General features: G+C 68.9%; 63 protein-coding genes (2 of these 63 running past the window's edge). 8 read left to right on the top strand and 55 right to left on the bottom strand.

What is annotated here, in order from left to right; all coding sequences use genetic code 11:
• The 4 genes in view from tsaB to IE250_RS10785 are tightly spaced (at most 52 nt apart) and all read right to left on the bottom strand, a layout consistent with a single transcriptional unit that may run on beyond the window.
• A protein-coding gene (gene tsaB, locus IE250_RS10800) for a tRNA (adenosine(37)-N6)-threonylcarbamoyltransferase complex dimerization subunit type 1 TsaB (protein WP_189669305.1) crosses the window boundary here: on the bottom strand, positions 1–183 show its beginning. It extends 558 nt beyond the left edge of the window; the window shows 183 of its 741 coding nt (coding positions 1–183); it begins with the start codon at positions 181–183; its stop codon lies off the left edge, out of view.
• A gap of 9 nt (positions 184–192) precedes the next feature.
• Positions 193–777, bottom strand: coding sequence for a tRNA (adenosine(37)-N6)-threonylcarbamoyltransferase complex ATPase subunit type 1 TsaE (gene tsaE / locus IE250_RS10795; protein ID WP_229872345.1), 585 nt, complete (start codon positions 775–777; stop codon positions 193–195).
• Positions 774–2009: an alanine racemase gene (gene alr / locus IE250_RS10790; RefSeq protein ID WP_189669304.1), complete on the bottom strand. Its 1236-nt coding sequence runs from the start codon at positions 2007–2009 to the stop codon at positions 774–776. The genes tsaE and alr overlap by 4 nt, the downstream gene beginning before the upstream one ends.
• 52 nt (positions 2010–2061) lie before the next feature.
• Positions 2062–3066, bottom strand: a complete 1005-nt coding sequence (locus tag IE250_RS10785; protein ID WP_229872344.1) for a pseudouridine synthase — start codon at positions 3064–3066, stop codon at positions 2062–2064.
• Between the two features lie 170 nt (positions 3067–3236).
• On the opposite strand from IE250_RS10785, the gene IE250_RS10780 reads away from it, so the two are divergent.
• The 4 genes from IE250_RS10780 to IE250_RS10765 all read left to right on the top strand — a co-directional run bounded on the left by IE250_RS10780 (position 3237) and on the right by IE250_RS10765 (position 6480).
• Positions 3237–4541 carry a dicarboxylate/amino acid:cation symporter gene (locus tag IE250_RS10780; protein ID WP_189669303.1) on the top strand — a complete coding sequence of 435 codons (1305 nt, stop codon included), beginning with the start codon at positions 3237–3239 and terminating at the stop codon, positions 4539–4541.
• 38 nt (positions 4542–4579) lie between these two features.
• Positions 4580–5062, top strand: coding sequence for a glutathione peroxidase (locus IE250_RS10775; RefSeq protein WP_189669302.1), 483 nt, complete (start codon positions 4580–4582; stop codon positions 5060–5062).
• Positions 5063–5163: 101 nt separating this feature from the next.
• The gene (locus IE250_RS10770; RefSeq protein WP_189669301.1) at positions 5164–5655 is read left to right on the top strand and encodes a GNAT family N-acetyltransferase; all 492 of its coding nucleotides are present in this window, start codon (positions 5164–5166) and stop codon (positions 5653–5655) included.
• Between the two features lie 63 nt (positions 5656–5718).
• Positions 5719–6480 (top strand): class I SAM-dependent methyltransferase, encoded by a 762-nt coding sequence (locus IE250_RS10765; RefSeq protein ID WP_189669300.1) that lies wholly within the window; start codon positions 5719–5721, stop codon positions 6478–6480.
• 11 nt (positions 6481–6491) lie between these two features.
• Here IE250_RS10765 and IE250_RS10760 read toward each other — a convergent pair whose 3' ends face one another.
• The 5 genes from IE250_RS10760 to IE250_RS10740 form a co-directional block, all read right to left on the bottom strand.
• A complete protein-coding gene (locus IE250_RS10760) occupies positions 6492–6776 on the bottom strand; it encodes a hypothetical protein (RefSeq protein WP_189669299.1) in 285 nt (94 codons plus the stop codon).
• Between the two features lie 136 nt (positions 6777–6912).
• Positions 6913–9867: a choice-of-anchor G family protein gene (locus IE250_RS10755; RefSeq protein ID WP_189669298.1), complete on the bottom strand. Its 2955-nt coding sequence runs from the start codon at positions 9865–9867 to the stop codon at positions 6913–6915.
• 357 nt (positions 9868–10224) lie between these two features.
• Positions 10225–12564, bottom strand: coding sequence for a helix-turn-helix transcriptional regulator (locus tag IE250_RS10750; RefSeq protein ID WP_189669297.1), 2340 nt, complete (start codon positions 12562–12564; stop codon positions 10225–10227).
• A 282-nt stretch (positions 12565–12846) separates the two neighbouring features.
• Entirely contained in the window at positions 12847–13311 is a 465-nt protein-coding gene (locus tag IE250_RS10745) for a hemerythrin domain-containing protein (RefSeq protein WP_189669296.1), read from the bottom strand.
• Positions 13312–13376: 65 nt separating this feature from the next.
• The gene (locus IE250_RS10740) at positions 13377–15128 is read right to left on the bottom strand and encodes a bifunctional ADP-dependent NAD(P)H-hydrate dehydratase/NAD(P)H-hydrate epimerase (RefSeq protein ID WP_189669295.1); all 1752 of its coding nucleotides are present in this window, start codon (positions 15126–15128) and stop codon (positions 13377–13379) included.
• Between the two features lie 99 nt (positions 15129–15227).
• Between IE250_RS10740 and IE250_RS10735 the strand changes: the two genes are divergently transcribed.
• Complete coding sequence (locus IE250_RS10735) at positions 15228–16277, top strand: TIGR03560 family F420-dependent LLM class oxidoreductase (protein ID WP_189669294.1); 1050 nt, start codon at positions 15228–15230, stop codon at positions 16275–16277.
• 90 nt (positions 16278–16367) lie between these two features.
• Here IE250_RS10735 and IE250_RS10730 read toward each other — a convergent pair whose 3' ends face one another.
• The 4 genes from IE250_RS10730 to glmS form a co-directional block, all read right to left on the bottom strand.
• Entirely contained in the window at positions 16368–16718 is a 351-nt protein-coding gene (locus tag IE250_RS10730; RefSeq protein WP_189669702.1) for a holo-ACP synthase, read from the bottom strand.
• Between the two features lie 295 nt (positions 16719–17013).
• Positions 17014–17841: an alpha/beta fold hydrolase gene (locus IE250_RS10725; RefSeq protein WP_229872343.1), complete on the bottom strand. Its 828-nt coding sequence runs from the start codon at positions 17839–17841 to the stop codon at positions 17014–17016.
• 26 nt (positions 17842–17867) lie between these two features.
• On the bottom strand, positions 17868–18224 hold the full coding sequence (locus IE250_RS10720; RefSeq protein WP_189669293.1) for a nucleoside triphosphate pyrophosphohydrolase family protein: 357 nt from the start codon (positions 18222–18224) through the stop codon (positions 17868–17870).
• Between the two features lie 325 nt (positions 18225–18549).
• A complete protein-coding gene (gene glmS / locus IE250_RS10715) occupies positions 18550–20451 on the bottom strand; it encodes a glutamine--fructose-6-phosphate transaminase (isomerizing) (RefSeq protein ID WP_189669292.1) in 1902 nt (633 codons plus the stop codon).
• Positions 20452–20572: 121 nt separating this feature from the next.
• Between glmS and coaA the strand changes: the two genes are divergently transcribed.
• Positions 20573–21568 (top strand): type I pantothenate kinase, encoded by a 996-nt coding sequence (gene coaA / locus IE250_RS10710; RefSeq protein WP_229872342.1) that lies wholly within the window; start codon positions 20573–20575, stop codon positions 21566–21568.
• A gap of 129 nt (positions 21569–21697) precedes the next feature.
• On the opposite strand, the gene IE250_RS10705 is transcribed toward coaA, so the two are convergent.
• From IE250_RS10705 to rplM, 4 genes are all read right to left on the bottom strand, one after another.
• A complete protein-coding gene (locus tag IE250_RS10705; protein ID WP_229872341.1) occupies positions 21698–22426 on the bottom strand; it encodes a DedA family protein in 729 nt (242 codons plus the stop codon).
• Between the two features lie 180 nt (positions 22427–22606).
• On the bottom strand, positions 22607–23971 hold the full coding sequence (gene glmM / locus IE250_RS10700) for a phosphoglucosamine mutase (RefSeq protein ID WP_189669291.1): 1365 nt from the start codon (positions 23969–23971) through the stop codon (positions 22607–22609).
• 109 nt (positions 23972–24080) lie between these two features.
• The gene (gene rpsI, locus IE250_RS10695; protein ID WP_189669290.1) at positions 24081–24566 is read right to left on the bottom strand and encodes a 30S ribosomal protein S9; all 486 of its coding nucleotides are present in this window, start codon (positions 24564–24566) and stop codon (positions 24081–24083) included.
• Positions 24567–24610: 44 nt separating this feature from the next.
• A complete protein-coding gene (gene rplM / locus IE250_RS10690) occupies positions 24611–25060 on the bottom strand; it encodes a 50S ribosomal protein L13 (RefSeq protein WP_189669289.1) in 450 nt (149 codons plus the stop codon).
• Positions 25061–25343: 283 nt separating this feature from the next.
• Here rplM and IE250_RS10685 point away from each other — a divergent pair, with 283 nt between their 5' ends.
• Positions 25344–25769 (top strand): DUF5709 domain-containing protein, encoded by a 426-nt coding sequence (locus IE250_RS10685; protein ID WP_189669288.1) that lies wholly within the window; start codon positions 25344–25346, stop codon positions 25767–25769.
• Positions 25770–25773: 4 nt separating this feature from the next.
• Here IE250_RS10685 and IE250_RS10680 read toward each other — a convergent pair whose 3' ends face one another.
• Positions 25774–26673, bottom strand: coding sequence for a tRNA pseudouridine synthase A (locus tag IE250_RS10680; protein ID WP_189669287.1), 900 nt, complete (start codon positions 26671–26673; stop codon positions 25774–25776).
• A 47-nt stretch (positions 26674–26720) separates the two neighbouring features.
• On the opposite strand from IE250_RS10680, the gene IE250_RS10675 reads away from it, so the two are divergent.
• Entirely contained in the window at positions 26721–27479 is a 759-nt protein-coding gene (locus tag IE250_RS10675) for an ROK family protein (protein ID WP_189669286.1), read from the top strand.
• A gap of 84 nt (positions 27480–27563) precedes the next feature.
• Here the strand turns inward: IE250_RS10675 and rplQ are convergent, their stop codons facing one another.
• The 37 genes from rplQ to rpoB all read right to left on the bottom strand — a co-directional run.
• On the bottom strand, positions 27564–28097 hold the full coding sequence (gene rplQ, locus IE250_RS10670) for a 50S ribosomal protein L17 (RefSeq protein WP_189669285.1): 534 nt from the start codon (positions 28095–28097) through the stop codon (positions 27564–27566).
• A gap of 56 nt (positions 28098–28153) precedes the next feature.
• Positions 28154–29170: a DNA-directed RNA polymerase subunit alpha gene (locus IE250_RS10665; protein ID WP_189669284.1), complete on the bottom strand. Its 1017-nt coding sequence runs from the start codon at positions 29168–29170 to the stop codon at positions 28154–28156.
• A gap of 186 nt (positions 29171–29356) precedes the next feature.
• The gene (gene rpsK / locus IE250_RS10660) at positions 29357–29761 is read right to left on the bottom strand and encodes a 30S ribosomal protein S11 (RefSeq protein WP_020016139.1); all 405 of its coding nucleotides are present in this window, start codon (positions 29759–29761) and stop codon (positions 29357–29359) included.
• 76 nt (positions 29762–29837) lie between these two features.
• Positions 29838–30212: a 30S ribosomal protein S13 gene (gene rpsM, locus IE250_RS10655; RefSeq protein WP_182620576.1), complete on the bottom strand. Its 375-nt coding sequence runs from the start codon at positions 30210–30212 to the stop codon at positions 29838–29840.
• Between the two features lie 183 nt (positions 30213–30395).
• Positions 30396–30509, bottom strand: a complete 114-nt coding sequence (gene rpmJ / locus IE250_RS10650) for a 50S ribosomal protein L36 (RefSeq protein ID WP_003956441.1) — start codon at positions 30507–30509, stop codon at positions 30396–30398.
• A 127-nt stretch (positions 30510–30636) separates the two neighbouring features.
• Positions 30637–30858 carry a translation initiation factor IF-1 gene (gene infA, locus IE250_RS10645; RefSeq protein WP_116673604.1) on the bottom strand — a complete coding sequence of 74 codons (222 nt, stop codon included), beginning with the start codon at positions 30856–30858 and terminating at the stop codon, positions 30637–30639.
• Positions 30859–31154: 296 nt separating this feature from the next.
• A complete protein-coding gene (locus tag IE250_RS10640; protein ID WP_189669283.1) occupies positions 31155–31616 on the bottom strand; it encodes a hypothetical protein in 462 nt (153 codons plus the stop codon).
• A gap of 95 nt (positions 31617–31711) precedes the next feature.
• On the bottom strand, positions 31712–32605 hold the full coding sequence (gene map, locus IE250_RS10635; RefSeq protein WP_189669282.1) for a type I methionyl aminopeptidase: 894 nt from the start codon (positions 32603–32605) through the stop codon (positions 31712–31714).
• Positions 32606–32608: 3 nt separating this feature from the next.
• On the bottom strand, positions 32609–33166 hold the full coding sequence (locus IE250_RS10630; RefSeq protein ID WP_189669699.1) for an adenylate kinase: 558 nt from the start codon (positions 33164–33166) through the stop codon (positions 32609–32611).
• Positions 33167–33246: 80 nt separating this feature from the next.
• Positions 33247–34542 (bottom strand): preprotein translocase subunit SecY, encoded by a 1296-nt coding sequence (gene secY, locus IE250_RS10625; protein WP_189669281.1) that lies wholly within the window; start codon positions 34540–34542, stop codon positions 33247–33249.
• Positions 34543–34756: 214 nt separating this feature from the next.
• Positions 34757–35209 carry a 50S ribosomal protein L15 gene (gene rplO / locus IE250_RS10620; RefSeq protein WP_229872340.1) on the bottom strand — a complete coding sequence of 151 codons (453 nt, stop codon included), beginning with the start codon at positions 35207–35209 and terminating at the stop codon, positions 34757–34759.
• A gap of 2 nt (positions 35210–35211) precedes the next feature.
• Positions 35212–35394, bottom strand: a complete 183-nt coding sequence (gene rpmD, locus IE250_RS10615; RefSeq protein ID WP_020016131.1) for a 50S ribosomal protein L30 — start codon at positions 35392–35394, stop codon at positions 35212–35214.
• Positions 35394–36047: a 30S ribosomal protein S5 gene (gene rpsE / locus IE250_RS10610; protein ID WP_189669280.1), complete on the bottom strand. Its 654-nt coding sequence runs from the start codon at positions 36045–36047 to the stop codon at positions 35394–35396. Before rpsE ends, rpmD begins: the two co-directional genes overlap by 1 nt.
• Positions 36048–36078: 31 nt before the next feature.
• Positions 36079–36450 carry a 50S ribosomal protein L18 gene (gene rplR / locus IE250_RS10605; protein WP_189669279.1) on the bottom strand — a complete coding sequence of 124 codons (372 nt, stop codon included), beginning with the start codon at positions 36448–36450 and terminating at the stop codon, positions 36079–36081.
• 2 nt (positions 36451–36452) lie between these two features.
• On the bottom strand, positions 36453–36989 hold the full coding sequence (rplF, locus tag IE250_RS10600; RefSeq protein WP_189669278.1) for a 50S ribosomal protein L6: 537 nt from the start codon (positions 36987–36989) through the stop codon (positions 36453–36455).
• Positions 36990–37010: 21 nt separating this feature from the next.
• Positions 37011–37409, bottom strand: coding sequence for a 30S ribosomal protein S8 (gene rpsH / locus IE250_RS10595; RefSeq protein WP_189669277.1), 399 nt, complete (start codon positions 37407–37409; stop codon positions 37011–37013).
• Positions 37410–37482: 73 nt separating this feature from the next.
• On the bottom strand, positions 37483–37668 hold the full coding sequence (locus tag IE250_RS10590; RefSeq protein ID WP_021480434.1) for a type Z 30S ribosomal protein S14: 186 nt from the start codon (positions 37666–37668) through the stop codon (positions 37483–37485).
• Position 37669: 1 nt separating this feature from the next.
• Positions 37670–38242: a 50S ribosomal protein L5 gene (rplE, locus tag IE250_RS10585; RefSeq protein WP_189669276.1), complete on the bottom strand. Its 573-nt coding sequence runs from the start codon at positions 38240–38242 to the stop codon at positions 37670–37672.
• A complete protein-coding gene (gene rplX, locus IE250_RS10580) occupies positions 38242–38583 on the bottom strand; it encodes a 50S ribosomal protein L24 (RefSeq protein ID WP_189669275.1) in 342 nt (113 codons plus the stop codon). Before rplX ends, rplE begins: the two co-directional genes overlap by 1 nt.
• A 2-nt stretch (positions 38584–38585) precedes the next feature.
• The gene (rplN, locus tag IE250_RS10575; RefSeq protein WP_129788485.1) at positions 38586–38954 is read right to left on the bottom strand and encodes a 50S ribosomal protein L14; all 369 of its coding nucleotides are present in this window, start codon (positions 38952–38954) and stop codon (positions 38586–38588) included.
• A 136-nt stretch (positions 38955–39090) separates the two neighbouring features.
• On the bottom strand, positions 39091–39381 hold the full coding sequence (gene rpsQ / locus IE250_RS10570) for a 30S ribosomal protein S17 (protein WP_189669274.1): 291 nt from the start codon (positions 39379–39381) through the stop codon (positions 39091–39093).
• A gap of 4 nt (positions 39382–39385) precedes the next feature.
• Positions 39386–39625, bottom strand: coding sequence for a 50S ribosomal protein L29 (gene rpmC / locus IE250_RS10565; RefSeq protein ID WP_116673593.1), 240 nt, complete (start codon positions 39623–39625; stop codon positions 39386–39388).
• On the bottom strand, positions 39625–40041 hold the full coding sequence (rplP, locus tag IE250_RS10560) for a 50S ribosomal protein L16 (RefSeq protein ID WP_189669273.1): 417 nt from the start codon (positions 40039–40041) through the stop codon (positions 39625–39627). Before rplP ends, rpmC begins: the two co-directional genes overlap by 1 nt.
• A gap of 2 nt (positions 40042–40043) precedes the next feature.
• The gene (gene rpsC, locus IE250_RS10555) at positions 40044–40880 is read right to left on the bottom strand and encodes a 30S ribosomal protein S3 (RefSeq protein ID WP_189669272.1); all 837 of its coding nucleotides are present in this window, start codon (positions 40878–40880) and stop codon (positions 40044–40046) included.
• On the bottom strand, positions 40880–41239 hold the full coding sequence (gene rplV / locus IE250_RS10550; protein ID WP_116673591.1) for a 50S ribosomal protein L22: 360 nt from the start codon (positions 41237–41239) through the stop codon (positions 40880–40882). Before rplV ends, rpsC begins: the two co-directional genes overlap by 1 nt.
• A 66-nt stretch (positions 41240–41305) precedes the next feature.
• Complete coding sequence (gene rpsS, locus IE250_RS10545; protein ID WP_108492300.1) at positions 41306–41587, bottom strand: 30S ribosomal protein S19; 282 nt, start codon at positions 41585–41587, stop codon at positions 41306–41308.
• Positions 41588–41601: 14 nt separating this feature from the next.
• Positions 41602–42438 carry a 50S ribosomal protein L2 gene (rplB, locus tag IE250_RS10540; RefSeq protein WP_129788481.1) on the bottom strand — a complete coding sequence of 279 codons (837 nt, stop codon included), beginning with the start codon at positions 42436–42438 and terminating at the stop codon, positions 41602–41604.
• Positions 42439–42469: 31 nt separating this feature from the next.
• Positions 42470–42772 (bottom strand): 50S ribosomal protein L23, encoded by a 303-nt coding sequence (gene rplW, locus IE250_RS10535; protein WP_129788480.1) that lies wholly within the window; start codon positions 42770–42772, stop codon positions 42470–42472.
• On the bottom strand, positions 42769–43461 hold the full coding sequence (gene rplD / locus IE250_RS10530; protein WP_189669271.1) for a 50S ribosomal protein L4: 693 nt from the start codon (positions 43459–43461) through the stop codon (positions 42769–42771). The genes rplW and rplD overlap by 4 nt, the downstream gene beginning before the upstream one ends.
• 5 nt (positions 43462–43466) lie before the next feature.
• The gene (rplC, locus tag IE250_RS10525; RefSeq protein WP_189669270.1) at positions 43467–44120 is read right to left on the bottom strand and encodes a 50S ribosomal protein L3; all 654 of its coding nucleotides are present in this window, start codon (positions 44118–44120) and stop codon (positions 43467–43469) included.
• Between the two features lie 14 nt (positions 44121–44134).
• Entirely contained in the window at positions 44135–44443 is a 309-nt protein-coding gene (gene rpsJ, locus IE250_RS10520; protein ID WP_019146773.1) for a 30S ribosomal protein S10, read from the bottom strand.
• Between the two features lie 528 nt (positions 44444–44971).
• Entirely contained in the window at positions 44972–46168 is a 1197-nt protein-coding gene (tuf, locus tag IE250_RS10515) for an elongation factor Tu (RefSeq protein WP_189669269.1), read from the bottom strand.
• Positions 46169–46290: 122 nt separating this feature from the next.
• A complete protein-coding gene (gene fusA / locus IE250_RS10510) occupies positions 46291–48393 on the bottom strand; it encodes an elongation factor G (RefSeq protein WP_189669268.1) in 2103 nt (700 codons plus the stop codon).
• 93 nt (positions 48394–48486) lie between these two features.
• On the bottom strand, positions 48487–48957 hold the full coding sequence (gene rpsG, locus IE250_RS10505; protein ID WP_020016110.1) for a 30S ribosomal protein S7: 471 nt from the start codon (positions 48955–48957) through the stop codon (positions 48487–48489).
• Positions 48957–49331: a 30S ribosomal protein S12 gene (gene rpsL, locus IE250_RS10500; protein WP_020016109.1), complete on the bottom strand. Its 375-nt coding sequence runs from the start codon at positions 49329–49331 to the stop codon at positions 48957–48959. The genes rpsG and rpsL overlap by 1 nt, the downstream gene beginning before the upstream one ends.
• Positions 49332–49777: 446 nt before the next feature.
• Positions 49778–53662: a DNA-directed RNA polymerase subunit beta' gene (locus IE250_RS10495; RefSeq protein WP_189669267.1), complete on the bottom strand. Its 3885-nt coding sequence runs from the start codon at positions 53660–53662 to the stop codon at positions 49778–49780.
• A 95-nt stretch (positions 53663–53757) separates the two neighbouring features.
• Positions 53758–55439, bottom strand: partial view of a DNA-directed RNA polymerase subunit beta gene (rpoB, locus tag IE250_RS10490; protein WP_189669266.1) — the end only. The gene runs 1831 nt beyond the window's last position; 1682 of the gene's 3513 nt are visible here — the last part of the coding sequence; its start codon lies beyond the right edge, outside the window; the stop codon is at positions 53758–53760.

Here is a 55439-nt window from a genome sequence, read left to right as displayed (position 1 = left end):
GACGACGGCGGTCAGCTCGGTCCGTTCGATCCCCGCGTCCGAGAGCACCGCGGTGATCAGGGGCGCGAGCGACTCGGCGTGCCGGCGGCGCTCGTCAGAGGCTCGGGACGCGAGGCGCGCACCGTCCTCGTCGACGAGCGAGACGGCGACGGCTGCTGAGGTATCAAGAGCGAGAACGGCCACGCGACCAGCCTAGTTCGCCACGCGGCTCAGCCGGGACCCCAGGTCCACCCCGGCCCACCGCTGCCCGACGGCGCGGATCGTCACCTTCCGCGTCCCCGCCTCCGGGTCCTCCTCGGCGGCGACACCCGGGTCGAACGACGGCGCACCCCGCGGACGCTCCAGGTCGATCTCCAGCCGGTCGTCGGCGAGCGCCTCGGCCAGGCCGCGCCCCCACTCGACGACGGTGACGGAGTCCTCCAGGGACGAGTCCAGGTCGAGCGCGTCGAGCTCGCTCAGGCCGCCGAGCCGGTAGGCGTCGACGTGCACCAGCCCGGGCCCGCGCGTCCCGTCCGCCCGCGGCAGCGGCGGGTGCTCGCGCGCCACGATGAACGTGGGTGACGCCACCTGGCCGCGTACGTTCAGCGCCGCGCCGATCCCCTGGGTCAGGGTGGTCTTGCCTGCGCCGAGGTCGCCCGTGAGCAGCACCAGGTCCCCGGCGCGCAACATCTCGGCGAGGGCCGCACCGAGCGCGCGCGTCGTGTCGGCGTCGACCAGCTCCAGCGTCACCGCCTCCGACGTCGTGATGTCGCCCGGTCCACTCGCTGCCCTGCTCACGCGGTCTCCCTTCCTGCTGTGCCCACGTACACGCGGGGCACGCGCGCCCCGAGGCGGGTCACGATCTCGTAGCTGATGGTGCCGGCGGCCCGCGCCCAGTCCTCGGCGTTGGGCGCCCCGGCGCGGGTGAGCCCGTCGGACGCCCCGAACAGCGTCACGACGTCGCCGGCCTGCTCGGACGCGTAGGGCCCGAGGTCGATGATCACCTGGTCCATGCACACCCGGCCCGCGATGCGCAGCACGCGGGCGGTGCCGAGGCCGGTGCCGGGTGCGGCGACGTCGTCCACGGCGCCGCCCACCAGCACGGGACCTCCCGGGCCCAGCGATCCGCCGGACGCGTGCCGCGGGATCCCGTCCCCGTACCCGAGGGGGATAACCCCGAGCACCGTGTCCTGCTCGGTGACGTAGAAGTGGCCGTACGAGACGCCGTGGCCCGCCGGCACCCGTTTCACCGTGGCGAGGCGCGCCTCCAGCGTCATAGCCGGACGCAGCCCGAAGTCGCCCGGGGCCCCCAGCTGCGGGACCGGTGACAGCCCGTACACGGCGATCCCAGGGCGCACCAGGTCGTAGTGCGATGACGGGTTGGTCACGGTCGCCGCGGAGTTCGCGATGTGCCGCACCTCGAGGCTCATCCCTGCGGCCTCCACGGTGCGGATCGTGTCCTCGAAGACGTGCGTCTGCATCTTCACCGAGGGGTCGTCGGGCTCGTCCGCGAGCGCGAAGTGCGACATGACGCCGACGACCGTGAGCGCGCCCTCGGCCTGCAGCGCCGCCGCCCGGTCGAGGACTGCCGGCAGGTCCTGGGGTGTGATGCCGTTGCGGCCAAGCCCGGTGTCCACCTTGAGGTGCACGCGCGCGGCCCGGCCGACCACGCGGGCGCCGTCCGCCACCTCGTCGAGTGCCCAGGGTGCGGCGACGGCGACGTCGACGTCCTCCCGGACCAGGTCGGCGAAGGGCGCGCCGGGCGCGTAGAGCCAGGTCAGGATCCGCGGCCCGGGCCCGACGGCGGCCCGCACCGCGAGCGCCTCCCCGCTCTGCGCCGCGCCGAGCCACGTCGCGCCGCCCGCGAGGGCCGCCCGGGCCGACGGCGCGAGCCCGTGCCCGTACGCGTCGGCCTTGACGACGGCCATGACCTGAGCGGTCGGTGCGGTGGCCCGCAGGGCGCGCACGTTGTCGCGGATCGCGTCCAGATCCACGACGGCGCGGGCGGGGTAGTCGGGGGTGGTGCTCATCGCACCGATTCTTGCACCTGTCACAAGCTCGTGGACGTGTCAGACGTACGGGTCACTCGGGTGACGTGTGCGTCTGACCCGTCCATTCGCTGAGTGTGCGGCGTGACTCGAAGCGGCGGGGCCGACCGGACAGCGGGTCGGTGAGCTCCAGGGAGCGGGAAAGGAGCTGCAGGGGGCGGTCGAAGTCGTCGGGCTCGCTGTCGCGGAGCTGCGGCCAGAACGGGTCGTGCAGGATCGGCAGTCCGAGCGACGCCATGTGCAGCCGCAGCTGGTGGGTCTTGCCGGTGTGCGGTTCCAGGCGGTAGAGGCCGAGGCCACGCGCGTCGTCGGCGGCGGAGAGGGTGATGAGCGACTCGGCGTTCGGCTCCCCCGGCACCTCCTCGGCGCGGGTGACGCCGCGTCGCTTCACGATGCGGCTGCGGAGCGTGACGGGCTCGCCCTGGGCGAGCTGGGCGGCGGCTTCGTGGGGCGAGGACGACGGGAGCGGCGCCACCGCTTCGTAGACCTTCCGCACCTGGCGGCGGGCGAACGCCTCCTGGTACGCGCCGCGCACCTCCGGCCGCACAGTGAGGACCAGCACGCCCGCGGTGCCGCGGTCGAGCCGGTGGGCCGGCGAGAGCCCGGGCAGGTCGAGGGCTACCCGGAGGCGGACCAGCGCGGTCTGCCGCACCCATCGCCCGCGGGGCATCGTCGCGAGGAAGTGCGGCTTGTCCACGACCAGCAGGTCCTCGTCGCGGTGGAGCACCTCCGGCTCGAACGGGATGTCCTCCTCGTGCGTGGGCGGGTCGCGGTAGAGGTAGAGGAAGCCGCGCGGTTCGTACTGCGTCGTCAGGGTGAGGGGTTCGCCGCGTCCGGTGACGATCTCGCCCAGGGCGAGCTTCTCGCGCAGGCGGCCCTCGTCGTCGCTGAAGCGGTCGAGGAGGTAGTCGAGCGCGAACGGGAACCGCGCGACGGCGTCGGCGTCGTGCGGCAGCACGAGCCGCGTGGGGTTGAGCCCGTCCCGCACGGGCAGCGGCGGTCGGTGCTTTGCGGGACCGGTCCGGCGCGGGTGAGTCACGTCGTCAACCTAACCCCGGGGCGGTCGAGGACCACGATCCGAAACATTCGTGTCAAAGCCCGTCGAAGATGAAACAGGAATGCAACGCGCAGTCTTCATCGGCCTAACCGCGCTCGCCTAGTTTCGGGGCGCGGCCGTGCGGTCGTTCGGAACACAACCCCGGAGGACCCATGAAGGCCCTGAAGAACCCCGCTCTACAGATCGGCATCGCTGCCGTCGCCGGAATCGCCTTCGGGCTGATCGTCGGCGAGTGGGCGAGCAACCTGAAGTTCGTCGGCGACCTCTTCATCCGCCTCATCCAGATGTCGATCGTGCCGCTCGTCATGGCCTCGGTGATCGTCGCGACGGGTTCCATGAACGGCAAGGGTGCCGGCGGGCTCGCGGCGCGGACCTTCGGCTGGATGATCTCGTTCTCCGTCGTCGCGGCACTGCTCGCCTGGGGCCTGAGCACCATCGTCCAGCCCGGAGCCGGGATGGTGTTCGACGGGGAGCTCGACCCAGCGCTGACCCCGCCGGAGCCGACAAGCTGGCAGGACACCGTGCTCGCCTTCGTGTCGACGAACATCTTCGAGGCGATGTCGACGGCGACCATGGTGCCCATCATCATCTTCTCGCTGCTGTTCGGCGCCGCGCTCAACGTCTACATCGCCCGGACCGGCAACCAGCTCGTGCTCGGGTTCTTCGACCAGGTGCAGCAGATAGTCCTCACGATGATCCGGCTCGTGATGTACATCGCGCCCGTGGGCGTGTTCTGCCTGCTGGCGGCGCTCACGGGAGACGTCGGGTTCGCCGTCGTGACGACGGCGCTGAGCTACCTCGGCACGACGCTGCTGGGCGTAGTCATTCTCTTCGTCCTGTTCGTCACGATCGTCGCTCTGCGCACGCGGCTGAGCCCGTGGAAGCTCCCGCGCAAGCTCGCGGAGCAGACGGCGATCGCCGTCACGACGACGAGCTCGGCCGTCACCTTCCCGACGGTGCTGCGTAACGCGGTGGAGAAGGTCGGCATCAGCCGCCGCGTAGCGAGCTTCACCCTGTCGGTCGGCCTGACGATGGGCTCGTACGGCGCCGTCCTCAACTACACGATCGTCGTGATGTTCCTTGCCCAGGCAGGCGACATCAGCCTGTCGACGGGGCAGCTGGTCCTGGGGATGGCGCTCGCCGTGCTCCTCAACATGGGGACCATCACGGTGCCGGGAGGGTTCCCCGTCGTCGCGATGTTCCTCGCGACGTCGCTCGGGCTGCCCTTCGAGGCAGTGGGGCTGCTCATCGCGGTGGACTGGTTCACGGGCATCTTCCGGACGTTCCTCAACGTCAACGGCGACACGCTCGTCGCCATGCTCGTCGCCAACGCGAGCGGCGAGATCGACCGGGACGTCTACGACGAGCGGAAGACGGTGGCGGCCGAGAGCGTCGACACCTCCGCGGCCGAGGAAGAGGCGACCGTCGAAGCCGCTGCGGTCACCGAGCCCGCCTGAACCTTGCACTGACTGCAAAAAAGGTGGACGATGCGCGGATGGCCCTTTACGACATCCCCTTCCACACGATGGACGGCACCGAGATCTCGCTGGCGGAGCACAAGGAGGACGTAGTACTCGTGGTGAACGTGGCCTCGCGGTGCGGCCTGACGCCGCAGTACGAGACCCTGGAGAAGCTGCAGAAGACCTACCAGGACCGCGGGTTCACCGTGCTGGGCTTCCCCAGCAACCAGTTCCTGCAGGAGCTGAGCTCGAACGAGAAGATCGCCGAGTTCTGCTCCATGACGTACGGCGTCACGTTCCCCGTGCTCGACAAGGTCAAGGTGAACGGGCGGCAGGCGCACCCGCTCTACGCCGAGCTCACGAAGACGGCGGACGCAGAAGGCTACTCGGGCAAGATCCGGTGGAACTTCGAGAAGTTCCTGGTGCTGCCCGGTGGTGACGTCCGTCGGTACGCGCCGAAGACGCTGCCGGACGATCCGGCGATCGTCAACGAGATCGAGGCGCACCTGCCACGCTGAGGGTCAGGCCGCCGCGGAAGCGGCGGCCTGACCGGGTCCGGGTAACCACATCGCGAAACTGTGCACCCCATTTTTCGTCCGCCGGGCCGTACGCTGAGGCCATGGATCCCAACCGGTTCCGGCAGGCCACGCCCGAGGATGCGCAGGCGCTCCTCGACGTCGAGCGCGCCGCCGGGATCGCAGCGCTGGGTCACATCTTCCCGCCGGGCATGTACCCGTTCCCGTCCGACGAGGTCCTGGCCAAGTGGCAGGCCGCGATCACCGAGCCGGGCGTCCGCGTTCTCGTGCTGGACGACGAGGACGCCGACACTTCGCGGGGTAGGGGCTCCCGCCTGGCCTGCTTCGTCGCTCACGACGAACGGCTGCTGCGGCACCTGGCCGTGCACCCCGCCCACTGGGGCGCCGGCCTCGCGCGGGCGGCGATGGACATGGCGGTCGCCGAGATGAGCGACCCCCGCCTGTGGTGCCTTGCCGACAACGACCAGGCCATCGGCTTCTACGAGCACCTCGGCTGGCGCCGTACGGGGCGCAGCCAGGCGGCGGAGTACGCGCCGTTCCCGGACGAGGTAGAGATGGTCCTCCCGCGGGACTGACTCTCCCTCGGTCCGGGGATATCGGCTGGTGGGCGGGGGATTCCCGGGGCTAGTTTCGATCGCATGACGTTCGACGAGGAGATCGCGGAGGGGCTGGCCGTACCCACCGACGGCTGGGACTTCTCCTGGTTCGCGGGGCGGGCCACCGAGGAGCGCCCCGGCTGGGGCTACGTGCGGCTCTGCGGCGAGCGCCTGGGTCAGGTCGACGCGGTGCTCGACGTCGACACGGGCGGCGGCGAGGTCTTCGCGGAGGCGCTGGGGGTGGCCTCGCGCGTGCCCGGCGTCGTGCGGGCCACCGAGGGCTGGGCACCGAACCACGAGCTCGCCTCCGCGGCGCTGGAGCCGTTCGGCGGGGTCGTGACCCTGGTCGGCGACGACGACGCCCCGCTCCCCTTCGACGACTACACGTTCGGCCTCGTCATGAGCCGCCACCCGGTCTCGTTCCCGTATCGCGAGGCCGCGCGGGTGCTGGCGCCCGGCGGCACGCTGCTCGTCCAGGAGGTCGGCGCGGGCTCCAACCGCGCGCTGTACGAGTTCCTCATGGGGCCGCAGGCGGACGACGACGCCGGCTACCTGGACCAGGTCCGCGCCCAGGTGTCCGAGGCCGGCCTCGACCTCGTGCGGCTCCAGGACGCGCTGACGAAGGTCGAGTTCTTCGACCTGGCCGCGGTCGTGCACTTCCTGCGCAAGGTCCTGTGGACGGTGCCCGACTTCTCGGTGGACAAGTACCAGGACCGCCTCCGCGCCCTGCACGAGCACATCGTGGAGCACGGCTCGTTCGTCTGCCACAGCCGTCGCACGCTCGTCGAGGCGCGGAAGGGCTGAGCTCAGGGCGCCTAGGTCGGCTGCCCGTTCACGTCCTCGAGCACCAGTCCTCGGCTCGGGTCGACCCGCCAGCACATGGTCCACGTGGACCCACTTGCGAGCTCCTGCGCGATCGGGTCGTTCTCCGCGCACTTCAGCCCCACGCTGCCCGACACCGTGGGTTCCACGCCGCGCGGCGCCGGTGCGGCAGGCAGGGCCTGCTCCACGACCAGGATCGCGGCCACGACGAGCGCGACGATGGCGGTTGCCGCGACGATCGCCGGAAGCATCCGCCGTTTCGACGACACCTCGGGCACGTCGTCCCCCTTCGATCTGATTCTCCGGGCCCTCTGCGGGCCCTTCCCAACGGGACCGGCCCGGTGCGACGTCGTCGCACCGGGCCGGTCCTGCTGCGTCAGACACCTGCTTGCTGCGTCAGAGACGCACGCATCGTCAGACGGGACGTGAGTCGTCCGTCATCCGGCCCATCGCGGTGGCGAAGGCCTGGCTGATCTCACGCCGGCGCTTGATCATGACCGCACCGGCACCGAGGAGCAGCACCGTGGCGGCGACCAGTGCCGTCACGTTCGCACCGGTGCTGGCGAGCGGGCCGTCGTCCGGGTCGCCGCTGGCACCCGAGCCGTCGCCATCCGAACCGGTGTCGAACGAGGCAGCCAGGACATCGAACTCGGCCATGGCGGAGTCGCCTTCGGCCGTGCTCACGGCGATGCCCTGGTGCGGACCGACGTCCATGTTCCTCGGGACCGTGAAGGTCCACTCGACGTTGCCGTCGCTGTCCGCGGCCTGGGCCGGGAGAGCGATCGGCTCCGAGTTGATGATGCCGACGACAACCTCACCGGCGTCGAAGCCCGAGGCGTAGAAGGTCTGCTCATCGCCCTGCCGGACCGCCGGCTTCTCGAACCGCGCGCTCAGGTCACGGTCGTTGCCGCCGCCGAGCGACTCGGAGACCGCGATCGGCGTCTGCGCGCCCTCGCTGCCGTCGTCCGGCTGAGCGTCCACGATGATGACGCCCGGGGGCGTGCCCTCGGGAACCGTGATCGGAGTGGTGAACCCGCAGTCCGCGTCAACGGTCACGCTGACCGGGCCACCGATGTCGTTGCCCTCGGTGTCCTGGAGCTGGACGGTGACGTCCACGCCGGCCGGGAAGCCCGTACCGGTGATCATGACCTCGTCGCCCGCCTCGACCACTGTCGGGTCGGCCGTGATGGTCGGGTCGGTGCACTCGGCGGGCGGGTTGGTGCCCGGGTCGAGGATCTCGAGCGGTGCCTCGGCACCTTCGCTGCCGTCCTCCGGCTGTGCCTCGACCACGTGGTCGCCAGGCTCGGCACCCCTGGGGATGATCAGCTCCGTGATGAAACCGCAGGCCTCGTCCGGGGTCACCGTGATCGGCTCGCCGACCGCGTTGCCCTCGAGGTCACGCAGCTGCACGACGACGGGGACACCGGCCGTGAAGCCCTGCCCCACGACCGAGACGGTGTCGCCCGGGTAGGCGGCGGTCGGCTCGACGGTCAGCGTCGGGTCCGTGGCACAGACGTCGGAGCCGACGACGACCTCCAGCGGGGCCTCAGCGGCCTCGCCCGTCGTGTCGTCGGTGCCGATGACCGTATAGTCGCCGAGGTCGGCGTCGTCCGGAACCGGGACCTCGGCGGTGAAGGCACCCTCCGCGTTCGTGTCCACCGGGATCGGGTCGCCCACGGGGTTGCCCTCGGGGTCCATCAGCTGGACGGTGGCCGTCGAGTCCGGGGTGTAGCCCACGCCCGACGCCAGGGTCGCCTGACCCGGAGCGACCGAAGCGGGGTCGACCGTCAGCGACGGGTCGATCTCGCCCGGTCCGCCGTCGCCGTCCGGCGTGATGCGCACAGCGGCGTTGCCCAGGTTGATCCGCGCGGCCTCGCTCGCCGGCAGGAGCGCGATGCTCAGCGCCGACAGGTCGAGCGAGCTGACAACGTCCTCGCCCGAAGCGTTGGTCGAGGTCTCGGTCACCTGGCGGTTGATCGTGATCGAGAGGACCTCTGCCAGCACGTCGAAGACCGGCGAGAGCATCTCGCGGATCGGCGTGGTGATGGCGTCCGTCGTGATGTCGTTGATCAGCAGCTCGAAGATGTTGTCACCCTCGTCGCTGATCAGCAGCTCGTACACCGGGGCAAGGATCGGCGCGAGCGCACCGCCCGTGGTGTTGATGGTGCCCACCAGAACCGTGGCGATCGGAGCCATCGTGCCGGTGCTGTTGTTCTCAGCCTCGGGGAAGTCGCCGTTCACGGCGTCCGCCAGCGGGATCGACCACGACACGTCGAGGGTGCCGAGCGGCCCCTCCTCGTAGAAGGCGAGGTTGACCGTCACCGAGTTCAGCGAGTCCTCGATGGCGCCGACGAGGATGCGGGTGACTTCCTGCATCAGCTCGTGCACGGTCTCCGCGATCAGCGGGTAGGTCGTGTCGTCGATGAGCTCGTAGTTCGGGGGCAGCTCGTTGAGGCCGCCCTCGGTCTCGTCGGGGTTGTCCACCAGCTTGTCGAGGTGGATCTCCAGCTCACCGGTCGACAGGTCGATGGTGATCAGCTGGTTCGCCGAGGTGATCGGCTCCCCCACGACGGACTGGAACAGGTTCTCCTGCATGTCGCTGTCCACGGTGACCGTGGGCGTCGGAACACCCGGAACCGCGTCGAACAGGCCGGTCAGCGCACTGATGTCGAGGTTCTCGTTGACGAGGTCCTCGACGGTCGTGTCGATGGTGCCGCCGATGTCGTAGATCGACGAGGCAGCGTCCTCGATGACCGGGGAGTGCAGGACGAGGTCGGCATCGCCGACGCGGTACTGGCCGAGGCCACCCACGCCGTCCTGGTCCAGGATCACGCCGTCCTCGGCGGTGACCTCAGCCGCACCTGCGCCCAGCTCCAGGAGCAGCTGGTCGACGATCTGGTCGGTGAGGCCGTCGACGCCCAGCAGGCGTGCGGCCGACAGGACGTCCACGGACGCCTTGCCGAAGTCCTCGGTCTCGCCGTCCAGCGTCACGCCACCGTCCGCGCCGATCAGGCCGGACACCGCGTGCGCGTCGATTGCGGACGACGCCTCGCTCTTGCTGGCCAGCGCACCGAGCTGACCGAAGTCGAGAATCTCGTCGAGGGGGACCTCGACGTCACCGATGCTGATGAGCTCCGACCCGAGAAGGTCGACGTTCAGGTTGCCCTCGTTGGGGCCGGGGTTCGAGACAGAGCCCGCATCCGACGACGCGGCGGCGAGCAGCGCCTCCTGGAAGAGCGTCGAGTCGAGGACGCTCGCAGCGGCCTCGGACGGCTCGTCCGGGTAGTTGTCCACGGCGACTGCCGGCAGACCCGTGGCGGTGACCACGACTGCCGTCGCCGCGACCGTCACCAGGGATCGGCGCAACATGGCGCCACCCCTCCGACGTCGGCGTGACGGTACTGGCGTTCGGTTCAAAAGAACTCACTCCTCCACATTCGCGCTTAAAAAAGCGTCCGGATCGGTACGTGATCACGTCCGGATCGTCGGGGCAGTGGCGCAAGAGACACCGGCTCCCGGCCATCAGGGAACAGTGGTTCTCAGGGACCTGCCAGGCAGGGCGGTAATCGTGCGCTGACGCAACGGAACGCAACTCGAGATGCGTTCGGACCGATTCGAGGCGCGCGTAAGGAACCCATACGCACATGGGCGGAAAGAAGTGAAGGTCGTCCGAAATGCCGGGTTAAAAGTAGCGGCAATGGCGGGTGAAAAATCTGCGTGGGGGCGCTATCCGCCGACGAGCCAGGCCGGGGGCCGGGTCTCGGCGAGCCGGACCAGATCCCGGCGATCCCGGATGCCCAGCGTCGCGTACGCGCGGCGCAGGCGGTTCACGACGGTCCGCTCGGACACGAACGTCGCCTGAGCGATCTGCGAGTTGGTCGCACCGTGCACTGCGAGCCGGACCATCTCCCGCTCGGGGCGGGCGAGCACCTCCCACTCGGGGCCGGCACCACCGCTCGTCTCCGCCTCGGCGAGGAACACGTCGATACCGCGCAGCCACCCGGCCATCCCGGCCAGGCGCACCAGCGTCCGCGCCTCGTCGAGCATCTCGGTACCCGTTGAGCGGGCCCCGCGCGTCACGGCGTACCGGCCGTAGGCCACCAGCATGCGCACGCGCTGCCAGGGCGACATCGGCGTCGGCGGAGCGTGCAGAGCGGCCTCGAAGGTGGCCGACGGCGTGCCGTCGGCGGCCAGGAGGGCGCAGAGCCTGGAGTAGGCCGCCGCGACGTCCACGGCCGACCGCTCGTCGGGCGCCACTGGCGGATCGAGCAGCCGCTGGACGCGTGGGCCTACCTGACCTGGCGGCGTCGACGCCATGACGGCCTCCACGAGGTCGCACCGCACCTGGACGCGGCCCCGGTACGGCCAGGCGCAGTGCTCGAGCGCGATGGTCAGCAGCGCGACCGCCAGCTCCGCCTGTCCGACGACGAGGTGAGCGGCTCCGAGGTCTGCGGCGTACTCACCCAGCGCGCGCGCCGACCAGCTGCCCGCCTGCGCAGGCATGGTGCTGGCCGGGACCGTCCCGTCGACGACGGCGTCGGCCGACGCGCGCAGCCCGCGGACCGGCAGCCACTCGTCGACCGAGGGACGCAGCTCCGCCGCGTGCGCGAGATGCGTGCGGACGTCGATGGCCCGCCCGTCGAACGCGGCGACCCGGGCAGCCGCGAGGTCTCGCGCCACGATCTCCGCAACGGTCCTCCCCGGCGTCGCGCCGGAGTGGTCGGCGATAAGGCTGCGCGCGCCGACCACGTCGCCCAGCATCAGCAGGGCGCGCACCTGGAGGTCGACGCCCACCCAGTCCTGTCCGGGTGTCGGACCGATCAGCCCGAGGTCCGCCCGCAGCCCGGCGGGGTCCGGCAGATCGCCGGAGTCCTCCAGGCGCAGCAGCGTGGCCGCGACGCGAGCGCCCGCCGCGCGCGCCTCCTCGCCGACGCCCGCGGGGTGCCGCCACCACAGGTGGTCCGTCCACTCCGGACCCACCCGGCCCGGCACCAGCGGACCGTCGGGGTGGTCCGCCCACGCGCGGCCCGTCATCAGCGACACCCCGACTGCGCGCGCCGCCAGGCGCGGGTCGGGAGTCGCGGCCACCACGGCCCAGGCGCGCGCCGGCAGCTCGTCCAGGTGCAGCCCGTCGAGGATGCTCGCCGCCGCGCCCGGCCCGGTCACGTCCGGGCCCACTCCGCCGGCCTCGTGGCCGTCCGCCTTTCCGTCCGATCCGCGCACCTCCCGGCACAGCAGGGACAGCAGCGGGTGCCGCACGGTCGAGCGGCCGTCGCGGCGGGCCACGGAGACGTCGCCCAGCGGAGCGCCCGCCAGCGCGGTCATCGTCGCCGGGTCGAGGCCGGCCAGCATCGCGCGGTAGGCGCGCCGGGCAGCGGCGCCCACGACCTCGGGCCCGGTCCAGGAGGCGTCCCCGCGCAGCTCGGCACCGCTCAGCGCCCCGGCGAGCTCGAGGGCGAGCCGGGGATTGCCGGCGCTCCACCAGCGCAGGTGCTCGACGACGTCGGCCGCGACCGGAACGCTCAGCTCCATGTCGAGCACGCGCCGCAGGGATCCCCGGTCGAGCGGGCCCAGCTCCAGCACCTCGACGTCGTCGGAGAGCGGCTCGACGGCGATGCCGCGGACGGCGGCGATCACCCGCCAGTCCTGCCCGTACGCCTCGTCGGCCAGGTTCTGGAGCCAGCGCGCGCGTTCGGGGGTCAGCACGCCGACGTCGTCGACGAAGAGCACACGCGGTCCGGTCCCGCCGCCACCACCGGCCCAGGCCGATACCGCCCGGAGGAACCCGGACGCGTCGAAGGCGGGCTCGTGCTCGAGGCGGTCGGTGACCGACCAGGCCGACAGGTCGATGCGCCGGCTGCTGTCCAGGTCGTGCGCCGAGGGTCGTGGCGAGCACGAGCGAACCACCCGGACCGCCGACGCCCCCGCGCCGACCTGCTTCAGCGCGTGGAGCACCGTAGCGGTCTTGCCGATCCCGCTCAGCCCGCGCACGACGAGGACCGTCGGGTCCAAGTCGGTTGCGAAGTGCCCGATGACCCGCAGCTCTCGATCACGCCCGTGGACCATGCGGTCCCTCCCCCTGCTGCCTGCCTGGCTCCCTCGTGCCCACGACGTCGCCGTAGGCACGGCCACGGAAGGCCCGAAACTTGATGTCACGCACACCCCAATTCGCGGCTTACATGAACATTGATGGCGAGCGCTCAGGAGTCTATGGCAGGAGGTGAATCGTGCAGGATGAACCTGTGGTACCGGGAAATTACGGTTCTACATGGCGCATCTCGGGCATGCATGAGAAGGGTCGCGTTGAAGGAAATACTTCCGGAATGCCCATTTCATAAAGCTCTGACGTCACGCCAGCGGGCCGAGCATTACCTGCCTGTCGGCTTCGGGACGGTCCGCGCCGTCGAGAGCGGCGACAAGCTTCTTCTCCTCGAACCGGAAGTGCGTCTCCATGACGGCCTCGATGCCGTCGAGGTGCCGCAGCAGCTCATCCCGGTCCGCGCCAGACGTCGCGGCGCGCTCCAGCTCGCCCAGCAGGTGGTCCAGCATGGAGTGGTCCCGCTTCAGGTCGGCGACCACGGGCGCGAGCCCCGGCTCGGCCGCCAGCACGACGTCGAACAGCGTCGCGTCCTCGCTGCGGTGGTGGCCGGTGAGCGCCACGCAGAAGCCGACGCAGTAGAGCTGTAGGTCCCGTGCCGCCGTCGGACCGGACCCGCCGTCCTCGACGGCGGACCGCGCCACCCGGAGGGCGTCGCGCAGCCTGTTGTGGATCTCGCGGAGCTCCTGCCCCCAGGCGACGACGCGTTGACTCATCGCCGTCAGCCTAGCCGGGCGGCGGTGCCGACGCCGGGCGCCGACGCCGGGCGCCGACGCCGGCGTCAGTCGCTCAGCAGCTCGGCGAGCACCGCGGGCACCGCGTGGGCGATCTCGAGCGCGGCGACCGGCCCGCCCGCCGACGCCCGCGCCGCCGCCCGCCCGTGCACCAGCACCGCCGCGGCCGCGAGGCGCGCCGCCAGGGTCTCGTCCTGGACGACCTCGGCCGAGCGTCCCGCGAGCAGCGTCCCGAGGATGCCCGCCAGCACGTCGCCCGCCCCGGCGGTAGCGGTCCAGGCCGGCGCGTCCGCCTGTGCGTACGCGGCCCCCGGGCCGGCCACCACCGTGATCGCGCCCTTGAGCAGCACGGTGGCGCCGGTCGCCTGGTGCGCCGTGCGCACCCAGTGCAGCGGCCGCGCCTCGACATCCGCACGGTCGACCTCGTGCCCGAGCCCCTGCAGCAGCTCCGCCAGCTCGCCGGCGTGCGGGGTCAGCACCGCCCACGCCGGGAGCCGGTGCTCCAGCATCGTGAGCGCGCCCGCGTCGATCACGGCGGGCATCTTGCCGCCGGTCACGTCCTCCGAAAGCACCCCGGTCACGGCCGCGAGCGCCCCGAAGATCCGGCGGGCCTGGCCGTCCGCGTCCGGGCCTTCCTCCGGGTCGAAGGGGGTGACGCCGGGCCCGAGGACCCAGGCCTGGACGCGGCCGCCCGCGACGACCACCTCTGGGCGGGCCAGGAGCACGCGCGTGCCGACGGCCTCGGGGCCCAGGTAGCGCACCATCCCGGCGCCGGCGCGCACCGCACCCGACGTCGCGAGTACCGCCGCGCCCGGGTAGGTGCTCGTGCCCGCGATCACGCCGACGACGCCCCGCGTGTACTTGTGGTCCCGGGCGCCGGGGGTCGGCCACAGAGCAGCCACGTCGCCCGGCTCCATCCGCTGCACCCTGCCCGACCCGATGTCCGTACTGCCCATCGAGTGGCGGCCCAGCGCGACGCGCTGCGCCGCGCTGGCCCACTGGTCGCTCCCGGAGGGAGTGGGGAAGCCGACGTCGACCAGCTCGATCTCACCGGCGATCAGCGCCGCCGGCGGCAGGAGCAGGCCGGGCTTGAGCGCGCCGAACGTCACCGTGCGGTCAGCGGGCAGGACAGGGCCGCCCACTACGCCGTCGTCCACGCCGATACCGCTCGGGATGTCGACTGCGACGGTGTACGGCCACCGCTCCCCCGCTGCCTCGCGGGCGTCCGCGAGGGCGCGCACCAGGCCGCCGGCGGGCGGTCGCAGCGCGCCGCGCGCGCCGACGCCGACCAGGCCGTCCAGCAGGACGTCGGACATACGGGCGGACTGGACGACGGACGGGACCCGGGCGTCGGCCAGCTTGACGACGTGCCCGCCGGCGGCCTCGAACGCGGCGAGGCCCTCGTCGTGGACGCGCGAGGAGGCGAGGACGGCCGTGACCGTCATGCCACGCCGCGCCAGGTGAACGCCGGCGAACAGGGTGTCGCCCCCGTTGTTGCCGGGGCCGACGAGCAGCAGGGCGCGCGCACCGCGCACGTCGCCCCGGGTGCCGGCCGAGCGGCCGGGCCGGACCCGGGCGGTACCGGGCAGCCCGTCGGAGCCGAGGCTGCCGCGCAGCCGGACGCCGCTGGGGCGTACGGCCCTGCGACGGGTCGGGTGCCCGCCGACGGGCCGGGCGGCCACCTCGCGGAGCACTGCCTGAGCCAGTGCGTACGCCGCCCTGGCCATGAGCGGCTCACCCGCGGCGATCAGCGGCTCTTCGGCCTTGCGCACCTCGTCGGCACTCCACGCATCTTTCACAGGGCCTATAGTGCCGCTTCCGCCACGGTCCGAGGTACCAGTTCCGGGCGATTTGGACCGCCCCTCCCTTCCCGAACCCTGTCGGCATAGGGTCGGACCATGCGATTCGGACTCTTCATCCCGCAGGGCTGGCGCCTCGACCTGGTCGACATCGCGCCCGCCGACCAGTGGGCTTCCATGCTGTCCCTAGTACACCGCGCGGAGAACCAGGCAGCCGGCGAGGCGGTCCCCGGCGGCGAGTTCGCGTGGACCTCGGCCTGGGTGTACGACCACTTCCACACCGTCCCGCAGCCGACCACGGAGGCGACGCACGAGGCCTGGTCCCTCATGGCCGCGTTTGCGGCGGCCACCCAGCGCGTCCGCCTGGGCCAGATGTGCACCTGCATGGCGTACCGCAACCCGGCCCACCTCGCCAAGGTGGCCTCGACCATCGACACGGTGTCCGGCGGCCGCGTCGAGATGGGCATCGGCGCCGGCTGGTACGAGCACGAGTGGCGCGCCTACGGCTACGGCTTCCCGTCCGCGGGCGAGCGCCTGCGCGCGCTCGACGAGGGCGTGCAGATCATGGCGAACATGTGGCGCACCGGATCCTCGGGCACGTTCGAGGGCAAGCAGTACCAGGTCGACGGCGCGCTCTGCTACCCGCAGCCGCTGCAGCAGCTTCCGGTGGGCGACGGGGGCGCCGAGGTCCCGTCCCTCCCGCTGTGGATCGCGGGCGGAGGCGAGAAGAAGACGCTGCGCATCGCCGCGCAGCACGCCCAGTACACCAACTTCGACGGCACGCCCGAGGGATTCACGCACAAGTCGAGCGTTCTCGAGGCGCACTGCAAGGACGTGGGCAGGGACTTCGGCGAGATCACCCGGTCGGCGGACTACAACGTGGTGATCGGCCAGACCGAGGCAGACGTCGCCGAGCGGCTGGCCTGGATCGAGGCGCACCTGCGCAAGTGGGCCCCGGAGAAGGCCGAGCACGAGATCAACACCTGGCGGAACGGGCTCCTGGTCGGCACGCCCGAGCAGATCGTCGAGCGGCTTCAGGGCATGCGGTCACGCGGCCTGGAGTACGCGATCACGTACTTCCAGGAGGCGGCCTACGACCAGACGGGCATCGAGCTCTTCGAGAAGCAGGTCATCCCCGAGCTCCAGTAGCCCCGTTCGCCGAGATAGAACCAGGCCGAGATAGAACTGGGGCGGGACGAACTCGCGTGGTTCGTCCCGCCCTGGTTCTATCTCGGCGGGTCAGCCCTCAGCGATCACCATCGCGGACGCGATCCCCGCATCGTGCGAGATGGTGATGTGCCAGGTGCGCACACCCAGCTCGGCGGCACGGGCGGCGACGGTGCCGCTCGCGTCGATCCTCGGCGGGCCGCCCACGGTGCGGTGCACGGTCACGTCGTGCCACCTGAGGTTGCCGGGCGCGCCGAGCGACTTCGCGATGGCCTCCTTCGCTGCGAACCTCGCGGCCAGGGATGACGGCGGCAGCTCGCGCTCGGCCTCGGTGAACAACTTTTCGCGCAGCCGGGGCGTGCGATCGAGGGCCTCCATGAACCGGTCAACGTCGACCACGTCGATGCCCGTCCCGATGATCATGGGCTCAGCGTAGTTCCCGGCGTCGGTCACCTGCTCCATCAGGTCTTCACCCTCGGACCTTGCGCAGGATGCCCGTTTTGCGGCACCCTATTACCGTAATGCAGAGGTAAAGGTGGCGCCTGCATCGTACCGGCAGGCAGCCACCTCTCGTGCATAGGAGGTTGCCATGACGGAGGACGACGACAAGCTCCCCTTCCCCGTGGTCATGGTCGTCGTGTTCGGCGTCGTGATCGCCGCGATCGTCACGCTGCTCGTTGTCGTCGCGGTGTCGAGCTGACGCCCTCTCCCCGCCGGCTCAGACCGGGAGCGCCTCCTCGACGCGGTCCAGCCACTCGCCCACCAGCGCCTCGAACAGCCCGCGCTGCTCCAGGTCCAGCCCGTGCCCCGCGCGGTCCAGCACGGCGAACGTCGCGCGTGGGTAGTGCTCGACGAGGTCCCACGCTTCGCGGTAGCCGGTCACCGAGTCCTGGCGCCCGACGAGGACGAGCGTCGGTTTCTCGAACGGCACGGCCTGGACAGGGAAGGCACCCGCGTAGGCGGCCTCGATCCGCGCGGTCACGACCGGATCGGCCGCGGCAAGTCCGGGGTCCGCCTCCTGGCGCGCTCGCTCCCAGGTCTCGTCGGTCTGAACGACGAGGATCTCCTCCGCAGCGATCGCCTCGGCCCCGACCCGTTCGGCGAGCGCCGGGTCTCGCACCAGCACCTGGCGGCCAGGGAGCTGCCGCAGCTCGTGGCGCGGTTCGACCACGGTCACCACCGCGGCCAGGCCCGCCACCCGTTCCGGGTCGGCGGCGACGAGCCCGCGTGCCAGGTACCCGCCGTACGACTGCCCGACGACGACGTACGCACCCTCGGGCACCAGCGCCTCGACCGTCCCGCGCAGGATCCGGAAGACGTCGTCGGTGCTCCCGACGTCGGGCGCCGCCGTGCGGCCCATGCCCGGCAGGTCGACGTAGACGCGACGCCAGCCCTGGCGTTCCGCGAAGACCGCCTCGAACGAGCCAGTCATGATCCGGTGATCCACCGGGAACCCATGGACCAGCACCGCCGTCGCCACCCCAGGCCCGGCCGGCCCGTGCTCCACGTAGTGCACCTGAACCCCGTCGACCTCCACGTACGCCATGCACGCCCCTCTCGTCGGGCCACAGGCTAGACGGGACCACCGACATCCCGGATGCCCGCGGTGTCCTCCGGCCGGACCAGGTGCCGCCAGCGGAACCACTTGCGCTCCAGCTCCTCGGACAGGTCGACGTCGAACCGCCGGGCGACGAGCAGCAGCTGCGCGAGCGCGTCCGCTACCTCGCCGCGGAACGCGTCGCGTGTCTCGTCGTCGGACAGACCCCGGTCCCTGGAACGTCCGGACAGGTTGAGGAACGCCTGGGTGAGCTCGCCGACCTCCTCGTGGAGCTTCAGCACGAGCCAGTCGTCGGTGCGCTCCACGCCGTGCACCCGCGCATAGACACGGCTGATGATCTCGACTTCGTCCGAGAGATTCTTGAGGTCCACCCGGCCGAGCGTGCCACAGCCCCTGCGCTCACCACGCCGGCCATCGAGCGCCGAACCGCAGGTTGCGCGTCCACGCCACCGCGCCGAACCGCAAGCCACCCGTCCAACGGGTCCACCACCGGCGTCGAACCGCAACTTGTGGGTGGATCTGAGCGCCGAACCGCATCCGACACGTCAGTCCGAGCCCGGATGGACGGGTCCCTTGCGGCTCGACACGCGCAAACACGACCAACCTGCGGTTCGACGGCCCCGATCACGTCCAACCTGCGGTTCGACGCTCACACAGCGACCAGCTTGCGGTTCGACCCGCCGGACGACGGACCGGCTACTCCACCGTCACGGACTTGGCGAGGTTGCGCGGCTGGTCCACGTCCAGACCCTTCGCGGTGGCGAGCGCCATGGCGAAGATCTGCAGCGGCACCACCGCCAGCAGGGGCTGGAGCAGCGTGGGCGCCTGCGGGATCCAGAAGATCTCGTCGGCGTACTTGGCCACCTCGTCGTCGCCGTCCTCGGCGATCACGAGGGTGCGCGCGCCGCGGGCCCGGATCTCCTGGATGTTGGAGACGACCTTGGAGTGCAGGGTGTCGCGGCCCCGCGGCGAGGGCACGACCACGAACACGGGCTGCCCCTCGTCGATCAGGGCGATCGGCCCGTGCTTGAGCTCGCCGGCGGCGAAGCCCTCGGCGTGGATGTATGCGAGCTCCTTGAGCTTGAGCGCGCCCTCCAGGGCCACCGGGAACCCGACGTGCCGCCCCAGGAACAGCACCTTGTCGGACTTCTCCATGGACCGCGCGGTCGCGCGCACGTACTCGCCGCGCTCGATGACCGTCTGGATCTTGCGCGGCATGGCCCGCAGCTCGTCGAGCAGCGCGACGATCTCGTCGGGGAACTTGTTGCCGCGCAGCTGCGCCAGGTACAGGCCCAGCACGTACGCGGCGGTGATCTGCGCGAGGAAGGCCTTGGTGGAGGCGACGGCGATCTCGGGGCCGGCGTGCGTGTACAGCACGGCGTCGGACTCACGCGGGATCGTCGAACCGTGGGTGTTGACGATCGAGATCACCTTGGCACCCTGCTCGCGCGCGTGCCGCACGGCCATCAGCGTGTCCATGGTCTCGCCGGACTGGGTCACGGCCACCACCAGGGTGCGCTCGTCGACGATCGGGTCGCGGTAGCGGAACTCGTGCGCGAGCTCGACCTCCACGGGGATGCGGCACCAGTGCTCGATCGCGTACTTCGCCACGTGCCCGGCGTAGGCGGCGGTGCCGCAGGCGACGACGATGATCTTGTTCACCGCGCGCAGCACCGACTCGTCGATCCGCAGGTCGTCCAGCACGAGCGCGCCGGCGGCGTCCGTCCGGCCGAGCAGCGTGTCGGCGACCGCCTGCGGCTGGTCGTGGATCTCCTTGTCCATGAAGGACGCGAAGCCACCCTTCTCCGCGGCGGCCGCGTCCCAGTCCACGGTGTAGCGCTTGGCCTCGGCGGGCTTGCCGTCGAAGTCGGTCACGGCCACTGACGTCGGCGTGATGGTCACCACCTGGTCCTGGCCCAGCTCGAGCGCCTCCTTGGTGTGCGCGATGAACGCCGCGACGTCGGAACCCAGGAAGTTCTCGCCCTCGCCGAGCCCCACCACGAGCGGGGAGTCGTGCCGGGCGCCCACCACCGTCTCGGGTGCGTCCGCGTGCACGGCGAGCAGCGTGAACGTGCCGTGCAGGCGGCCGGCAACGGCCGTCATGGCCTGCGTCAGGTTCCCCGTCTCGCGGTACGCCTTGGCCATGAGGTGAGCAGCCACCTCGGTATCGGTCTCGGAGCGGAACGTCACGCCGTCGGCCAGCAGCTCGGCCTTGAGCTGGGCGAAGTTTTCGACGATGCCGTTGTGGATCACGGCGAGCCGGTCGCCGTCGGCCAGGTGGGGGTGCGCGTTCGCGTCGGTGGGGCCGCCGTGCGTGGCCCAGCGCGTGTGCCCGATCGCCGCGGTCGCAAGGGGCAGGGGGTCGTTGTCGAGCGCCTCGATCAGGTTGGCGAGCTTGCCGGACTTCTTCGCCCAGGCGATGCCGTCCAGCCCTGGCGCGACGAGCGCCACGCCGGCCGAGTCGTACCCGCGGTACTCCAGCCGGCGCAGCCCTTCGATGGCTACGTCGAGAGGCGTGCCCGACGGCGTGGCAGCACCCGAGGCGTTGCCGTCCGCCGTAGTCGCTACAGTTCCCGTGTAACCCACAATCCCACACATGCGGGCGAGTCTAACGAGGGTTCTGGTCCGGCCCGCATGACGGGGCTCACAGGGCGGCTGTGCCGCCCGCCACGGACGGCCGCCACGGCCGGTAGCGATTCACGACGCCAGGTGGGGCACAATGCTGCAGGTGGTTTCCCAGTATCCGACGACGGACCTCGGCGAGCATCTGCTCGCCCTCGCCCCGTCCTCGCCCTACGTGGATCTCGACCGAGCGGCCTGGAGCCGCCTCTCGGCGTCCACTCCGCTGCCGCTGACCGACGAGGACGTCGAGCGCCTGCGCGGTCTCGGTGACCCGATCGACCTGGCCGAGGTCGACGCGATCTATCGCCCCCTGTCACGCCTGCTCAACCTCTACGTGATGGCCACTGGTGGCCTGCACGACGCGACGTCGACCTTCCTGCACGAGGACCCGCCCCGCACCCCTTACGTCATCGGGGTCGCGGGCTCGGTGGCCGTCGGCAAGTCGACGACGGCGCGTGTCCTGCGCGAGATGCTCGCCCGCTGGCCCGAGACGCCGCGCGTCGAGCTCATCACCACCGACGGGTTCCTCTACCCGAACGCGGAGCTCGAACGGCGGGGCCTGATGGAGCGCAAGGGCTTCCCCGAGTCGTACGACCGGCGCGCCCTGATCCGGTTCCTGTCCCGCATCAAGGCCGGGCAGGCGGAGGTGCGCGCGCCCGTGTACTCGCACGTCACGTACGACATCGTGCCGGGCCAGGAGATGGTGGTCCGCAAGCCCGACGTGCTCATCGTCGAGGGGCTCAACGTGCTGCAGCCGGCCCGGCCGTCCGCCGTCGACGAGTCGACCGTCGCGGTGAGCGACTTCTTCGACTTCTCGATCTATGTGGACGCCCGGACCCGGAACATCCGGCAGTGGTACGTGGAACGGTTCCTCGAGCTGCGCCGCACCGCGTTCACGAAGCCCGACTCCTACTTCCGGCGGTACGCGTCGCTCTCCGACCAGGAGGCGACGGAGCGCGCACTGCTGATCTGGGAGTCCATCAACGCGCCCAACCTCGAGCGGAACATCCTGCCCACGCGGGGCCGCGCGACCCTGGTGCTCACCAAGGGCTCGGACCACGCGGTGCAGCGGGTCCGGCTGCGCAAGCTCTGACCGCACTCGGCCGATGACCTTGGCCGATCCTCGCGTCGACCCGTCGACGCCACACTGACCTGGCAAGGCCCGAGCCGGCGACGATGCCGCGCTCGGGCTTTCGGCTGCCCCGGGGAGTCGATCCTCCGGCTAGGCGCCGGCGCCGGTCGCGCCGTCCGAGTCCGACGGCGGGACGGTCACCTTCTGGTCGGCACCCTTGCCGCCGTCGTGCCCTCCGGCCGGGTGGACGTCGTCGTCGAGCTCCCGGTGCGAGAACCAGCCCACCACCTTGTCCACGACGAAGCCCATCGCCACGCCCAGCACGACGCCGATGGAGATTGCGAGCAGCGGCTCGTGCCCCAGCCACTGCGCGGCGACGAGGCCGATCCCGGCCGAGTAGAACGCCCACATGACCGCCGCGATCGCGGCGATGAACATGAACCGACGACGTGGGTAGCCGACGGCGCCCGCCGTCATGTTCACGGCCACGCGGCCGATCGGGATGTAGCGCGCCGCCAGGATGAACGATGCTCCGCGCCGGGCCAGTGCGCGCTCCGCCCAGGCCACGGCCCGGCGTCCGCGCGGTGTCTGCAGGAACGGCACACGGTCGGTGCCGATCATGCGTCCGATCTGGTACGCGATCTGGTCGCCCACCCACGCACCGGCCGCCGCGGCCACCAGCACGAGCCAGATCCAGGGCGTGCCCGTGCTGTGCGCGGAGACCGCCAGCGTGATCACCACGGACTCGCTCGGCAGCGGCGGGAAGAAGCCGTCGATGGTCGCGAACGCGAACATGGCCGGGTAGATCCACGGCGAGGCAGCCATCGCGAGGATCCACACCTCGGTGGCGCTCAGGACTGTGGAAATGAGTTCGAGCACGGGACCTCGAAAGTTACGGCCGGGCACTACCCGGGTGGCGAAGAGCGGCACCTCATAGTGCCTAACGCCAGCCTACGCAAGGGGTGCCCCTGAATCGCATCGGGGGTGCCCCTGGTAGAACCCCGCTTCCAAGGATTCACGGGCCGTTCACTCCTGCCCCGCCGCCCCCCGCTCGAGCCGCTACAGCGCGAGCCGCTCCCGAACGACGGCGGCCAGATCCTCCGCCACCTTGTCCGCCTCGTCCTGAACCGGGGCCTCGACCATGACCCGCACCAGCGGCTCCGTGCCCGACTGGCGCAGCAGCACCCGGCCGGTGTCGCCGAGACGTGCTGTCGCGTCCGCCACGGCGGTCTGCACGCCCTCGTCCGTGCCCGCCCGGGACTTGTCCACACCGCGCACGTTGACGAGGGTCTGCGGCAGGCGCTCGATCTCACCCGCGAGATCACCCAGTCGCTTGCCCGACGCCTTGACCCGCGCTGCGAGATGCAGCGCCGCGAGGACGCCGTCGCCCGTCGTTGCGTGGTCCGCCAGGATGATGTGGCCGGACTGCTCCCCGCCCAGGCTGAACCCCTTGGCGCGCATCTCCTCCAGCACGTACCGGTCGCCGACTGCGGTCTGCACCGTCGTGATCCCCCGCCGTCGCATCGCGAGGATGAGGCCAAGGTTGCTCATGACGGTCACCACGAGGGTGTCACCCGGCAGGCGGCCCTCCTCCTTGAGCGCGGTGGCGAGGATCCCGAGGATCTGGTCGCCGTCCACGATGGCGCCGGTGTGGTCGACGGCGACGCAGCGGTCGGCGTCGCCGTCGAACGCGACACCGAAGTCCGCCTCGGACGCCACGACGACCGCCTGCAGCTGCTCGGGGTGCGTGGAGCCGCACTTCTCGTTGATGTTCCGGCCGTCCGGGCTGGCGTTCATCACCACGACGTCGGCGCCCGCAGCGCGCAGCGCCTCCGGGCCCACCTCGCTCGCGGCGCCGTTGGCGCAGTCGAGCGCGATGCGCAGGCCCTCGAGGGGCCGGTGGTCCGGGGTGGTGCCCACGCTGTCGGTCAGGTGCCGCACGTAGCGCACAGCGGCTGCCTGGCCGTCCGTGCGGATGCGTCCGACGTCGGCGCCCGTGGGGCGCTCCCAGTCGTCGCCCAGCGTTGCCTGGATGGCGTCCTCGACGGCGTCGTCGAGCTTGAGCCCGCCGCGGGCGAAGAACTTGATGCCGTTGTCCGGCATGGGGTTGTGCGAGGCGGAGACCATGACACCGAGGTCGGCCTCCAGCTCCGTCACCAGATAGGCCAGCGCGGGTGTGGGCAGCACGTTGAGCATCACCACGTCCACGCCCGCGGACGCGAGGCCCGCTGCCACCGCGCCCGCGAGGAACTCGCCCGACGCGCGGGTGTCCCGCCCGACGACGGCCCGCGGACGCGGGCCCAGCAGCTCACCCTTCGCGGTCAGAACCCGCGCGGCGGCGGCGCCCAGCTCCAGTGCCAGCTCCGCCGTGATGTCCTTGTTGGCGAGGCCCCGAACTCCGTCGGTGCCGAACAGCCTGCCCATGCCGGTTCTCCTCAGATCGTTCGGTTCCCACCGTAGTGGGCGGTAACACAGATGACCCCGCCGAACAGTGTCGACACTGTTCGGCGGGGCCACCCAGCCAGGCGCTGGATCAGCGCTTGCTGTACTGCGGAGCCTTGCGGGCCTTCTTGAGACCGGCCTTCTTGCGCTCGACCTTGCGGTCGTCACGCCGGAGGAAGCCGGCCTTCTTGAGCTCGGCGCGGTTGGCGTCCTCGTCGATGGCGTTCAGCGCGCGGGCGATGCCCAGGCGCAGTGCGCCGGCCTGGCCCGACGTGCCGCCACCCGTGATCCGGGCGATGACGTCGAAGCGGCCCTCGACCTCGACCAGCTGCAGCGGGGAGTTCACCAGCTGCTGGTGCACCTTGTTCGGGAAGTACTCCTCGAGGGTGCGACCGTTGACCTTCCAGGTGCCGGTGCCGGGGACGAGGCGAACACGCGCCACGGCCTCCTTACGGCGCCCGAGGGCCTGAGCCGGGGCGGTGATGGACGAACCGCGCGTTGCGGGCGCAGCAGTCTCGGTGGTGTAGTTGCTGGGCGTCTCGGCGCCCTGCTCGATGTCGACGGTGGTCTCGGCCACTGTGGTGTCCTCGCGTCCTTCAGCGTTGCGATCCGGCAGCGGCGTCAGGCCTGCTGCGAAACCTGGGTGATCTCGAACGGCTTGGCCTGCTGCGCCGTGTGCGGGTGCTCAGAGCCTGCGTAGACCTTCAGGTGGGTCATCTGCGTCCGACCGAGCGAGGTCTTGGGGATCATGCCGCGCACGGCCTTCTCGATGGCGCGCTCCGGCTTGGTGTCCAGGAACTCGCCGTACGGGGTGGCCGTGAGGCCGCCCGGGTAACCCGAGTGGCGGTAGGCGATCTTGGTCTCACGCTTGTTGCCGCTCAGCGCGACCTTGTCAGCGTTGATGATGATGACGAAGTCACCGCCGTCGACGTGCGGGGCGAAAGTCGGCTTGTGCTTCCCGCGCAGCAAGATGGCGACCTGGCTTGCCAGGCGGCCCAGGACGACGTCGGTCGCATCGACGACATACCAGTCGCGCTGGACGTCGCCGGGCTTGGGGGTGTACGTACGCACGGTTCGTAACCTTTTCGTTTTCGGTGTCGTCGGGCGAGAAGCGGCGCCCGAAGAGTCAGGTCGTTGTGCGCGGGGGTCAGAATGACGTCCGGGCCGTTCGTCGGCACGCGAGTGGGCTCGCTGCTGACGCAGGACGTCGGTGACAAAGCACAACGACTCATTAGAGTACCCGGCAGGTTCCCCAGGGGTCAAAGCGTAGGCGGCCTCGGGGCAGTTTCGTCAGCATGAGGTTCGACACGTCCGCACTCTGGCGTCGAGGCCGAACTGGTGTCACGGTAGAAGCATGACCGAGGAAACCCCAGCCACGATGCCAGGACCGGACGGGATCGCCGAGGGCGACACCGACCAGCTCCCGTCCGAGGACACCCTGTACGACCGGGGCTCAAAGGACATGCTCGACGAGGGGTACTCGCCGCCCGACCGCCCCCGCAAGAACCACTGGGGCGAGACCTCGTGGGAGGAACGCCACGGCGAGTCGATGGACCTGCGCCTCAGCGAGGAAGAGCCGGACGTCTGGCAGGCGAACCCGCTCGACCGCGCCGACACCTCCCGCGCGGGCCGGCTCGTCTCTGACCCCGACGCGGACCCGGGCAGCTACGCAGCCGAGGACGGCTACCGCGAGAACGACCTGTACGGCACGGACGCGGGCATCGACGGCGCCGGGGCGAGCGCCGAGGAGGCCGCGGTCCACTGGGTAGAGGAGCCCTGACCGACTACGTCGCCGCGCTGGTCTCTTCCCAGACGTCCTCGTCCATCCGCTTCGCCCGGACGGCGTCGGCGCGCGCCGCGAGCTCCGCGTCGGGCGGGAACGTGATCTCCTCCAGGCAGAGGCCCTCCGGCGGCACGACGAAGACACCCGCGTCCCGGCGTCGGCTCGCCAGGAGGTCCGCGGGCCAGGTCACCGGGCGGCGCCCCTCCCCCACCCCCATCGACGCTCCGACGAGCGCGCGCACCATGTTGTGGCAGAACGCGTCGGCGACGACGTGCCCGACGGCGAGCCCCGCATCGGGCCCGTCGACGGGCCGCTCCCAGGCGATGCGCTGCAGCTCACGGATGGTCGTCGCACCGGGCCGGGGCTTGCAGTAGGAGGCAAAGTCGCGCACGCCGGTGAGCGGGCGGACGGCGGCGTCCATCGCGGCGACGTCGAGCGGCTTGCGGGTCCACAGGACGTGCCGGCGGCGCAGGGGGTCGCGCAGCTCGGGGGCGTCGGCGATCCGGTAGGTGTAGCGGCGGCGCAGGGCGGAGAAGCGAGCGTCGAAGCCCACGGGTGCCGGCGCGGCCCTGCGCACGACGACGTCGCCGGGGAGCACGCCCGTCAGGCGGGACACCAGGGCCTCCCCAGGGGCGCGGCCGGAGCGGCCCGGCAGCCTGGCCCAGTCGTCGGCCTCGATATCGACGTGCGCCACCTGCCCGCGTGCGTGGACGCCCGAGTCGGTGCGGCCGGCAACCGTGAACCGGGGTGTCGCCCGGCCCAGCTGTTCGCTGCGCAAGATCCGGGCGAGGCCGTCGTCGAGGGCGCCCTCCACGGTGCGCAGGCCCGGCTGACGGGCCCAGCCGGCGAAGTCCGTTCCGTCGTAGGCAAGGTCGAGACGGACCCTGATGAACTCGTTCACGCAGCCATCTTCCCCGATACCCCCGCCGGGGTTCGTACAGTGACTTCATGGCAGACACCCTCACGCTGGCGGTCGACTGTGGCGGCGGCGGGATCAAGGCAGCTGTACTCGACGCGTCCGGGACCGCACACGCGGCACCCGTCCGAGTGCCGACGCCCTACCCGCTGCCGCCCGAGCTGCTCGTCGACACGATCGCGAAGATCGCCACCGACCTGCCGGCGGCGGCGCGCGCCACCGTCGGAATGCCCGGCATGATCCGCAGCGGCGTCGTGGTGCACACGCCGCACTACATCACCAGGTCGGGGCCACGCTCACGCGTGGTCCCCGCACTCGCCGACGCATGGCGCAGCTTCGACATGCAGGCGGCGGTCTCCGCTCGCCTCGGGCTGCCCGCCCTCGTCCTGAACGACGCCGAGGTGCACGGCGCGGGCGTCGTCGCGGCGTCGGGCCTCGAGCTCGTCATCACGCTCGGCACCGGCCTCGGGACGGCGATGTTCCACGGCGGGCGCATCGCGCCGCACCTGGAGTGGTCACATGCCCCGGTGCGCCGCAGCCTCACGTACGACCAGTACATCGGCGAGCCGGAACGGCGTCGGCTCGGGGACGGGCTGTGGTCACGGCGGGTGGTCTCCGTCGTCGACGGGCTGCGGCCCGTCTTCCACTGGGACCGGCTCTACATCGGGGGCGGCAACTCGCGGTGCATCACGCCGTCGGCCCTCGCCCGCCTCGGCGACGACGTCGTGATAGTCCCGAACTCGGCAGCACTGGTAGGCGGCGCCCGAGCCTGGGACCTCCCCCTCGCGTAGCCGGGATCCGTCGAACATGACAGCGGGCCGCACCCTCCGTGGAGAGGGTGCGGCCCGGCGTCAGTGCAGGGAAGGAAGGGAGGCTCAGGCCTCCTTCTTCTCCTCGGTGGTCTCCGCGGTAGCGTCGTCGACCGGGGCGTCCTTGACGTCCTCGGCCGGGGTCTCCTCGACGGCGGCGTCCTCGACCGGTGCGTCGGTCACGTCGGCGGCCTTCTCGGCTGCCTTGGTGGCCTCCTTCACGACGGCCTGCTTGGGGCTCACGGGCTCGGTGACGAGCTCGATGACCGCCATCGGCGCGTTGTCGCCCTTGCGGGTGCCGATCTTGGTGATGCGCGTGTAGCCACCGTTGCGCTCGGCCATGGCCGGGGCGATCTCGGTGAAGAGCGTGTGCACCACGCCCTTGTCACGCACGACGGTGAGCACGCGGCGACGGGCGGAAAGGTCGCCCTTCTTCGCGAACGTGATCAGGCGCTCAGCCAGCGGACGCAGGCGCTTGGCCTTGGTCTCGGTGGTCGTGATGCGGCCGTGCTCGAAGAGGGAGGTCGACAGGTTCGCGAGAATCAGGCGCTCGTGAGCCGGGCTACCGCCGAGCCGCGGACCCTTGGTGGGGGTAGGCATTACTTGTCTCCTTGGAAGTGGTTCCGCGCGCCCGGCCTAGGGCCGGGCGCGGGACGTCAGTACGACTGCTCGTCGCCGCTGTAGGCCGCGGAGTCGCCAGCATCGAAGTACGAAGCGCTCGCCGGATCGAAGTCCAGCGGCGAGTCCTTGAGGCTGAGGCCGAGCTCGGCCAGCTTCTCCTTGACCTCGGTGATCGACTTTGCACCGAAGTTGCGGATGTCGAGCAGGTCCGCCTCGCTGCGAGCCACAAGCTCGCCCACCTGGTGGATGCCCTCGCGCTTGAGGCAGTTGTACGAACGGATGGTGAGGTTGAGCTCCTCGATCGGCAGCGCCAGGTCCGCGGCCAGCGCGGTGTCCGTCGGCGACGGGCCGATCTCGATGCCCTCGGCCTCGACGTTCAGCTCACGTGCCAGGCCGAACAGCTCGACCAGGGTCTTGCCAGCCGATGCGAGCGCGTCGCGAGGCGTGATCGCCTGCTTGGTCTCGACGTCGACAATGAGCTTGTCGAAGTCGGTGCGCTGCTCGACTCGGGTGGCCTCGACCTTGTACGTGACCTTGAGGACGGGCGAGTAGATCGAGTCGACCGGGATGCGCCCGATCTCCGCGTCGAACTGCTTGTTCTGCGCGGCGGACACATACCCACGACCCCGCTCGACGGTCAGCTCGATCTCGAGCTTGCCCTTGTCGTTGAGGGTGGCGATGTGCAGGTCGGGGTTGTGGACCTCGACTCCCGCCGGCGGAACGATGTCCGCGGCGGTCACGGTGCCGGCGCCCTGCTTGCGCAGGTACATCACGACGGGCTCGTCGTTCTCCGAGGAGACGACGAGGTTCTTGATGTTGAGGATGATCTCGGTGACGTCTTCCTTCACGCCCGACACGGTGCTGAACTCGTGCAGCACGTTGTCGATACGGATGGACGTGACGGCCGCGCCCGGGATGGACGACAGCAGGGTGCGACGCATCGAGTTGCCGAGCGTGTAGCCGAAGCCAGGCTCGAGCGGCTCGATGGAGAAGCGGGAACGGCTCTCCGAGATGACCTCTTCGGTCAGCGTGGGGCGCTGTGCGATGAGCACTGTGGGTGTCCTTTCGAGTGTGCGTCCGCTATATGACGCATCACGGCTTGCGATCTCTCGCGGCCCAGACGGATCTCTGTCACCGTCCAGGCGAAGGTGCTCACCGCGAGCGGTGAGCGAACGTCGCGATCGCGGTGCGGTCCCGCGGCCCTCGGGCCGCGCGGCCGCACCGCGGCGCAACAAACATCAGACGCGGCGACGCTTCGGGGGGCGGCAGCCGTTGTGAGCCTGGGGCGTCACGTCCTGGATCGAGCCGACCTCGAGGCCGGTCGCCTGGAGCGAACGGATCGCGGTCTCGCGACCGGAACCCGGGCCCTTCACGAAGACGTCGACCTTCTTGACGCCGTGCTCCTGCGCGCGGCGAGCGGCCGACTCGGCTGCCATCTGCGCGGCGTACGGGGTGGACTTACGCGAGCCCTTGAAGCCGACGTGGCCGGCAGAGGCCCACGACACCACGGCACCGGACGGGTCGGTGATCGAGATGATCGTGTTGTTGAAGGTGGACTTGATGTGCGCCTGGCCGAGCGGGACGTTCTTCTTGTCCTTACGGCGCGGCTTGCGGCCGGCGGCGGCGCGAGTCTTGGGAGGCATGTGTTTTCGAAATCTCCTGGTCTGATCGGACCGGGGCGGTCTCAGCTCGGTGAGCCGACCGCTCCACGGACTGCTATCAGCGGGCCTTCTTCTTGCCCGCGACGGTGCGCTTGGGACCCTTGCGGGTGCGCGCGTTGGTCTTGGTGCGCTGACCACGCACCGGCAGGCCGCGACGGTGGCGCAGGCCCTGGTAGGTGCCGATCTCGACCTTGCGGCGGATGTCGGCGGCAACCTCACGGCGGAGGTCACCCTCGAGCTTGAAGCTGCCCTCGAGGTAGTCACGGAGCGCAACGAGCTCGGCGTCGCCGAGGTCCTTCACGCGGACGTCCGGGCTGATGCCCGTGGCGGCCAGGGTCTCCTTCGCGCGGGTACGACCCACACCGAAGATGTAAGTGAGCGCAACCTCAAGCCGCTTGTCGCGGGGGAGGTCGACGCCGATAAGACGTGCCATGTGCCTTCCGGCTCCTGTACTGCTCGTCGGAGGTCTACCGCACCGCCATCCCGCGATTCACGCGGGCCCCGGCCTCCGGACCGAGGGTTCCCCCCTCCTGTGCGGCGGGCCGCGGGGAGAGGTTCGAGGTGGTGCGCTGGTGGTGGCCTCAGCCACCGACCCGGGCGAATGCCCGGAGTGTGATCAGCCCTGGCGCTGCTTGTGGCGCAGGTTGTCGCAGATCACCATGACGCGACCGTGCCGGCGAATCACCTTGCACTTGTCGCAGATCTTCTTGACGCTCGGCTTGACCTTCATCGGGTTTCCTCCACCACGGACGTCCGGTTTCCCGGGTACGCACGCAGCAGTGTCGTAGGTGGTCGATCGTGCGGCGACGTCACCTCCGGCCAGGCCGCGAGTGACATAGCCCCGGATCGGGGACTGACTACTTGTAGCGGTAGACGATCCGGCCGCGGGACAGGTCGTACGGGCTGAGCTCCACCACTACGCGGTCCTCAGGGAGGATCCGAATGTAGTGCTGCCGCATCTTGCCCGAGATGTGCGCGAGAACCCTGTGACCGTTCGACAGCTCGACGCGGAACATCGCGTTCGGCAGAGCCTCGATCACACTGCCCTCGATCTCGATGACACCGTCCTTCTTTGCCATATCCTCCGCTAACTCTCGTCGTGACTGCTTCCACGCCCACGGCACCGCAGGAACCCTGCGAAGCCAACAGTCGGGTGTGGATGTCGTGTGCGTCCGTGTGCCGCCTACCTCGTGTGCCTCGGCCTGCGCCCCGCACGTGCGGGGACCGGCAGGCGCCTATGGCACCCTTTCAGGAACTGGAGGCGTTGAACGGACTACACCCAGCGATCTAGCCTACGTCACTTCGGAAAGCATTCAAAGCGCTGGACGACGGCGACGCACGCCCAGGGCCGTGAGCCTCACCACGAAAGGGCCGCTCAGAGGTCGTACTCGACCCCGGGGAGACCGATCATCGTGTGCGGCAGGCTGTTGACGAAGAAGAACAGCATCGGCAACCAGCCGAGCACGATGCCGAGGCCGAGCGCGACCAGCACCGAGTTCCCGCGTGCCACCCAGAGCCATACACCGAGCAGCCAGGCCACGATGCCGAGCAGCAGGACCGACTCCCACACCAGGAGCGAGGTGCCGAACCCGAGCACGATGCCGACCCACAGGAAAGGGCTTGGCGCGAGCCGACGGCCCCAGGCGGCGAGCCAGAGCCCGAATCGCCTCACGCCCCGGCCCGCGGTCGGGAGGATCCGCGTGTACCAGGGCCCTTGTGCCTGTCCCGGCACCGCATGGGCCGGCGTGGCGTAGGTGGTGTCCCCACGGAGCTTGGTGTCCTCGCCGGACGGCTGAGAGCCGGCGGCGGCTGGCAGAGAGTGGGCTTCGTCGGTCACGGGGCGATCGTAGCCAACTGACCCGGAGTTAAATAGACCCCCGGGTGAAAGAGTTGCCAGACCGAGATTCACCCGGTTCCGGCTCGGCCGCGGCCTCAGGCCCGGTCGAGCGCGACCGGCTCCACGCCGAAGACGCCGAGGCGCTCCGCTCCGCTGTCGACCGCCGTGAGCACGACGATGCCGTCCTCCATGACCGCCGTGGAGTGCTCCCAGTGCGCCGCACGGGATCCGTCGACCGTGACCACGGTCCAGTCGTCCTCGAGGACCCTGGTCTCGGACTCGCCGCGGGTGATCATGGGCTCGATGGCGAGGCACATGCCGGACCGCAGCTTTGGGCCCGAACCTGAGGTCCGGTAGTTGTGCACGTCCGGCGGCTGGTGCATGGCGCTGCCGATGCCGTGCCCGACGTAGTCCTCGACGATGCCGTACTCGGCACCGCTGAACTTGCCGGCCATCTCGACGGCGGCCTCCACGGCCTCGCCCACGGCGTTCAGCCGCTTGGCTGAGGCCAGGGCCGCGATACCGGCCCACATGGCGGCCTCCGTCGCCCGGACGAGCCCGATGTCGGCGAGGTCCGCGCCAGCGGCGACCAGCTCGTCGTCGGGCAGCTTGTGGTCCAGGGCTCCGTCGGTGCCCAGGACGAACGAGATCGCCGAGTCGCCGTGCCAGCCCTCGATGATCGCGCCGCAGTCGATCGAGACGAGGTCACCCGTGGCGAGGACCCGGCTGCCCGGGATGCCGTGGATGACCTCGTCGTTGACCGACGTGCAGATGACCGCCGGGAAGCCCTGGTAACCGAGGAACGACGGCGTCGCGCCGGCGTCCTTGATGGTCTTCGCGGCGACCGCGTCCAGGTCGGCGGTGGTCAGGCCGGGCAGGGCAGCCGCCCGGACCGCGGCGAGGGTGTCCGCGACCACCAGTCCGGCGCGCCGCATGAGGCGTACCTGGTCCGGCGTCTTGTACTCGATCCGCTCCCGGCCGAAGACCACTACTCAGCCCAGCTGGGTCGCGAGCGAAGCGACTATGCGGTCGGTGACCTCGGCGATCTCGCCGAGCCCGTCGACCTGCACCAGCAGGTTGCGCTCCCCGTACGCGGCCGTCAGCGGGGCGGTCTGCTCCGCGTAGATGTCCAGGCGGCGGGCGATGGCTTCCTCGGTGTCGTCGTCCCGCCCCTGCTCCTTGGCGCGCTTCGCGATGCGGGTCAGGAGCTCGGCGCGGTCCGCGGTCAGCTCGATGACGCCGTCCAGCTCCCAGCCGAGGTCGGCGAGGATCCTGTCGAGCTCGGCCACCTGGGCCGAGTTGCGCGGGTACCCGTCGAGGATGAAGCCCTCCTTGACGTCGGGCTCCGCGAGACGGTCACGGACCATGGCGTTGGTGACCTCGTCCGGGACGAGGTCACCCTTGTTCGTGTACTCCTGCGCAAGCTTGCCCAGCTCGGTCTCCCCCGCGATGTTCGCGCGGAAGATGTCGCCCGTCGAGATCGGGACGATCCCGAAGACTTCCGCGAGGCGGGCCGCCTGCGTTCCCTTGCCCGCACCCTGCGGGCCCATGATGACCAGACGCGTGACCTGGCCCTCCTGGTCCGGACGAGCGTGCAGCTCGCGGCGGGAGGTGGTGGTGGGGGTCTGGCTCAACGGAGAAATCCTTCGTAGTGGCGCTGTTGCAGCTGTGAGTCGATCTGCTTGACCGTGTCCAGCCCGACGCCGACCACGATGAGGATCGAGGCGCCGCCGAAGGGCAGGGACGTGCTGACGCCCAGGAAGACGAGCACCAGCGTCGGGATCAGCGCGATCAGCGCGAGGTACACGGAACCGGCGGAGGTGATCCGGGTGATCACGAAGTCGAGGTACTCCGCCGTCGGGCGGCCGGCCCGGATGCCGGGGATGAAGCCGCCGTACTTCTTCATGTTGTCCGCGACCTCGTCCGGGTTGAACGTGATCGAGGTGTAGAAGAAGCAGAAGAAGATGATCATCAGCGTGTAGACCGCGATGTACAGCGGCGACGACTGCTGGACCAGGTTGTTCGAGATCCAGATGACCCACTCGGAGCTCTGGTCGCCGAACTGCGCGAGCAGGCCCGGGATGGCAAGGATCGACGCCGCGAAGATCACGGGGATCACGCCGGACATGTTGATCTTGATCGGGATGTAGGTGCTGGTGCCGCCGTACATGCGGCGGCCGACCATGCGCTTCGCGTACTGCACCGGGATGCGGCGCTGCGACTGCTCGACGAACACCACGAGACCGATCACCAGCACGATGACCAGGATCATGACCGTGAAGTTCACGACGCCGTTGGCGCCACCCGCGATCGACCAGAGCGACGTCGGGAAGCTCGCCGCGATCGACGTGAAGATCAGGAGCGACATGCCGTTGCCGACGCCGCGCTCGGTGATCAGCTCGCCGAGCCACATGACCAGGCCAGTACCGGCGGTCATGGTGATGACCATGTAGATCGAGGTCAGGATGCTGTCGTCCACGATGACGTCGAGACCACAGTTCTGGAAGAGCAGGCCCTGGCGCGCAGTCGTGATGACGGTCGTGGACTGCAGGATCGCGAGGGCGATCGTGAGGTAGCGCGTGTACTGGGTCAGCTTGCTCTGACCCGACTGGCCTTCCTTCTGCAGCGCCTCGAAGCGTGGGATGACCACGCGAAGCAGCTGCACGATGATGCTCGCCGTGATGTACGGCATGATCCCGAGGGCAAAGATCGAAAGTTGCAGCAGCGCGCCACCGCTGAAGACGTTGATCAGCCCTAGCAGGCTGTCGTTGTTCGTCTGCGCGATGCATTGCTGCACGTTCGTGTAGTCCACGCCGGGAGTCGGGATGAACGACCCGAGCCGGAAGATCGCCATGATCGCGATCGTGAACAGCAGCTTGCGCCGCAGGTCTGGCGTCCGGAAAGCCCGGCCGAAAGCGCTGAGCACCCTATCCTCCTGGCCCGCCGTTGCGGGATCTCGTGTCGTCGGCGGGACGCCGGCGACGTGTGTCGAACGTCGGCCGGACCACAACGGTGCGGCCAGACCGTGTCGGATTCTACGTTGCTCACGGGGTCTCCAGGACCACGCGCGCTCCAGAAAATACTCAAGAGAGCACACAGGGCCGGCCGCGCATCACGCGCCGCCGGCCCTGCCAGCTGTCTCAGGCCTCCGAGACCGTACCGCCGGCCGCCAGGATCTTCTCCTTGGCGGACGTCGAGACGCGGTCGACCGCGATCTCGAGCTTGACGGTGATCTCGCCGTTGCCGAGCACCTTCACGGGCTGGCCCTTGCGGACCGCACCCTTCGCGACGAGGTCCTCGACGGTGACGGAGCCACCCTCGGGGAACAGCGCGGAAAGCTTGTCCAGGTTCACGACCTGGAACTCGACGCGGAACGGGTTCTTGAACCCACGCAGCTTCGGGAGGCGCATGTGCAGAGGCATCTGCCCACCCTCGAAGCCCGCGGGGACCTGGTAACGAGCCTTCGAACCCTTGGTACCACGGCCTGCCGTCTTACCCTTCGAGCCTTCACCGCGACCCACACGGGTCTTCGCGGTCTTGGCGCCGGGGGCCGGACGGAGGTGGTGGACCTTCAGCGGCTTGTTGTCCGCCATGATCACTCGACCTCCTCAACGGCGACGAGGTGCGCCACCGTCTTGACCATGCCACGAATCTCCGCACGGTCCTCTTTCACGGCGGTGTCGCCGATCCGCTTGAGGCCGAGGGTTCGCAGCGTGTCACGCTGGTTCTGCTTGCCGCCGATGGCGGACTTGGTCTGAGTCACCTTGAGCCGAGCCATCAGGCACCCGCCTTCGCAGCCGACTCGGCACGACCCGCGGCCTGCGCCCGAAGCAGCGCGGCCGGAGCCACGTCCTCGAGCGGGAGCCCACGACGAGCGGCAACAGCAGCCGGCTCCTCGAGGCCCTTCAGGGCCGCGACCGTGGCGTGCACGATGTTGATCGCGTTCGACGAACCGAGCGACTTGCTCAGCACGTCGTGGATGCCGGCGCACTCCAGCACGGCGCGCACCGGACCACCGGCGATAACACCGGTACCCGGCGACGCCGGACGCAGGAACACGACACCGGCTGCGGCCTCACCCTGGATGGGGTGCGGGATGGTGCCCTGGATGCGAGGGACGCGGAAGAAGTTCTTCTTCGCCTCCTCGACGCCCTTGGCGATTGCCGCGGGCACTTCCTTGGCCTTGCCGTAGCCGACGCCGACGGTGCCATCACCATCGCCCACCACGACGAGCGCGGTGAAGCTGAAGCGACGGCCGCCCTTGACGACCTTGGCGACGCGGTTGATGGAGACGACCTTCTCGACGAAGGCGCTCTTTTCCTCGCGCCCCCCGCGACGGTCGTCCCGACGCCCGCCACCACGGCGGTCGTTACGGTCCTTGTTCTCGGTGGCGGCACCCTGGGGGGCGCCGCTGCGCTGCCCTGCAGCCATCAGAGAGTCCTCTTCTTCCGTGCGTTGGTCATCACAGGGCCAGACCGCCCTCGCGAGCGCCGTCAGCCACAGCGGCGACGCGACCGTGGTACTTGTTGCCGCCGCGGTCGAACACGACGGTGTCGATGCCGGCAGCCTTGGCACGCTCGGCGACGAGCTCGCCGACCTTGCGGGCCTTGGCCGTCTTGTCGCCGTCGAACGCACGCAGGTCGGCCTCGAGGGTCGACGCCGAGGCGACGGTCCTGCCCACGCTGTCGTCCACGACCTGCGCCACCATGTGACGCGAGGAACGGGTGACGACCAGACGCGGACGAACGGTGGTGCCGGTGATCTTCTTGCGCAGGCGCAGGTGACGGCGCTGGCGAGCGACTGACTTGCCCTTGCCCAGGATCTTGATAGCCATCGTCACTTACCAGCCTTTCCGACCTTGCGGCGGACGTTCTCGCCGGCGTAGCGCACGCCCTTGCCCTTGTAGGGCTCGGGCTTGCGGATCTTGCGAATGTTCGCTGCGACCTCGCCGACCTGCTGCTTGTCGATGCCCGAGACCGAGAACTTGGTAGCGCTCTCGACTGCGAACGTGACGCCCGCGGGGGGTTCGATGACAACGGGGTGGCTGAAGCCGAGCGCGAACTCGAGGCTCGAGCCCTTCGCCACGACACGGTAACCAGTACCGACGATCTCGAGCTTCTTCTCGTAGCCCTCGGTGACACCGATGATCATGTTGGCGATCAGGGTGCGGGTGAGGCCGTGCAGCGCACGGGAGTTCCGCTCGTCGTCCGGACGGGACACCACGAGCTGGGTGTCCTCCTGGACGACATTGATGGGGGCGGGCACGTTGTGCTCGAGAGAACCCTTGGGGCCCTTCACGGTCACGAGCGCGCCGCTGACAGTGATGTCCACGCCGGCTGGGACCGGAACGGGAAGCTTGCCGATTCGAGACATTGGCGTTTTCTCCTTTCCGGATTACCAGACGTAGGCGAGGACTTCGCCGCCGACGCCCTTGGCCTGTGCCTGTCGGTCGGTCAGAAGGCCGGAGGACGTGGACAGGATCGCCACGCCCAGGCCGCCGAGGACCTTGGGCAGTTCGGTGGACTTGCGGTAGACACGCAGGCCGGGCTTCGACACGCGGCGCACGCCCGCCAGGGCGCGCTCGCGGTTCTGGCCGTACTTCAGCTCGAGCGTGAGGGACTTGCCCACCTGGGCGTCCTCCACGGTCCAGCCGGAGATGTAGCCCTCCGCCTGCAGGATCTCAGCAATGTGCGTCTTCAGCTTCGACGACGGCATGGTGACCGTGTCGTGGTGCGCCGAGTTCGCGTTACGCAGACGGGTCAGCATGTCTGCGATCGGGTCGGTCATAGTCATCGGGCTCTTGCCCTTCCTCGCCGGGGTATCCGAACTGCCTCGAGGGGCCGAACAGACCTACGGCGTAGTTGTGTTACCAGCTGCTCTTGGTGACGCCCGGGAGCTCGCCGCGGTGGGCCATCTCCCGAACGCAGATGCGGCACAGGCCGAACTTGCGGTAAACGGAGTGCGGGCGACCGCACTTCTGGCACCGGGTGTAGGCGCGAACCGCGAACTTCGGCTTGGCGGCCGCCTTGTTGATCAGGGCCTTCTTCGCCATGTCAGTTCTCCTTGAAGGGGAAGCCGAGACGGCGCAGCAGAGAGCGGCCCTCGTCGTCGGTCGTCGCCGTCGTCACGACCGTGATGTCCATACCGCGGACCCGGTCGATCTTGTCCTGGTCGATCTCGTGGAACATCGACTGCTCCGTGAGACCGAAGGTGTAGTTGCCGTGGCCGTCGAACTGCTTGGGCGACAGGCCGCGGAAGTCGCGAATACGCGGCAGGGCGGTGGCCAGCAGACGGTCCAGGAACTCCCACATGCGGTCACCGCGAAGCGTCACGTGCGCACCGATCGGCATGCCCTCACGCAGCTTGAACTGCGCGATGGACTTACGAGCCTTGGTGACCTGCGGCTTCTGACCGGTGATCGCCGAGAGGTCGCGGATGGCGCCCTCGATGAGCTTCGAGTCCTTGGCCGCGTCGCCCACACCCATGTTGACGACGATCTTCGTGAGACCGCCGGCCTGGTGCAGGTTCTTGTGGCCGAACTCCTCGATCAGCGCCGGGAGGATCTCCTCGCGGTACTTCTGCTTGAGGCGCGGCACAGCCGGGGCCTCGATGGTCGTCTCGGTCATCAGATGTCCTTCCCGGAGCGCTTCGCAACGCGGATCCGGACGGTCTTCTCACGACCGTCGCGCTCCACCTTCTCGAGGCGGTACCCGACACGGGTGCCCTTCTTGGACTCCGGGTCGACGATCATCACGTTGCTCACGTGGATCGGCGCCTCAACCGTCTCGATGCCACCGGTGCGGGCGCCGCGCTGCGACTGACCCACCTTGGTGTGCTTCGTGACGCGCTGAACACCCTCGACCACGAGGCGGTCGGAGTCCTTGAGGACCTCGAGCACACGGCCGGTCTTGCCCTTGTCACGACCCGAGATCACGATGACCTGGTCGCCCTTCTTGATCTTCGCCATGGTCAGAGCACCTCCGGAGCCAGCGAGATGATCTTCATGAACTTCTTGTCGCGCAGCTCGCGACCCACGGGGCCGAAGATGCGGGTTCCACGAGGCTCGCCGTCGGCCTTCAGGATGACGGCGGCGTTCTCGTCGAACTTGATGTAGGAACCGTCGGGACGGCGGCGCTCCTTGGCGGTCCGGACGACGACAGCCTTGATGACGTCGCCCTTCTTCACGTTGCCGCCGGGGATCGCGTCCTTGACGGTGGCGACGATGGTGTCGCCGATTCCGGCGTAGCGACGGCCGGAGCCACCGAGAACGCGGATGCAGAGAATCTCCTTGGCACCCGTGTTGTCGGCGACCCGGAGTCGCGACTCCTGCTGGATCATTTGAGTGAACTCCTGTCGTCGAACTGGTTCTCGCGCGGACTGTTTCCGGCGAGCCTGGTCGAACGGATAGTTGCTGTGCTGGCCGGGACGGCACGCGTACGTGTGTCACGCACCGTCCCAGCCGGGAAAGAAGTCCTTACTTGGCCTTCTCGACGATCTCCACGAGCCGGAACCGCTTGGTAGCGGACAGCGGGCGGGTCTCCATGATGACGACCAGGTCGCCGATGCCGGCGCTGTTCTGCTCGTCGTGCGCCTTGACCTTCGTGGTGCGACGGATGACCTTGGCGTAGAGCGGGTGCTTCACCCGGTCCTCGACCTCGATCACGATGGTCTTGTCCATCTTGTCGCTCACCACGTAGCCACGGCGCACCTTACGCGTCGCGCGCTGGGCCTCAGGGGCCTCAGCAGCAGTCGTGTTGTCGCTCATTGCCTCACTCACTCACGCTCGGAGCCGTACGGATGCCGAGCTCGCGCTCACGCAGGATCGTGTAGATCCGGGCGATGTCGCGACGCACGGCCTTAAGACGGCCGTGGCTCTCCAGCTGGCCGGTCGCCGACTGGAAGCGGAGGTTGAAGAGCTCCTCCTTAGCCTCCTTCAGCTTGGCGACGAGAGTCTCGTCGTCCATGCCGTCCAGATCAATGGGGGCAAGCCCCTGAGTACCGATAGCCATCAGACACCACCCTCGCGCACCACGAAACGGCACTTCATCGGGAGCTTGTGCATCGCGCGGCGCATGGCCTCACGTGCAAGGGACTCGTCAACACCGGCCAGCTCGAAAAGGATCCGGCCGGGCTTGACGTTGGCGACCCACCACTCCGGCGAACCCTTACCGGAACCCATGCGGGTCTCGGCAGGCTTCTTCGTCAGCGGACGGTCCGGGTAGATGTTGATCCACACCTTGCCGCCACGCTTGATGTGGCGAGTCATTGCGATACGCGCCGCCTCGATCTGGCGGTTGGTGACGTACGCCGGCTCCAGAGCCTGGATGCCGAAGTCGCCGAACGCGATCTGGGTTCCACCCTTGGCCGAGCCGGAGCGCGACGGGTGGTGCTGCTTGCGGTGCTTGACCCTGCGCGGGATCAGCATGGTCAGGCCTCCGTTCCGGTCTCTGCGGCCGGAGCAGCAGCATCCGCCGCGGGGGCGGAATCGGCGCTGCGCTCGGCCGGACGCTCGTTGCGACGACCGCCACCGCGACGCTCACCGCCGCGCTCGCCACGCTCAGGACGCTCGCCACGGCCACGGCCCTGACGGGGCGCGGCTGCAGCCTGCTGAGCGGCGAACTCCTTCTCGGTGGTCTCGCCCTTGTAGATCCACACCTTCACGCCGATACGGCCGAAGGTGGTGCGGGCCTCGTAGAAGCCGTAGTCGATGTACGCACGGAGCGTGTGCAGGGGCACGCGGCCCTCGCGGTAGAACTCCGAACGGCTCATCTCGGCGCCGCCGAGACGGCCGGCGACCTGAACGCGGATGCCCTTCGCACCGGCACGCTGGGCGGACTGCATGCCCTTGCGCATCGCACGACGGAACGAGACACGGCTGGCGAGCTGCTCGGCAATGCCCTGAGCAACGAGCTGCGCGTCGATCTCCGCGTTCTTGACCTCGAGGATGTTGAGCTGAACCTGCTTGCCCGTGAGCTTCTCGAGCTCACCGCGGATGCGGTCGGCCTCAGCACCCCGACGGCCGATCACGATGCCCGGACGCGCCGTGTGGATGTCCACGCGGACGCGGTCGCGGGTGCGCTCGATCTCGACCTTGGAGATACCGGCACGCTCGAGGCCAGTGCCCATGAGCTTCCGGATCTGGACGTCCTCACGGACGTAGTCGCGGTACCGCTGACCGGGCTTGGTGCTGTCGGCGAACCAGCGCGACCGGTGGTCGGTGGTGATACCGAGGCGGTACCCGTGCGGGTGAACCTTCTGTCCCACTATCGGGCCCCTTCCTTGTCGGCTAGCACCACGGTGATGTGGCTGGTGCGCTTGAGAATGCGCGTTGCACGTCCCTGAGCCCGCGGGCGGAAACGCTTGAGCGTCGGCCCCTCGTCCACGAACGCGGCGGAGACGACCAGGTCGCCCTCGTCGAAGCGCTCGCTCGCGCGGTCGGCCTTCACCCGAGCGTTGGCGATCGCGCTCTCCACAACCTTGCGGATCGGCTCACTGGCGGCCTGCGGTGCGAACTTCAGCACCGCGACGGCCTCAGAGGCCTGCTTGCCACGGATGAGGTCCACGACGCGCCGGGCCTTCTGGGGCGTGACACGGACGAACCGCGCCTGCGCCTTGGCTTCCATTGCTGTCCTGCTTCCTTTTCTCAGACAGTCCAGGTCATCACTGCTGTGGTGGGAGATCCCCACACGTCAGCGGCGACGACCCTTCCTGTCGTCCTTCACGTGGCCGCGGAAGGTCCGCGTGGGAGCGAACTCGCCGAGCTTGTGGCCGACCATCGCCTCGGTCACGAAGACCGGGACGTGCTTGCGACCGTCGTGCACGGCAAAGGTGTGACCGAGAAAGTCGGGCGTGACTACCGACCGACGGGACCAGGTCTTGATAACTGTCTTGGTCCCCTTCTCGTTCTGGACGTCCACCTTCTTCTGGAGGTGGTCGTCTACGAAGGGGCCCTTCTTCAGGCTACGAGGCATGTTTCAGGCTCCTATCAGCGCTTCTTGCCGGTACGACGGCGACGGACGATCATCCGGTCGCTCGACTTGTTCGGACGGCGGGTACGACCCTCGGCCTGGCCCCAAGGGCTCACCGGGTGACGTCCGCCGGACGTCTTACCTTCACCACCACCGTGGGGGTGGTCCACCGGGTTCATGGCGACACCACGGACGGTCGGGCGCTTGCCCTTCCACCGCATACGGCCGGCCTTGCCCCAGCTAATGTTCGACTGCTCGGCGTTGCCGACCTCGCCGACCGTCGCGCGGCAGCGCAGGTCGACGTTCCGGATCTCGCCGGACGGCATGCGCAGCTGCGCATACGGGCCGTCCTTGGCAACGAGCTGCACGGACGCACCAGCCGAACGGGCGATCTTCGCACCGCCGCCGGGCCGAAGCTCGATGGCGTGGATGACCGTACCGGTCGGGATGTTGCGCAGCGGCAGGTTGTTGCCGGGCTTGATGTCGGCACCTGCACCGGCCTCGATGCGGTCGCCCTGCGACAGCTTGTTCGGCGCGATGATGTAGCGCTTCTCGCCGTCCGCGTAGTGCAGGAGCGCGATGCGAGCCGTGCGGTTGGGGTCGTACTCGATGTGAGCGACCTTCGCAGGCACGCCGTCCTTGTCGTGACGACGGAAGTCGATGACGCGGTAGGCGCGCTTGTGGCCGCCGCCCTTGTGACGCGTCGTGATACGACCGGTGTTGTTACGACCACCGGTCTTGCTCAGCGGGCGGATCAGAGACTTCTCCGGCTGCGACCGCGTGACCTCGACGAAGTCGGCAACGCTGGAGCCGCGGCGGCCGGGCGTCGTCGGCTTGTACTTACGGATTCCCATGGAAACCTGTCCTCAATCGTCTCTCGTCAGCTCAGCCGACCGGACCACCGAAGATGTCGATCGTGCCCTCGCGGAGGGTGACGATCGCACGCTTCGTGTCCTTGCGCTTGCCGAGGCCAAAACGCGTGCGACGCGTCTTGCCCTTGCGGTTCATCGTGTTCACCGACGCGACCTTGACGCTGAAGACCTTCTCGATAGCGATCTTGATCTCGGTCTTGTTGGCGCTCGGGTCCACGATGAAGGTGTACTTGCCCTCGTCGAGAAGGTTGTAGCTCTTCTCGGAGACGACCGGCGCGAGCAGGATGTCGCGCGGGTCCTTCACGGTGACGGTCACTTGGCGGTCTCCTCAGCGGTCTCGGCGTCGGACTCCGTGGCGACAGCCTTCGCGCCCTTGGCCGGGCCCTCGAGGAACGCGGCGAGCGCGCCCTCGGTGAAGATGACGTCGTCGGAGACGAGCACGTCGTAGGTGTTCAGCTGGTCAGCGACCAGGAGGTGCACCTCGGGCACGTTGCGAAGTGACTTGACCGTGGCCTCGTCGTCACGCTGCGTCACGACGAGCACGTGGGCACGCGTCGTGAGCTTCGTGATGGTGGCCAGCGCCGTCTTGGTCGACGGGACACCCTCGATGCCGAAGCCGGCAACGACGTGCACGCGACCGGCACGGGCGCGGTCCGAGAGCGCACCGCGCAGGGCGGCGGCCTTCATCTTCTTCGGGGTGCGCTGGTCGTACTTGCGCGGCTGCGGGCCGTGGACAACGCCACCACCAGCGAACTGCGGGGCGCGCGTCGAACCCTGGCGGGCGCGACCTGTGCCCTTCTGCTTGTACGGCTTGCGGCCACCACCGCGGACCTCGCCACGAGTCTTCGTGGAAGCGGTGCCCTGGCGGGCCGCTGCGCGCTGCGCAACGACAACCTGGTGGATCAGCGGGATGTTCACGGCGACGTCGAACACCTCAGCGGGAAGCTCGGCGGTGCCGGACTTCTTGCCCTGGGCGTCCAGGACGTCGACAGTCAGAGCGGTCATCGGGTTCACGCTCCCTTCGCGGCGTTACGCACGAGGACGACGCCACCCTTGGGGCCGGGAACCGCGCCCTTGACGAGCAGCAGACCCTTCTCGACGTCGACCGCGTGAACGGTCAGGTTCTGGGTGGTCTGACGGTCGTTACCCATCCGACCTGCCATCCGCACACCCTTGAACACGCGCGACGGCGTCGAAGCGCCACCGATCGAGCCGGGCTTGCGGTGGTTACGGTGCGCACCGTGCGAGGCGCCGACGCCGGAGAAGCCGTGACGCTTCATCACACCGGCGGTGCCCTTGCCCTTGGTGGTGCCGATCACGTCGACCACTGAGCCGGCCTCGAAGGCGTCGGCAGTGATCTCCTGGCCGAGCGTGAACTCGGCGGCGTTCTCGGTGCGAACCTCGGCCACGTGACGACGCGGCGTGACGCCGGCCTTCTCGAAGTGGCCCCTGAGGGGCTTGGTGACCTTGCGCGGGTCGACCTGGCCGGCCGCGAGCTGCACAGCCGCGTAGCCGTCGGCCTCTACCGTGCGGATCTGGGTCACCACATTGGTGCCCACAGAGACCACGGTCACCGGCACGAGGCGGCCTGCCTCGTCCCAGAGCTGGGTCATGCCGAGCTTGGTCCCGAGCAACGCGGTCACGTTCTTCTGCTGGTTGGTCATGATGTCCTCCAGCCTCAGAGCTTGATCTCGATGTTCACGTCCGCCGGCAGGTCGAGTCGCATGAGCGAGTCGACGGCCTTGGGCGTGGGATCGATGATGTCGATGAGCCGCTTGTGCGTACGCATCTCGAAGTGCTCGCGGCTGTCCTTGTACTTGTGAGGCGACCGGATCACAACGAAGACGTTCTTCTCCGTCGGCAGCGGCACCGGACCCACGACCGTCGCACCAGCGCGAGTGACCGTGTCGACGATCTTGCGCGCCGAACTGTCGATCACCTCGTGGTCGTAGGACTTGAGCCGGATGCGGATCTTCTGTCCCGCCATGGCGTCGTCTGACTCTCTCTCTCGAACCGCTACTGTCCGACCCACGCACTCGGGCGTGTCGCTTAAAGCGGCACAGCCGGGCGCATAACACCACTTCTGGTGCCGGGGCCGTTGGGAAGTGATCCGTCCTAGCTGTTCAGCCGGGACCGACCACGACGTTTGCCGAGCCTGCTCGGAACAGTGCCTCCGGAAATCCAGAGGACGTGTGCTCCGCGGGGCGCCCTGTGCGCATCGAACTAGCAGGCGAAAAACCCCGCGACCCCTCGTCCGGATTCTCCCCGGGAGGGTGACCGCTCCAGCCTCTGCTGACCCCGGACGAGCCGGGACCAAGGACTGCGGTTCTGCACACTGTTCGACACTTGAAAGAGCGCGCCTGTGACAGGCAACTATGCAATCTTGCCATACGACTCCGCATGTACCAAACGGAGGATGGTGTGATGCCCACTACTACGCGATGAGGCCCGGGCGCCGAAGCGCCCGGGCCTCACCGTTCAGCTGACTTCCGTCAGCTGAGTCTGTGCCCCAGGATCACTTGAGGATCTTGGTGACACGGCCTGAACCGACCGTGCGGCCACCCTCGCGGATGGCGAAGCCCAGACCCTCCTCCATGGCGATCGGCTGGATGAGCTCGACCGACATCTCGGTGTTGTCGCCGGGCATGACCATCTCGGTGCCCTCGGGCAGCGTGATGACGCCGGTGACGTCCGTGGTGCGGAAGTAGAACTGCGGGCGGTAGTTCGAGTAGAACGGGTTGTGACGGCCACCCTCGTCCTTGCCCAGGATGTAGACCTGAGCCTCGAAGTTCGTGTGCGGGGTGATCGAACCCGGCTTCACGATGACCTGGCCACGCTCGACGTCCTCGCGCTTGATGCCACGCAGGAGGAGACCGGTGTTGTCGCCGGCCTGCGCCTGGTCCATCTGCTTGTGGAACGTCTCGATGCCCGTGACGGTGGTCTTCTGCGGCACGCGGATACCGACGATCTCGACGTCGGAGTTGATGTCGAGCGTGCCACGCTCGACCTTGCCGGTGACGACGGTGCCACGACCGGTGATCGTGAAGACGTCCTCGATCGGCATGAGGAACGGCTTGTCGAGGTCGCGCACCGGCTCCGGGATGTTCTCGTCGACAGCCTCCATCAGCTCGACGATCTTCTCGACCCACTCCGGGTCGCCCTCGAGAGCCTTGAGGCCCGAGACGCGAACGACCGGCGCGTTGTCACCGTCGAACTCCTGCGAGGAGAGCAGCTCACGGACCTCCATCTCGACGAGCTCGAGGATCTCCTCGTCGTCGACCATGTCGGACTTGTTGAGCGCCACCATCAGGTAGGGCACGCCGACCTGACGGGCGAGCAGCACGTGCTCACGCGTCTGGGCCATCGGGCCGTCGGTCGCGGCAACCACCAGGATCGCGCCGTCCATCTGGGCGGCACCGGTGATCATGTTCTTGATGTAGTCGGCGTGACCCGGGGCGTCGACGTGCGCGTAGTGGCGCTTCGGCGTCTCGTACTCGATGTGCGCGATGTTGATCGTGATACCGCGCTGCTTCTCCTCCGGCGCGGCATCGATCTCGTCGAAGTTCCGCTGCTTGTTCGCCGGAAGCTCCGGGTACTTGTCCGCAAGCGTCTTCGAGATCGCGGCGGTCAGCGTCGTCTTACCGTGGTCGACGTGACCGATCGTGCCGATGTTGACGTGCGGCTTGGTCCGCTCGAACTTGGCCTTAGCCACTGGGGTCCTCCTGGGACTTGGGTAGATGTTCCGAACGTTGCAGATGCTCGGCCAAGAAGCCTACAACTGCGGGGCGTGCGGTTTTTCCTACAGGTTGGTTGTGCGGGTCGACCTGTGGGGACTCACTCGCCCCGGGTCTTCTTGATGATCTCTTCGGCAACTGCCTTGGGAACCTCGGCGTAGCTGTCGAACTGCATCGAGTACACCGCGCGACCCTGGGTCTTCGACCGGAGGTCACCGATGTAGCCGAACATCTCGCTCAGCGGCACCTGGGCGCGAACGACCTTGACACCGGTCGCGTCCTCCATGGACTGGATCATGCCACGTCGAGAGTTGATGTCGCCGATCACGTCGCCCATGTACTCCTCGGGCGTACGCACCTCGACGGCCATGACCGGCTCGAGCAGGACAGGGTCGGCGCGCTTGACGCCTTCCTTGAAGACCATCGAACCGGCAATCTTGAACGCCATCTCCGAGGAGTCGACGTCGTGGTACGCACCATCGATCAGCGACGCCTTGACGCCGACGACCGGGAAGCCGGCGAGCACACCCTGCTGCATGGCCGACTGGATACCAGCGTCCACGGACGGGATGTACTCACGCGGGATACGGCCACCGGTGACGGCGTTCTCGAACTCGTAGAGCTCGCCCTCCGTCGTCTCCAGCGGCGCGAAGGTCACCTGGACCTTGGCGAACTGGCCGGAACCACCGGTCTGCTTCTTGTGCGTGTAGTCGACCTTCTCCGCAACGCGGCGAATGGTCTCGCGGTACGCGACCTGCGGCTTACCGACGTTGGCCTCGACCTTGAACTCGCGACGCATGCGGTCGACGAGGATGTCGAGGTGAAGCTCGCCCATACCGCCGATGACGGTCTGGCCGGTCTCGTCGTCCAGCCGCACGCGGAAGGTCGGGTCCTCCTGCGCGAGCTTCTGGATGGCGGTCGACAGCTTCTCCTGGTCGGCCTTCGTCTTCGGCTCGATGGCCACGTCGATGACGGGCTCCGGGAAGCTCATCGACTCGAGGACGACCTGGTTCGCCGGGTCGGACAGGGTGTCACCGGTGGTGACGTCCTTGAGCCCGATGAACGCGTAGATGTGGCCCGCGTGAGCCTCTTCGACCGGGTTCTCCTTGTTGGAGTGCATCTGGAAGAGCTTCCCGATGCGCTCCTTCTTGCCCTTGGTCGAGTTCTGCACCTGCGCGCCCTGCGCGACCTTGCCCGAGTAGACGCGGACATAGGTCAGCTTGCCGAAGAACGGGTGCGTGGCGACCTTGAACGCGAGAGCCGAGAACGGCTCGTCCTCGTCCGGGCGACGCTCGACGACCTTCTCCGCGTCCTTGACGTCGTGGCCCTGGACGGCCGGCACGTCGAGCGGCGAGGGCAGGTAGTCGATCACGGCGTCGAGCATGGGCTGCACGCCCTTGTTCTTGAACGCCGAGCCGCACAGGACCGGGAAGGCCGCGGACGTGACCACGAGCTTGCGGATGCCGCTCTTGATCTCGGGGATCGTGAGCTCTTCGCCGCCGAGGAACTTCTCGAGCAGCTCGTCGTCAGCCTCGGCGACGGCCTCGACGAGCTGAGCGCGGTACTGCTCAGCCTTCTCGACCATGTCGGCCGGGATGTCCTCGACCTCGTACTCCTCGCCCATCTTGGTGTCGCCGCGCCACGTGAGCGCCTTCATCTCGATGAGGTCGACGACGCCCTCGAAGTCGTTCTCAGCACCGATCGGGAGCTGGATGACGAGCGGCTTCGCCTTGAGGCGGTTGATGATCGTGTCGACGGTGAAGTAGAAGTCGGCACCGAGCTTGTCCATCTTGTTGACGAAGCAGATGCGCGGGACGTCGTACTTGTCCGCCTGGCGCCACACCGTCTCGGACTGGGGCTCGACACCCTCCTTGCCGTCGAACACGGCAACGGCGCCGTCGAGCACGCGGAGCGAACGCTCCACCTCGACCGTGAAGTCCACGTGGCCCGGTGTGTCGATGATGTTGATCTGGTTGTTCTTCCAGTAGCAGGTCGTCGCGGCGGACGTGATCGTGATGCCGCGCTCCTGCTCCTGCTCCATCCAGTCCATCGTCGACGCACCGTCGTGCGTCTCACCGATCTTGTAGTTCACACCCGTGTAGAACAGGATGCGCTCGGTCGTCGTCGTCTTTCCGGCATCGATGTGGGCCATGATGCCGATGTTGCGGACCTTGTTCAGGTCGGTCAGCACGTCGAGTGCCACGGTGTCTTACCCCTTGGTCTAAAGGTGGGCTGGGGGCCGGCGGTTATGCATCCACCGACGGCCCCGGGGTGACCCGGGGCCGCTCGGAAGCTACTACCAGCGGTAGTGCGCGAAGGCCTTGTTGGAGTCGGCCATCTTGTGCATGTCCTCGCGGCGCTTGACCGCAGCACCGAGACCGTTCGACGCGTCGAGGATCTCGTTCATGAGACGCTCGGTCATCGTCTTCTCGCGACGAGCGCGGGAGAAGTCGGTGAGCCAGCGGAGCGCGAGCGTGGTGGCACGCGTCGGACGCACGTCGACCGGCACCTGGTAGGTGGCGCCACCGACACGGCGGGAACGCACCTCGAGAGCCGGGCGGACGTTGTCGAGCGCGCGCTTGAGCACCACGACCGGGTCGCCATCAGTCTTGGCACGGACGCCCTCGAGGGCGCCGTAGACGATCGCCTCGGCGGTCGACTTCTTGCCGTCGAGCAGGACCTTGTTGATCAGCTGCGTGACAACAGGGGACCCGTACACCGGGTCAACGATGAGCGGCCGCTTCGGGGCCGGACCCTTGCGGGGCATCAGCTCTTCTCCTTCTTGGCGCCGTAACGGGACCGGGCCTGCTTGCGACCCTTCACGCCCTGCGTGTCGAGCGCGCCACGGACGATCTTGTAACGAACACCGGGAAGGTCCTTCACACGGCCGCCACGCACGAGCACGATCGAGTGCTCCTGCAGGTTGTGGCCGACACCGGGGATGTACGCGGTGACCTCGACCTGCGAGGAAAGCTTCACACGGGCGACCTTGCGGAGGGCCGAGTTCGGCTTCTTAGGGGTGGTGGTGTACACACGGGTGCACACGCCGCGCCGCTGGGGGGAACCCTTGAGGGCCGGAGTCTTCGACTTCCCGGCCTTCGAGGTCCGCCCCTTGCGGACGAGCTGCTGGATCGTAGGCACTACGTCTCCGTCGTCTTCTTGAGCTTCGGCGACGCCCTGCCGGCGTCCCCGTCGATGGTTCTGGCTTGTGCGTGCCGATCGCATGCGGCACCCACAGCCCCCACGGGGACTGCTACGCCACGTACCACCGGCTCGATGGCCCGGCTCCACCATCGGGGCACGACGTGCCCCGGGAGGTTCTCGCCGGGATGCCCACGCACTCACATCGGCCGCTTCCGAAGCCTGCCTTGCGGCGGCCTTCAAGAGGTGCGGCCCGACGGCGCAGGCACGGATTCCTAGGTTACCCGCGTGTTTACGGGGGGTCAAAACGAATCGGGTGTGAGATGCACCCGGGCGTTCCGCCGAAGTAGAACCGTGGCGAGATAGAACTGGGGCTGAGGCGCTGATCAGCACCTCAGCCCCAGTTCTATCTCGCCACGGTTCTACTTCGGCGAGGGGGAGCTAGCTCAGCGGAAGTCGCCGAGGTCCAGGTCCTCCAGCGGGATCGCCTCGCCCGAGCCCATACCGAGCGTCGGGAAGTCGATCTCGTCGTAGCCAAAGCTCGGGTAGAGCTCGGCCTTGGCCTGCTCGGTCGGCTCCACCTCGACGTTGCGGTAACGGGGCAGACCCGTACCGGCCGGGATGAGCTTACCGATGATGACGTTCTCCTTGAGGCCCAGCAGCGGGTCACGGCGACCGCTCATCGACGCCTCGGTGAGCACTCGGGTGGTCTCCTGGAAGGAGGCCGCCGAGAGCCACGAGTCGGTGGCGAGCGAAGCCTTCGTGATACCCATCAGCTCCGGACGGCCGGCGGCCGGCTGGCCACCCTCCGACACGGCCTTGCGGTTGGCGTCCTCGAAGCGCATGCGCTCCGCGAGCTCGCCCGGCAGCAGCTGCGAGTCACCCGAGTCGAGCACGGTCACGCGACGCAGCATCTGCCGCACGATGACCTCGATGTGCTTGTCGTGGATGTCCACGCCCTGGCTGCGGTAGGTCTCCTGGACCTGGTCCACCAGGTGCGTCTGCGTGGCGCGCGGGCCGAGGATCCGCAGCACCTTCTTCGGGTCGACAGCACCCTGCACGAGCTGGGTGCCGACCGTGACGTGGTCGCCGTCCGCGATCTTCAGGCGCGCACGCTTGGTGACGGGGTACTTGATCTCCTCGCCACCGTCGTCCGGCGTGAGCACCAGGTGACGCGTCCGCTCGGTGTCCTCGATCGTCACGCGACCCGTGTACTCCGCGATCGGCGCCTCACCCTTCGGGGTACGGGCCTCGAAGAGCTCGGTGACACGCGGCAGACCCTGCGTGATGTCCTCAGCGGCGGCAACACCACCGGTGTGGAAGGTACGCATCGTCAGCTGCGTGCCCGGCTCACCGATCGACTGTGCCGCGATGATGCCGACGGCCTCGCCGATGTCCACGAGCAGACCCGTGGCCAGGGAGCGGCCGTAGCACTTGGCGCAGGTACCGACACGGGACTCGCACGTCAGGACCGAACGGACCTTGACGCTCGAGATGCCCGCGGCGATGACCTGGTCGATGACGACGTCGCCCGCGTCCGACCCGGCGGTCGCGATGACGTTGCCGTCGGCGTCCACCACGTCGGTCGCGAAGGTACGCGAGTAGATGCTGGTCTCGACGCGGTCGTCCGGGACGAGCGAACCGTCCGCGAGCTTCTCCGCGACCGGCAACGTGAGGCCACGCTCGGTGCCGCAGTCGTCCTCGCGAATGATGACGTCCTGCGAGACGTCCACCAGACGACGGGTCAGGTAACCCGAGTCCGCCGTACGGAGGGCCGTGTCGGCCAGACCCTTACGGGCACCGTGCGTCGCGATGAAGTACTCGAGGACGGACAGGCCCTCGCGGTAGTTGGACTTGATCGGACGAGGGATGATCTCGCCCTTCGGGTTCGCCACCAGACCGCGCATACCGGCGATCTGACGAACCTGCATCCAGTTACCACGGGCGCCCGAGCCCACCATGCGCATGACGGTGTTGCGCGCGTTGCTCTCGAGGTTGACCCGCATGGCCTGTGCGACCTTGTCGGTAGCCTGCGTCCAGATCTCGATGAGCTCCTGACGGCGCTCGTCGTCGGTGATCAGACCCTTGTCGAACTGCTGCTGGACCTTGAGGGCCCGAGCCTCGTGCTCGTCGAGGATCTCTCCCTTGACCGTCGGCGCGGCCACGTCGGAGATGGCGATCGTGACGCCCGAGCGGGTGGCCCACCGGTAGCCGGCGTCCTTCAGCGCGTCCAGCGCCGCGGCCACCTCCACCTTCGGGTACCGCTCCGCGAGGTCGTTGACGATCGTCGACAGACGCTTCTTGTCGGCCACACCGTTCTCGTACGGGTAGTCGACGGGCAGCGCCTCGTTGAACAGGTACCGGCCGAGCGTGGTGTCGAACAGGAGCTGCTGCCCCTGCTCCCAGCCCTCGGGTGCCTCGAAGTCCTTCAGCGGCGGCACGAGGTCCGACATCAGCAGCCTGATCTTGGCGTTGATGTCGAGCTCGTTGCGGTCGAAGGCCATGATGGCCTCGGCCACGGAACCGAACGCGCGGCCCTCGCCCATGGCGCCCGGGCGGTCGCTCGTGAGGTGGTGCAGACCGATGATCATGTCCTGCGAAGGCATGGTCACCGGACGGCCGTCCGACGGCTTCAGGATGTTGTTGCTCGAGAGCATGAGGATGCGGGCCTCGGCCTGCGCCTCGGCGCTCAGCGGCAGGTGCACGGCCATCTGGTCACCGTCGAAGTCGGCGTTGAACGCGCCGCACACGAGCGGGTGCAGGTGGATGGCCTTGCCCTCGACGAGCTGCGGCTCGAACGCCTGGATGCCCAGGCGGTGCAGCGTCGGCGCACGGTTCAGGAGCACGGGGTGCTCCGTGATGACCTCTTCGAGCACGTCCCAGACCACAGGACGGGTGCGCTCGACCATGCGCTTGGCGCTCTTGATGTTCTGCGCGTGGTTGAGCTCCACGAGCCGCTTCATGACGAACGGCTTGAACAGCTCGAGCGCCATCTGCTTGGGCAGGCCGCACTGGTGCAGCTTGAGCTGCGGGCCGACGACGATGACCGAACGGCCCGAGTAGTCGACTCGCTTACCGAGCAGGTTCTGGCGGAACCGGCCCTGCTTGCCCTTGAGCATGTCGGAGATCGACTTCAGCGGACGGTTGCCGGGGCCCGTCACCGGGCGGCCACGGCGGCCGTTGTCGAACAGCGAGTCCACGGCCTCCTGGAGCATCCGCTTCTCGTTGTTGACGATGATCTCCGGCGCGCCCAGGTCCAGAAGCCGCTTGAGGCGGTTGTTCCGGTTGATGACGCGGCGGTACAGGTCGTTCAGGTCCGACGTCGCGAACCGGCCACCGTCGAGCTGCACCATCGGGCGCAGGTCCGGCGGGATGACCGGGACGGCGTCCAGCACCATCGCGGTCGGCGAGTTCGTGGTCGTCAGGAACGCGTTCACGACCTTGAGGCGCTTGAGGGCACGGGTCTTGCGCTGGCCCTTGCCGGAGCGGATGGTCTCCCGCAGCGACTCGGCCTCGGCGTCCAGGTCGAAGTTCTGGAGACGCTGCTGGATCGCGTTCGCGCCCATGGCGCCCTCGAAGTAGGTGCCGTAGCGGTCCTGGAGCTGGCGGTACAGCATCTCGTCGCCCTCGAGGTCAGCGACCTTGAGGTTCTTGAACCGGTCCCAGACCTGCTCGAGGCGGTCCAGCTCCTGGTCCGCACGCTTGCGGATCTGAGCCATCTCGCGCTCGGCGGAGTCACGCACCTTGCGGCGCGCGTCGGCCTTGGCACCCTCGGCCTCGAGCTCGGCCAGGTCGGCCTCGAGCTTCTGGGCGCGGGTGTTGATGTCGTTGTCCCGGCGGTCGGAGATCTCCTTCTTCTCGAGATCGATCTCGTTCTGCAGGTTGGGCAGGTCCTCCTGGCGGGCCTCGTCGTCGACCGACGTGATCATGTAGGCCGCGAAGTAGATGACCTTCTCCAGGTCCTTCGGAGCCAGGTCCAGCAGGTAGCCCAGGCGGGACGGCACACCCTTGAAGAACCAGATGTGCGTGACGGGCGCGGCGAGCTCGATGTGGCCCATGCGCTCACGGCGCACCTTGGAGCGCGTGACCTCTACGCCACAGCGCTCGCAGATGATGCCCTTGAAGCGCACGCGCTTGTACTTACCGCAGTAGCACTCCCAGTCGCGGGTGGGGCCGAAGATCTTCTCGCAGAAGAGCCCGTCCTTCTCCGGCTTGAGGGTGCGGTAGTTGATGGTCTCTGGCTTCTTGACCTCACCGTGCGACCAGGCACGGATGTCCTCGGCCGTGGCGAGGCCGATACGCAGCTCGTCGAAGACGTTGACGTCGAGCAAGATGTCCTACTTCCTGAAGTTCTCGAAAATCCTTGGTGTCCAGGACCGCGCCTGGTGTCCGGGTCCGCGCCCGGTGCCCCGGGCGCGGACCGGTGTCAGATCTCGTCGACGCTGGAGGCGGCGTTGGGCCGCCGCGAGAGGTCGATCCCGAGCTCCTCAGCGGCGCGGTACACCTCGTCGTCGGACTCCTTCATCTCGATGGAGACACCGTCGCTCGAGAGCACCTCGACGTTCAGGCACAGCGACTGCATCTCCTTGAGTAGAACCTTGAAGGACTCCGGGATGCCCGAGTCGGGGATGTTCTCGCCCTTGACGATCGCCTCGTAGACCTTGACACGGCCCGGGACGTCGTCGGACTTGATGGTGAGGAGCTCCTGGAGCGTGTACGCGGCGCCGTACGCCTCGAGTGCCCAGACCTCCATCTCACCGAATCGCTGACCACCGAACTGCGCCTTACCACCCAGCGGCTGCTGCGTGATCATCGAGTACGGGCCGGTCGAACGCGCGTGGATCTTGTCGTCGACCAGGTGGTGCAGCTTCAGGATGTACATGTAGCCGGTCGAGACGGGCTCGGGGAACGGCTCGCCGGAGCGGCCGTCGAACAGCATCGCCTTGCCGTCGTGGTCGACCATGCGCTGGCCGTCCCGGTTGGGCAGGGTCGCCCCGAAGAGACCGCGGAGCGCGACCTCCTCCAGACCGTCGAACACCGGAGTGGCGACAGGGCGGCCCGGCTCGCTCGTGTGAGCGACCTCGGGGAGGCTCTTCAGCCACTCCCCGCCCTTGTCCTCGGCGAGGGAGACGTCCCAGCCCTGCTTGGCGATCCACCCGAGGTGGGTCTCCAGCACCTGGCCCACGTTCATGCGGCCCGGCACACCAAGCGGGTTCAGGATGACGTCGACGGGCGTGCCGTCCTCGAGGAACGGCATGTCCTCCTGCGGGAGGATCTTCGAGATGACGCCCTTGTTGCCGTGACGGCCGGCCAGCTTGTCACCGACCGTGATCTTGCGGCGCTGCGCGATGTACACGCGCACCAGCTGGTTCACGCCGGCGGGCAGCTCGTCGCCGTCCTCCCGGTTGAACTCGCGCACCGCGATGACCGTGCCCTGCTCGCCGTGAGGCACCTTGAGCGAGGTGTCGCGCACCTCGCGCGCCTTCTCGCCGAAGATCGCACGCAGCAGTCGCTCCTCCGGGGTCAGCTCGGTCTCACCCTTGGGGGTGACCTTGCCGACCAGGATGTCGCCGGCGCCGACCTCGGCACCGATGCGGATCACGCCGCGCTCGTCGAGGTCCGCCAGGACCTCCTCGGAGACGTTCGGGATGTCCCGCGTGATCTCCTCGGGGCCCAGCTTGGTGTCGCGAGCGTCGACCTCGTGCTCCTCGATGTGGATCGAGGAGAGGACGTCGTCCTCCACGAGGCGCTGCGACAGGATGATCGCGTCCTCGTAGTTGTGGCCCTCCCACGACATGAACGCGACGAGCAGGTTGCGTCCGAGCGCGAGCTCGCCCTCGTCCGTGGCCGGGCCGTCCGCGAGGACGGAGCCGACCTCGATGCGTGCACCCTCGTCGACCAGCACGCGCTGGTTGTAGCTCGTGCCCTGGTTCGAGCGCACGAACTTGTGGATGCGGTACGAGCCCGTGGTGCCGTCGTCGTTCGCCACGAGCACCAGGTCGGCCGAGACCTCGGTGACGACACCGGGCTTGGTCGCCACGACGACGTCGCCGGCGTCGACAGCCGCACGGCGCTCCATGCCGGTACCGACCACAGGAGCCTCGGACC

It is taken from the genome of Promicromonospora soli (genome assembly GCF_014653785.1).
Taxonomy (GTDB): Bacteria; Actinomycetota; Actinomycetes; order Actinomycetales; family Cellulomonadaceae; genus Promicromonospora; species Promicromonospora soli.
Note: the sequence above shows the minus strand (reverse complement) of the source record. Positions and strands in the feature narration are given on the sequence as shown.

What these genes read in the sequence shown, in the direction of transcription:
- alr (WP_189669304.1), bottom strand. Translation starts at nt 2,009, where the DNA reads ATGAGCACCACCCCCGACTACCCCGCCCGCGCCGTCGTGGATCTGGAC.
- IE250_RS10780 (WP_189669303.1), top strand. Translation starts at nt 3,237, where the DNA reads ATGAAGGCCCTGAAGAACCCCGCTCTACAGATCGGCATCGCTGCCGTC.
- IE250_RS10775 (WP_189669302.1), top strand. Translation starts at nt 4,580, where the DNA reads ATGGCCCTTTACGACATCCCCTTCCACACGATGGACGGCACCGAGATC.
- IE250_RS10770 (WP_189669301.1), top strand. Translation starts at nt 5,164, where the DNA reads ATGGATCCCAACCGGTTCCGGCAGGCCACGCCCGAGGATGCGCAGGCG.
- IE250_RS10765 (WP_189669300.1), top strand. Translation starts at nt 5,719, where the DNA reads ATGACGTTCGACGAGGAGATCGCGGAGGGGCTGGCCGTACCCACCGAC.
- IE250_RS10755 (WP_189669298.1), bottom strand. Translation starts at nt 9,867, where the DNA reads ATGTTGCGCCGATCCCTGGTGACGGTCGCGGCGACGGCAGTCGTGGTC.
- IE250_RS10750 (WP_189669297.1), bottom strand. Translation starts at nt 12,564, where the DNA reads ATGGTCCACGGGCGTGATCGAGAGCTGCGGGTCATCGGGCACTTCGCA.
- IE250_RS10745 (WP_189669296.1), bottom strand. Translation starts at nt 13,311, where the DNA reads ATGAGTCAACGCGTCGTCGCCTGGGGGCAGGAGCTCCGCGAGATCCAC.
- IE250_RS10735 (WP_189669294.1), top strand. Translation starts at nt 15,228, where the DNA reads ATGCGATTCGGACTCTTCATCCCGCAGGGCTGGCGCCTCGACCTGGTC.
- IE250_RS10730 (WP_189669702.1), bottom strand. Translation starts at nt 16,718, where the DNA reads ATGATCATCGGGACGGGCATCGACGTGGTCGACGTTGACCGGTTCATG.
- IE250_RS10725 (WP_229872343.1), bottom strand. Translation starts at nt 17,841, where the DNA reads ATGGCGTACGTGGAGGTCGACGGGGTTCAGGTGCACTACGTGGAGCAC.
- glmS (WP_189669292.1), bottom strand. Translation starts at nt 20,451, where the DNA reads ATGTGTGGGATTGTGGGTTACACGGGAACTGTAGCGACTACGGCGGAC.
- coaA (WP_229872342.1), top strand. Translation starts at nt 20,573, where the DNA reads ATGCTGCAGGTGGTTTCCCAGTATCCGACGACGGACCTCGGCGAGCAT.
- glmM (WP_189669291.1), bottom strand. Translation starts at nt 23,971, where the DNA reads ATGGGCAGGCTGTTCGGCACCGACGGAGTTCGGGGCCTCGCCAACAAG.
- IE250_RS10685 (WP_189669288.1), top strand. Translation starts at nt 25,344, where the DNA reads ATGACCGAGGAAACCCCAGCCACGATGCCAGGACCGGACGGGATCGCC.
- IE250_RS10675 (WP_189669286.1), top strand. Translation starts at nt 26,721, where the DNA reads ATGGCAGACACCCTCACGCTGGCGGTCGACTGTGGCGGCGGCGGGATC.
- rplQ (WP_189669285.1), bottom strand. Translation starts at nt 28,097, where the DNA reads ATGCCTACCCCCACCAAGGGTCCGCGGCTCGGCGGTAGCCCGGCTCAC.
- rpsK (WP_020016139.1), bottom strand. Translation starts at nt 29,761, where the DNA reads ATGCCTCCCAAGACTCGCGCCGCCGCCGGCCGCAAGCCGCGCCGTAAG.
- rpsM (WP_182620576.1), bottom strand. Translation starts at nt 30,212, where the DNA reads ATGGCACGTCTTATCGGCGTCGACCTCCCCCGCGACAAGCGGCTTGAG.
- rpmJ (WP_003956441.1), bottom strand. Translation starts at nt 30,509, where the DNA reads ATGAAGGTCAAGCCGAGCGTCAAGAAGATCTGCGACAAGTGCAAGGTG.
- infA (WP_116673604.1), bottom strand. Translation starts at nt 30,858, where the DNA reads ATGGCAAAGAAGGACGGTGTCATCGAGATCGAGGGCAGTGTGATCGAG.
- IE250_RS10630 (WP_189669699.1), bottom strand. Translation starts at nt 33,166, where the DNA reads ATGGGCCCGCAGGGTGCGGGCAAGGGAACGCAGGCGGCCCGCCTCGCG.
- rplO (WP_229872340.1), bottom strand. Translation starts at nt 35,209, where the DNA reads ATGGCGGACAACAAGCCGCTGAAGGTCCACCACCTCCGTCCGGCCCCC.
- rpmD (WP_020016131.1), bottom strand. Translation starts at nt 35,394, where the DNA reads ATGGCTCGGCTCAAGGTGACTCAGACCAAGTCCGCCATCGGCGGCAAG.
- rpsE (WP_189669280.1), bottom strand. Translation starts at nt 36,047, where the DNA reads ATGGCTGCAGGGCAGCGCAGCGGCGCCCCCCAGGGTGCCGCCACCGAG.
- rplR (WP_189669279.1), bottom strand. Translation starts at nt 36,450, where the DNA reads ATGGCTATCAAGATCCTGGGCAAGGGCAAGTCAGTCGCTCGCCAGCGC.
- rplF (WP_189669278.1), bottom strand. Translation starts at nt 36,989, where the DNA reads ATGTCTCGAATCGGCAAGCTTCCCGTTCCGGTCCCAGCCGGCGTGGAC.
- rpsH (WP_189669277.1), bottom strand. Translation starts at nt 37,409, where the DNA reads ATGACTATGACCGACCCGATCGCAGACATGCTGACCCGTCTGCGTAAC.
- IE250_RS10590 (WP_021480434.1), bottom strand. Translation starts at nt 37,668, where the DNA reads ATGGCGAAGAAGGCCCTGATCAACAAGGCGGCCGCCAAGCCGAAGTTC.
- rplE (WP_189669276.1), bottom strand. Translation starts at nt 38,242, where the DNA reads ATGACCGAGACGACCATCGAGGCCCCGGCTGTGCCGCGCCTCAAGCAG.
- rplX (WP_189669275.1), bottom strand. Translation starts at nt 38,583, where the DNA reads ATGGCGAAGATCAAGAAGGGCGACCAGGTCATCGTGATCTCGGGTCGT.
- rplN (WP_129788485.1), bottom strand. Translation starts at nt 38,954, where the DNA reads ATGATCCAGCAGGAGTCGCGACTCCGGGTCGCCGACAACACGGGTGCC.
- rpsQ (WP_189669274.1), bottom strand. Translation starts at nt 39,381, where the DNA reads ATGAGCGACAACACGACTGCTGCTGAGGCCCCTGAGGCCCAGCGCGCG.
- rpmC (WP_116673593.1), bottom strand. Translation starts at nt 39,625, where the DNA reads ATGGCTATCGGTACTCAGGGGCTTGCCCCCATTGATCTGGACGGCATG.
- rplP (WP_189669273.1), bottom strand. Translation starts at nt 40,041, where the DNA reads ATGCTGATCCCGCGCAGGGTCAAGCACCGCAAGCAGCACCACCCGTCG.
- rplV (WP_116673591.1), bottom strand. Translation starts at nt 41,239, where the DNA reads ATGGAAGCCAAGGCGCAGGCGCGGTTCGTCCGTGTCACGCCCCAGAAG.
- rpsS (WP_108492300.1), bottom strand. Translation starts at nt 41,587, where the DNA reads ATGCCTCGTAGCCTGAAGAAGGGCCCCTTCGTAGACGACCACCTCCAG.
- rplB (WP_129788481.1), bottom strand. Translation starts at nt 42,438, where the DNA reads ATGGGAATCCGTAAGTACAAGCCGACGACGCCCGGCCGCCGCGGCTCC.
- rplD (WP_189669271.1), bottom strand. Translation starts at nt 43,461, where the DNA reads ATGACCGCTCTGACTGTCGACGTCCTGGACGCCCAGGGCAAGAAGTCC.
- rplC (WP_189669270.1), bottom strand. Translation starts at nt 44,120, where the DNA reads ATGACCAACCAGCAGAAGAACGTGACCGCGTTGCTCGGGACCAAGCTC.
- rpsJ (WP_019146773.1), bottom strand. Translation starts at nt 44,443, where the DNA reads ATGGCGGGACAGAAGATCCGCATCCGGCTCAAGTCCTACGACCACGAG.
- rpsG (WP_020016110.1), bottom strand. Translation starts at nt 48,957, where the DNA reads ATGCCCCGCAAGGGTCCGGCCCCGAAGCGGCCGCTCATCGTTGACCCG.